The organism is Streptomyces sp. NPDC007971 (assembly GCF_042958635.1).
In the GTDB taxonomy this organism is placed as follows: domain Bacteria; phylum Actinomycetota; class Actinomycetes; order Streptomycetales; family Streptomycetaceae; genus Streptomyces.
Map to the genome: position 1 here is coordinate 246,066 of NZ_JBIBJK010000013.1, position 54,908 is coordinate 300,973.

Sequence of the window (54,908 nt, forward strand, 5' to 3'; positions counted from 1 at the left end):
CAGCACACGGCGCCTGCCGTACCGGTTCAGCGCACAGCGCCCGCCGCACCGGCTCAGTACGCGATGCTTGCCGTACCGGCCCAGCACGCGGCGCCCGTCGTGCCGGCTCAGTACGCCACGCCCACCCCCTGCTTCACCGTCCCCGCGTCGTCGATCATCGACAGCATCGCGTGAGCGACGTCCGCGCGCGCGATGAAGCGGCCCCCGCGCGGAAAGCCGCCGACGACCGTGCGGTAGCGGCCGGTGAGCGGCTTGTCCTGCAGGCGCGGCGGCCGGACGGACGTCCAGTCGGTGCCGCTGCGCGCCAGCTCGGCCTCCATCTCACTCAGGTCGGTGTAGACGTCCTTGAGGATCGCCGACACCAGGCCGCGCATCCCGCGGTCCAGGAGGCCGTCGTTCTCGGGCGCCGGTCCGACCGGGCCGGCGCTCACCACCAGCAGCCGTCGTACGCCCTCCGCCTCCATGGCGCCGATGACCGCGCGCGTGAGCAGGGCGGCCACCCCGGCGTCCTTGCGGCTGCGCGCACCCAGGCCCGAGAGCACCGCGTCCCGGCCGCCGACGGCGGAGCGCAGCTCCTCGGGGCCGGTGAGAGCGGAGCGCACGACCTCCAGCCGGTCGCCGGTGACGGTGAGCCGGGCCGGGTCCCGCACCACGGCCGTGACCTCGTGACCGGAGTCCAGGGCCTGACGGACGATCTCCCGGCCGATTCCGCCGGTGGCCCCGAAAACGGTGAGCTTCATCGTGATTCCCCTGTTCCCCTCTGGTGGGTGAGCGTTTACTCACCCCCGCTGCCTCTAGAGTGGGTAAGCACTCACCCACTCGTCAAGCCCGAAGGGACGCCTCCATGGAGACGAAGCCGGCGCGTGTCCGCATCCTCGACGCCGCCCACGAGCTGATGCTCACCGTCGGACTCGCCCGAGCCACCACCAAGGAGATCGCGAGGGCAGCCGGCTGCTCCGAGGCGGCGCTCTACAAGTACTTCGACAGCAAGGAGGACCTGTTCGTCCGGGTGCTCAAGGAACGCCTGCCCCGGCTCACCCCCCTGCTGACCAGCCTGGAGGCCCGGCCGGGACAGGGCACCCTGGAGGAGAACCTCACCGAGATCGCCCGCCAGGCGGCCCTCTTCTACGAGCAGAGCTTCCCGATCGGCGCGTCCCTGTACGCCGAGACCCAGCTCAAGCAGCGGCACTACGAGGCGCTGCGGAAGATCGGCTCCGGGCCGCACGCACCGATCGAGGGCCTCGACGCCTACCTCCGCGCCGAGCAGGACGCCGGCCGCGTCCGCGCGGACGCCGACACCTTCGCGGCCGCCTCGCTCCTCCTCGGGGCCTGCGCCCAGCGTGCGTTCGCCTACGACGCCACCGAGACCGGCACACCCCCGCCCGTGGACGCGTTCGCCGCCCGGCTCGCCCGGACCCTGCTGGGCGGGATCACCCCGGAAATCTCCGTTGCACAGGGCGAGGACCGGCCGCGACCCTGAAGCCATGAGGCGTCCCGCACGAAGCTGAGGCTGCACGTGTACAGGCCCAGGACAGGGCCCCACGAGCACCCACGCCCGCACGTTCTTCCTGTTCGGCGACCGGGGTGCCTTCGCCGAGACCGCCGCGTGCCTCGCCCGAGCGGCAGGGTGCGGCCCGCACCACAAGCGCGTCGCCCAAGGCCTCCCGGCGCTGATGGCGGCACTTACGGAGCTGGTCCAGCCGCCCGGTGGCGGGCATCCCGTCGAGGTCCTGATCTGCTTCAAGCCCTCCCCGTCGCCCTACGCCCCCGTCAGACCGCCGGGCGCGCCAGCCAGTCGTCGACGCCGGCCAGCAGGCGCGCCCTGACGTCCTCGGGCGCCGCGGAGCCCCGGATCGACTGGCGGGCCAGTTCCGCGAGTTCCGCGTCCGTGAAGCCGTGGTGGTGGCGGGCGATCTCGTACTGGGCGGCCAGCCGGGAACCGAAGAGCAGCGGGTCGTCGGCGCCGAGCGCCATCGGGACGCCCGCCTCGAAGAAGGTGCGCAGCGGGACGTCCTGTGGCTTCTCGTACACGCCGAGGGCCACGTTCGACGCCGGGCACACCTCGCAGGTCACCCCCCGGTCGGCCAGCCGCTTCAGCAGCCGCGGGTCCTCCGCAGCGCGCACGCCGTGGCCGATCCGGGAGGCGTGCAGGTCGTCCAGGCAGTCCCGCACGGACGCCGGCCCGGTCAGCTCGCCGCCGTGCGGGGCGGAGAGGAGACCGCCCTCGCGTGCGATGGCGAAGGCGCGGTCGAAGTCCCGTGCCATGCCCCGCCGTTCGTCGTTCGACAGGCCGAAGCCGACCACGCCCCGGTCGGCGTGGCGCACCGCGAGCCGGGCCAGCGTGCGCGCGTCCAGCGGGTGCTTCATACGGTTCGCGGCGACCAGGACCCCCATCCCGAGCCCGGTCTCGCGCACCGCCGTGTCCACGGCGTCCAGGATGATCTCCAGGGCTGGGATCAGCCCGCCCAGCCGGGGCGCGTACGAGGTCGGGTCGACCTGGATCTCCAGCCAGCCCGAGCCGTCCCTCAGATCCTCCTCGGCGGCCTCCCGGACCAGCCGCTGGATGTCCTCCGGCTGCCTCAGACAGGAGCGCGCCGCGTCGTACAGCCGCTGGAAGCGGAACCAGCCGCGCTCGTCCGTCGCGCGCAGCCTCGGTGGCTCGCCGCTGGTCAGAGCCTCGGTCAGCGTCTCGGGCAGGCGCACGCCGTACTTGTCGGCCAGCTCCAGGACGGTTCCCGGCCGCATCGAGCCGGTGAAGTGCAGGTGCAGATGGGCTTTCGGCAGCTCAGAGAGGTCACGTACACGCTCCATCCCAGGATCCTGCCGCACGTCCCGGCCGCCCCGGTAGCTCTTTCCCCGAACGTGGCCTTGCTCGCACGCGCGAACGGGCCGCCTCCCTGGGGGGAGAACGGCCCGCACGCGCGCGTGAAGAGCGGTGTTTGCAGCGGAAGGGACCTCAGTCCCGCGCCTCCGCCAGCAGCTTCTGCATCCGGCTCACGCCCTCGACGAGATCCTCGTCACCGAGCGCGTACGACAGCCGCAGGTAGCCCGGCGTGCCGAAGGCCTCACCCGGGACGACCGCGACCTCGGCCTCCTCCAGGATCAGCGCGGCCAGCTCCACGGTGTCCTGCGGGCGCCTGCCGCGGATCTCCTTGCCGAGCAGCGCCTTGACCGACGGGTAGGCGTAGAAGGCGCCCTCGGGCTCGGGGCAGAGCACGCCGTCGATCTCGTTGAGCATCCGCACGATCGTCTTGCGGCGGCGGTCGAAGGCCTCACGCATCTTCTCGACGGCCGTCAGGTCGCCGGACACGGCGGCGAGGGCCGCGACCTGGGCGACGTTGGAGACGTTCGAGGTGGCGTGCGACTGCAGGTTGGTCGCGGCCTTGACGACGTCCTTCGGGCCGATGACCCAGCCCACGCGCCAGCCGGTCATGGCGTACGTCTTCGCCACACCGTTGACCACGATGCACTTCTCGCGCAGCTCGGGCAGGAGCGCGGGCAGCGAGGTGAACTGTGCGTCGCCGTAGACGAGGTGCTCGTAGATCTCGTCCGTGAGCACCCACAGGCCGTGCTCGACGGCCCAGCGGCCGATCGCCTCGGCCTCCTCCCGGCCGTAGACCGCCCCGGTCGGGTTGGACGGGGAGACGAAGAGCACGACCTTCGTCCGCTCCGTGCGCGCCGCCTCCAGCTGCTCGACCGAGACGCGGTAGCCGGTCGTCTCGTCGGCGACGACCTCCACCGGGACGCCGCCGGCCAGGCGGATCGACTCCGGGTACGTCGTCCAGTAGGGCGCGGGGACGATGACCTCGTCGCCCGGGTCGAGGATCGCGGCGAACGCCTCGTAGATGGCCTGCTTGCCGCCGTTGGTGACCAGGATCTGGGAGACCTCGGGCTCCCAGCCGGAGTCGCGCAGCGTCTTCGCGGCGATCGCGGCCTTCAGCTCGGGCAGACCGCCGGCCGGGGTGTAGCGGTGGTACTTCGGGTTCTTGCAGGCCTCGATCGCGGCCTCGACGATGTAGTCCGGGGTCGGGAAGTCGGGCTCACCGGCGCCGAAGCCGATCACCGGACGCCCGGCGGCCTTCAGGGCCTTGGCCTTGGCGTCCACGGCGAGGGTGGCGGACTCGGAGATCGCGCCGACTCGGGCGGAGACCCGGCGCTCGGTGGGAGGGGTTGCAGCGCTCATGGGGTCATGGTTTCAGACAGGAAATGTCCCCGGCACGCGGGTTTCACAGACTGAACAGCAAGGGGTCGAGCCGTGAACAGGGGTCCGAATCCGGCCTCCGGCCAGGACGATCTTCGGTGCCCGCACTCCGGACAGGCACTTTCTGTTCGACGCCGGGCCGCGGACCACGTACACTCTCACCTCGTTGGCCTTCAGCAGCCGCAACCCATCCGGTGCACACCCTGCACCCGGTCGGATGCGGTACGTTGGGGAACACACCAAAGGGTCGTAGCTCAATTGGTAGAGCACCGGTCTCCAAAACCGGCGGTTGGGGGTTCAAGTCCCTCCGGCCCTGCTACACACACCGCCAGGATGTGTGCGCATGTACGTACAGCATTGCACCGCCGTGCGGCTCAGGAACCGGGCGCGGCACGGCCATGACCCGGGATCAGGTGAGGACGAATGACGGACGCCGTGGGCTCCATCGACACGCCTGATGCTCAGGACGAGCTGTCCGAGTCCAAGAAGAAGGCCCGCAAGGGCGGCAAGCGCGCCAAGAAGGGCCCGCTGAAGCGCCTCGCCATCTTCTACCGCCAGATCGTCGCGGAACTCCGCAAGGTCGTCTGGCCCTCTCGCAACCAGCTGACGTCGTACACCACTGTGGTGATCTTCTTCGTCGCGATCATGATCGCCCTGGTGACCGTGATTGACTATGGGCTCAACCACGCGGCCAAGTACGTTTTCGGCTGAGCCAAGAGCGAAGGGCGCCGTGGTACCGGCGCCCGTTTTCGCATGTTCCACCCCTATGTATCCAGGAAGAAGCAGCCATCGTGTCTGACCCGAACCTGAACGACGCCATCGAGCCGGACGAGACGGTGGACGACGAGCTCGACATCGTCGAGGGCGCGGACGAGCAGGACGAGTTCGAGGCTGCCGAGGCCGAGTCGGGCGAGCCGGCCGAAGAGGCCGCGCTGCACGTCGAGGACGAGGAGGGCGAGGACGTCTCCGACGCCGAGCCCGTCATCCCGGCCGACGAAGCCGAAGAAGCTGTCGAGGAAGCCGCCGAGGAAGAGCCCGCCGAGCCTGTCGACCCGGTCCAGGCCCTGCGCGAGGAACTGCGTTCCTTGCCCGGTGAGTGGTACGTCATCCACACCTACGCCGGTTACGAGAACCGCGTGAAGACCAACCTGGAGCAGCGCGCCGTCTCGCTGAACGTCGAGGACTACATCTTCCAGGCCGAGGTGCCGCAGGAAGAGGTCGTCCAGATCAAGAACGGCGACCGCAAGACGATCAAGCAGAACAAGCTGCCGGGTTACGTCCTGGTCCGCATGGACCTGACCAACGAGTCCTGGGGCGTCGTCCGCAACACCCCGGGCGTCACCGGCTTCGTCGGCAACGCCTACGACCCCTACCCGCTGACCCTGGACGAGATCGTCAAGATGCTCGCCCCGGAGGCCGAGGAGAAGGCCGCCCGCGAGGCCGCCGAGGCCGAGGGCAAGCCCGCCCCGCAGCGCAAGGTCGAGGTCCAGGTGCTGGACTTCGAGGTCGGCGACTCGGTCACCGTCACCGACGGCCCGTTCGCCACGCTCCAGGCGACCATCAACGAGATCAACGCGGACTCCAAGAAGGTCAAGGGCCTGGTGGAGATCTTCGGCCGCGAGACTCCGGTCGAGCTCTCCTTCGACCAGATCCAGAAGAACTGAGCAAGCACTCCGAGGGCGCCCCGCCGGTGAGGACCGGGCCGGGGCGCCCTCGTCGTGTCCGGCCCGCGGTCCTGGGCACCGTGGCCGCGCTGGTGCTGACGTACGTCGTTCTCCTCCCCGCGGCCTGGCTGCGGACCGAGGTGCGGGGCGGGGAGCCGGCCAGGGCCACGTTCCACGGCGGGGCGTGCGTCCTCGGCGGCTGCGGTGTGACCTTCTCCGTGGCCGGCGAGGAGCTGACGGCCGGTCTTCCCGTCGGTACGCGCGCCGGCGGCCACGCCGAGGGCGACACCGTGGACGTGCTCCACGCGCCCGGCGAGCCGGAGCAGGTCGCGCTCGCCGACGACACCGGTCCGGGCAGCGTCGCCGTGCTGCTGGCCGTGCCGGGCGCCGCGACGGTGCTCGTCCTGGTCGCCGGAGCCGTGCACGTGCTGCGCGGCCGACGCTCCGAAGCGCCCGCGTCGTCCGCCTGACCAGGCCGATTTCTGGTCTGGAGGGGACAGCGGCTATCGTTGTGCGGTATGCCATCTGCGAGATCTTGCCCCGATGGGCGCAGGTCGTAGGCGCGGATGGCAATCAACCTCTCAGTAAGGACCCGGAGAGAGCATGCCTCCCAAGAAGAAGAAGGTCACGGGGCTCATCAAGCTCCAGATCCAGGCCGGCGCAGCCAACCCGGCCCCGCCGGTCGGCCCCGCGCTGGGTCAGCACGGCGTCAACATCATGGAGTTCTGCAAGGCCTACAACGCCGCGACCGAGTCGCAGCGCGGTTGGGTCATCCCGGTGGAGATCACGGTCTACGAGGACCGTTCCTTCACCTTCGTCACCAAGACGCCGCCGGCCGCCAAGATGATCCTCAAGGCCGCGGGCATCGAGAAGGGCTCCGGCGAGCCGCACAAGACCAAGGTCGCCAAGATCACCGAGGCGCAGGTCCGCGAGATCGCCACCACCAAGATGCCCGACCTGAACGCGAACGACCTGGACGCCGCCGCGAAGATCATCGCCGGTACCGCGCGTTCCATGGGCGTCACGGTCGAGGGCTGAACCCCACCCCCAGCAGTCATGCGGCCGTAGCCGGTCGCACGTGGCAGGGCCTGCTCGGCCCGTACCACGACTCCTTTCAGAACACACAGGAGCAGTTGTGAGCAAGCGCAGCAAGGCTCTCCGCGCTGCGGACGCCAAGATCGACCGGGAGAAGCTGTACGCCCCGCTCGAGGCCGTCCGTCTCGCCAAGGAGACCTCCACGACCAAGTTCGACGGCACCGTCGAGGTCGCCTTCCGTCTGGGTGTCGACCCGCGCAAGGCCGACCAGATGGTCCGTGGCACCGTGAACCTGCCGCACGGCACCGGCAAGACCGCCCGGGTCCTGGTCTTCGCGACCGGTGACCGTGCTGCGGCCGCAGAGGCCGCGGGCGCCGACATCGTCGGCTCCGACGAACTGATCGACGAGGTTGCGAAGGGCCGTCTGGACTTCGACGCCGTCGTCGCCACCCCGGACCTCATGGGCAAGGTCGGCCGCCTCGGCCGCGTCCTCGGCCCCCGTGGTCTGATGCCGAACCCGAAGACCGGCACCGTCACCCCCGACGTGGTCAAGGCCGTCACCGAGATCAAGGGCGGCAAGATCGAGTTCCGCGTCGACAAGCACTCGAACCTGCACTTCATCATCGGCAAGGCGTCCTTCGAGGACGACAAGCTGGTGGAGAACTACGGCGCCGCGCTGGAGGAGATCCTCCGTCTGAAGCCGTCCGCCGCCAAGGGTCGCTACATCAAGAAGGCCGCCATCACCACCACGATGGGCCCCGGCATTCCGGTCGACCCGAACCGCACCCGCAACCTCCTCGTCGAGGAGGACCCGGCCGCCGTCTGAGCCCCGCGCTCACCCCGGTAGCCGCGTCAGGCGCGCATCAATAGCGACGGGCCCTGCAACCTTCGAGGTGCAGGGCCCGTCCTATGTGTGTGCGACCTTTCGTACGACTGTCAGTGGCCTGAGTTACCGTCCAGGCACAGGACACGCATAGGGGTGGGACATGAAGAACACGACCGTACGCCGGGTGGCCCTTTCCGCCGTCGTGGTCACGACGCTGACCGGGCTGGCCGCCTGCGGCTCGCAGGACGCCGGCAAGGGGGACAAGGCGGTCGGCAGGAGCGTCACCCATGTCAGCCCCCTCGCCGCCCTGCTGTCCGCGGACAAGTCCACGGACAAGGCCGAGTCGGCCAAGGTGCGCTCCACCACGAGCATCGGCGACGCCATGTCGATGACGGCGAACGGCGCCCTCGCCTGGGGCCAGGGCCTCAGGGGCAACCTCACCATCACGTACACCGGCGGCCAGATGGCCGAGGCGATGCGCAAGGCGGGCAGCTCGTCGATGGAGGCCCGCTATCTGCCGGACGCCTACTACGCCAGGATGAGCGAGAAGTTCGCCCAGCAGTTCGGCAAGCACTGGATCCGGTACGCGTACGACGACCTCGCCAAGCTCGGCGGCAGCTCCGGCGCCTATCTGAAGGACCAGCTCCAGAACACCACGCCGAACCAGTCGGTGAAGCTTCTGCTGGCCTCCGGCGACGTGAAGAAGGTCGGGCAGGAGAAGGTCTCCGGTGCCGAGGCCACGCACTACTCGGGCACGGTCGACGTCGCCCGCCTCGCCGGCAAGAACAGCCACCTCACCGCCGACCAGCTGGCCGGCCTGAAGAAGCAGCTCAGCCAGGCGGGCGTGAGCACGGAGACCATCGACATCTGGGTCGACGGCCAGGACCTGCTCGTCAAGAAGGTCGAGAAGGCGGACATGGCGAACGGCACCATGACCAGCACGGCCTACTACAGCGACTACGGCGTGAAGGTCACCGCCGAGGCGCCCCCGGCCGGCGACACCAAGGACTTCACGGACCTGGCGAAGTCCGGCGGGACCGCATCGAGCGGCAGCCAGACCTCCGTGCCGGGCGGCTCCGGCACCAGCTCCTGACGGCCGCGGCCGCGCGGGAGACCGCCGGGAACCACTGAGAAGCACCCTGACCGGGGCGCCGCAGAGCCCGATTTGCTCTGCGGCGCCCCGGTCACGTACATTCCTTGAGAAGCCAAAGACCGCTGGTCGTTGCCACACGCTTGAACGAGGGTGTGGTGACCGAAGGATCCGCTGTGAAGTGGACGACCCGCGCAGGTGACAGTGGAAGAACTCCCGGAGCACGCGCTCTCCCGCGTGTGTGGCCGGTCGAGTCCGCCCCGTGCGCCTGCGCCGGGGCGTTTCGTTTTCCCAGCCCCTTCTGAGCGGTCCCATCACCCGGAAGGAGGCCGACGCTCTATGGCAAGGCCCGACAAGGCTGCCGCGGTAGCCGAGCTCGCGGAGCAGTTCCGCAGCTCGAATGCCGCCGTGCTGACCGAGTACCGGGGTCTCACCGTGGCGCAGCTCAAGACGCTGCGTCGTTCGCTCGGTGAGAACGCCCAGTACGCCGTGGTGAAGAACACGCTGACCAAGATTGCGGCCAACGAGGCCGGGATCACGACGCTCGACGACCTGTTCAACGGTCCGACGGCGGTCGCCTTCGTCACCGGTGACCCGGTGGAGTCGGCGAAGGGTCTTCGTGACTTCGCCAAGGACAACCCGAACCTCGTCATCAAGGGCGGTGTCCTTGACGGCAAGGCGCTGTCCGCCGACGAGATCAAGAAGCTTGCGGACCTCGAGTCCCGCGAGGTTCTGCTCGCCAAGCTGGCGGGCGCCTTCAAGGGCAAGCAGACCCAGGCTGCTCAGGTCTTCCAGGCGCTCCCGTCGAAGCTCGTCCGCACCGTGGACGCTCTTCGTGCCAAGCAGGCCGAGCAGGGCGGTGCCGAGTAACTCGGCTCGCGAAATGACCGCCGCCGCCTGAGGCGGAGGTCGTAGCGGGCCGTCGTACGCCCGCCATACATGTACATCCGGCACCAGCCGAATTAGTGGAAGGATCGCCCACCATGGCGAAGCTCAGCCAGGAAGACCTGCTCGCGCAGTTCGAGGAGATGACCCTCATCGAGCTCTCCGAGTTCGTGAAGGCCTTCGAGGAGAAGTTCGACGTCACCGCCGCCGCCGCGGTCGCCGTTGCCGGCCCCGCCGGCCCGGGCGCCGTTGCCGAGGTCGAGGAGGAGAAGGACGAGTTCGACGTCATCCTCACCGGTGCGGGCGACAAGAAGATCCAGGTCATCAAGGTCGTGCGTGAGCTGACCTCCCTGGGTCTGAAGGAGGCCAAGGACCTCGTGGACGGCGCCCCGAAGCCCGTCCTGGAGAAGGTTGCCAAGGACGCCGCCGAGAAGGCCGCCGAGTCCCTCAAGGGCGCCGGCGCCTCCGTCGAGGTCAAGTAAGACCTCTCGGAGTCCCCGCGACTCTCCTCGCGCGCTGAGTGCAGCCTCCTAGGGCTGTAACGCGAACGCACCGAAGAGCGATCATCCATCCGGGTGGTCGCTCTTCGGCGTATCCGAAGGTCCGACCTCGGTTGCCTTGCACTCGCGGTGGCGGCGGGTATGGTGATCTTCGTTGCGTCTCCGGACAGCCCCGTTTGGGCTGGGGGGCCTTGACGAACCGCACGCAGCGCGCAATTCTCAGGACGCGTCGTCACAAGGATCCGAATCCGAGGCATGGATCGACGACGGAGAGGGCAGTATCAACGTGCGTTGAGGGCAGGCATGCCGAGGGCGTTGACGAGGGCGTTGAGAACAACGAGGGTCTCGCAAAACCCGCACTGGACATCAGTGTGCCAAGTGGCTACACTGACCCTTTGCGCTGCCTGTTAGCTGTCCCCTGCCCGTCACCAGGGGTCTGCCCTCACTTTCGCATCGATGACTAAACCTCCCTTGACCTGGGGTTTCTGTCTCTGTGCGGTAGGGGGAACGGCACGCGCGTAGTGAGTCCGAGCCCTCGGAAGGACCCCCTCTTGGCCGCCTCGCGCAACGCCTCGACCGCGAATATGAACAACGGCGCCAGCACCGCCCCGCTGCGCATCTCCTTTGCAAAGATCAAGGAGCCTCTCGAGGTTCCGAACCTGCTCGCGCTGCAGACCGAGAGCTTCGACTGGCTGCTCGGCAACACCGCCTGGCAGAGTCGGGTCGAGGAGGCTCTTGAGAACGGTCAGGACGTCCCCACCAAGTCCGGTCTGGAGGAGATCTTCGAGGAGATCTCCCCGATCGAGGACTTCTCCGGGTCGATGTCCCTGACGTTCCGGGACCACCGCTTCGAGCCGCCGAAGAACTCCATCGACGAGTGCAAGGAGCGCGACTTCACGTACGCCGCCCCGCTCTTCGTCACCGCCGAGTTCACCAACAACGAGACCGGTGAGATCAAGTCCCAGACCGTCTTCATGGGCGACTTCCCGCTCATGACGAACAAGGGCACTTTCGTCATCAACGGCACCGAGCGTGTCGTGGTGTCGCAGCTGGTCCGTTCCCCCGGTGTCTACTTCGACTCCTCCATCGACAAGACGTCCGACAAGGACATCTTCTCCGCCAAGATCATCCCGTCCCGGGGTGCCTGGCTGGAGATGGAGATCGACAAGCGCGACATGGTCGGTGTCCGCATCGACCGCAAGCGCAAGCAGTCGGTCACCGTCCTGCTGAAGGCGCTCGGCTGGACGACCGAGCAGATCCTCGAGGAGTTCGGCGACTACGAGTCGATGCGCGCCACCCTGGAGAAGGACCACACCCAGGGCCAGGACGACGCGCTGCTGGACATCTACCGCAAGCTGCGTCCGGGCGAGCCCCCCACGCGTGAGGCCGCGCAGACGCTGCTGGAGAACCTCTACTTCAACCCGAAGCGCTACGACCTGGCGAAGGTCGGCCGCTACAAGGTGAACAAGAAGCTCGGTGCGGACGAGCCGCTGGACGCCGGCGTGCTCACCACCGACGACGTCATCGCCACCATCAAGTACCTGGTGAAGCTGCACGCCGGTGAGACCGAGACGACCGGCGAGTCCGGCCGCTCGATCATGGTCGAGACCGATGACATCGACCACTTCGGCAACCGTCGTATCCGCAGCGTCGGCGAGCTGATCCAGAACCAGGTCCGTACGGGTCTCGCCCGTATGGAGCGCGTCGTGCGCGAGCGCATGACCACCCAGGACGTCGAGGCGATCACGCCGCAGACCCTGATCAACATCCGGCCGGTCGTCGCCTCCATCAAGGAGTTCTTCGGTACCAGCCAGCTGTCCCAGTTCATGGACCAGAACAACCCGCTGTCGGGGCTGACGCACAAGCGTCGTCTGAACGCCCTCGGCCCGGGTGGTCTCTCCCGTGAGCGGGCCGGCTTCGAGGTCCGTGACGTGCACCCCTCGCACTACGGCCGCATGTGCCCGATCGAGACGCCGGAAGGCCCGAACATCGGTCTGATCGGCTCGCTGGCCTCCTACGGCCGGGTCAACGCGTTCGGCTTCATCGAGACGCCGTACCGCAAGGTCGACGAGCACGGTGTGGTCACCGACGAGGTGGACTACCTGACCGCCGACGAGGAGGACCGCTTCGTCATCGCGCAGGCCAACGCGCCGCTGACCGACGAGCTCCGGTTCGCCGAGGCCCGCGTGCTGGTCCGCCGCCGTGGCGGCGAGGTCGACTACGTCGCGCCCGAGGACGTGGACTACATGGACGTCTCGCCGCGCCAGATGGTGTCGGTCGCGACCGCCATGATCCCCTTCCTGGAGCACGACGACGCCAACCGTGCCCTCATGGGCGCGAACATGATGCGGCAGGCCGTTCCGCTGATCAAGTCGGAGGCCCCGCTCGTCGGTACCGGCATGGAGTACCGCTCCGCCGTCGACGCCGGCGACGTCGTCAAGGCCGAGAAGGCCGGTGTGGTCCAGGAGGTCTCCGCGGACTACATCACCACCGCCAACGACGACGGCACGTACATCACGTACCGCCTGCACAAGTTCGCCCGGTCCAACCAGGGCACCTCGGTCAACCAGAAGGTCGTCGTCAACGAGGGCGACCGGATCATCGAGGGCCAGGTCCTCGCCGACGGCCCGGCCACCGAGAACGGTGAGATGGCCCTCGGCAAGAACCTGCTCGTGGCGTTCATGCCGTGGGAGGGTCACAACTACGAGGACGCGATCATCCTGTCGCAGCGCCTCGTGCAGGACGACGTCCTCTCCTCGATCCACATCGAGGAGCACGAGGTCGACGCCCGTGACACCAAGCTCGGCCCCGAGGAGATCACCCGGGACATCCCGAACGTCTCCGAGGAGGTCCTCGCCGACCTCGACGAGCGCGGCATCATCCGCATCGGCGCCGAGGTCATCGCCGGCGACATCCTCGTCGGCAAGGTGACCCCGAAGGGTGAGACGGAGCTGACCCCGGAGGAGCGCCTGCTGCGCGCGATCTTCGGTGAGAAGGCCCGTGAGGTCCGTGACACCTCGCTGAAGGTGCCGCACGGCGAGACCGGCAAGGTCATCGGCGTGCGCGTCTTCGACCGCGAGGAGGGCGACGAGCTGCCGCCGGGCGTGAACCAGCTGGTCCGCGTCTACGTCGCGCAGAAGCGCAAGATCACCGACGGTGACAAGCTCGCCGGCCGTCACGGCAACAAGGGTGTCATCTCCAAGATCCTGCCGATCGAGGACATGCCGTTCCTGGAGGACGGCACCCCGGTCGACATCATCCTCAACCCGCTGGGTGTCCCGTCCCGAATGAACCCGGGACAGGTCCTGGAGATCCACCTCGGCTGGCTCGCCAGCCGCGGCTGGGACGTCTCCGGCCTCGCCGACGAGTGGGCCCAGCGTCTGCAGGCCATCGGTGCCGACCAGGTCGCCGCACGCACCAACGTCGCCACCCCGGTCTTCGACGGTGCCCGTGAGGACGAGCTGGCGGGTCTGCTGCAGCACACCATCCCGAACCGCGACGGCGACCGCCTGGTCCTCCCGTCCGGCAAGGCGCGGCTGTTCGACGGCCGCTCCGGTGAGCCGTTCCCGGACCCGATCTCGGTCGGCTACATGTACATCCTCAAGCTGCACCACCTGGTCGACGACAAGCTGCACGCCCGTTCGACCGGCCCGTACTCGATGATCACCCAGCAGCCGCTGGGTGGTAAGGCGCAGTTCGGTGGCCAGCGCTTCGGTGAGATGGAGGTGTGGGCCCTTGAGGCCTACGGCGCCGCGTACGCCCTCCAGGAGCTGCTGACCATCAAGTCCGACGACGTCACCGGCCGCGTGAAGGTCTACGAGGCCATCGTCAAGGGCGAGAACATCCCCGAGCCCGGCATCCCCGAGTCCTTCAAGGTGCTCATCAAGGAGATGCAGTCGCTCTGCCTGAACGTGGAGGTGCTGTCCAGCGACGGTATGTCCATCGAGATGCGTGACACCGACGAGGACGTCTTCCGCGCTGCGGAGGAGCTCGGTATCGACCTGTCCCGGCGCGAGCCGAGCAGCGTCGAAGAGGTCTGACGGGAGTCCGGCGGGGCCCTCACCCACAGGGCCCCGCCGACCCCCAGGCCCCCGTTTCAGACCAAAGACTTACGACCCTGAGAGGGATTGACGCATAGTGCTCGACGTCAACTTCTTCGACGAGCTCCGGATCGGTCTGGCCACCGCTGACGACATCCGTCAGTGGAGCCACGGCGAGGTCAAGAAGCCCGAGACGATCAACTACCGCACCCTGAAGCCCGAAAAGGACGGACTCTTCTGCGAGAAGATCTTCGGTCCGACCCGGGACTGGGAGTGCTACTGCGGCAAGTACAAGCGTGTCCGCTTCAAGGGCATCATCTGCGAGCGCTGTGGCGTCGAGGTCACGCGCGCCAAGGTGCGCCGTGAGCGGATGGGCCACATTGAGCTGGCCGCGCCCGTCACGCACATCTGGTACTTCAAGGGTGTCCCGAGCCGCCTGGGCTACCTGCTCGACCTGGCTCCCAAGGACCTTGAGAAGGTCATCTACTTCGCCGCGTACATGATCACGTACGTCGACGAGGAGCGCCGTACCCGCGACCTGCCCTCCCTGGAGGCGCACGTCTCGGTCGAGCGCCAGCAGATCGAGAACCGCCGCGACGCCGACCTCGAGGCCCGCGCCAAGAAGCTCGAGACCGACCTGGCCGAGCTGGAGGCCGAGGGCGCCAAGGCCGATGTGCGCCGCAAGGTGCGCGAGGGTGCCGAGCGCGAGATGAAGCAGCTGCGCGACCGTGCGCAGCGCGAGATCGACCGCCTCGACGAGGTGTGGAACCGGTTCAAGAACCTCAAGGTCCAGGACCTGGAGGGCGACGAGCTGCTCTACCGCGAGCTGCGTGACCGCTTCGGCACGTACTTCGACGGCTCGATGGGTGCCGCGGCGCTGCAGAAGCGCCTGGAGTCCTTCGACCTCGACGAGGAGGCCGAGAAGCTCCGCGAGATCATCCGTACCGGCAAGGGCCAGAAGAAGACCCGTGCCCTGAAGCGGCTGAAGGTCGTCTCCGCGTTCCTGCAGACGTCCAACAGCCCCAAGGGCATGGTCCTGGACTGCGTCCCGGTCATCCCGCCGGACCTGCGTCCGATGGTGCAGCTGGATGGTGGCCGCTTCGCGACCTCCGACCTGAACGACCTGTACCGCCGTGTGATCAACCGCAACAACCGTCTCAAGCGCCTGCTCGACCTGGGTGCTCCGGAGATCATCGTCAACAACGAGAAGCGCATGCTTCAGGAGGCTGTTGACGCCCTCTTCGACAACGGTCGTCGCGGTCGCCCGGTCACCGGTCCCGGTAACCGCCCGCTGAAGTCCCTCAGCGACATGCTGAAGGGCAAGCAGGGTCGATTCCGTCAGAACCTGCTCGGCAAGCGAGTCGACTACTCGGCGCGTTCCGTCATCGTCGTCGGCCCGCAGCTCAAGCTGCACCAGTGCGGTCTGCCCAAGGCCATGGCGCTGGAGCTCTTCAAGCCGTTCGTGATGAAGCGCCTGGTCGACCTGAACCACGCGCAGAACATCAAGAGCGCCAAGCGCATGGTGGAGCGCGGCCGCACGGTCGTGTACGACGTCCTCGAAGAGGTCATCGCCGAGCACCCGGTTCTGCTGAACCGTGCTCCCACCCTGCACCGCCTCGGCATCCAGGCCTTCGAGCCGCAGCTGGTCGAGGGCAAGGCCATCCAGATCCACCCGCTCGTCTGCACCGCGTTCAACGCGGACTTCGACGGTGACCAGATGGCCGTGCACCTGCCGCTGTCCGCGGAGGCGCAGGCCGAGGCCCGCATCCTGATGCTGTCCTCGAACAACATCCTCAAGCCGGCCGACGGCCGCCCGGTGACGATGCCGACCCAGGACATGGTCCTCGGTCTGTTCTTCCTCACCACCGACGGCGAGCTGCGTGACACCAAGGGCGAGGGCCGCGCGTTCGGCTCCACGGCCGAGGCGATCATGGCCTTCGACGCCGGTGAGCTCGCGCTGCAGTCGGCGATCGACATCCGCTTCCCGGTGGGCACCATCCCGCCGCGCGGCTGGATGCCGCCGGCCCGCGAGGAGGGCGAGCCCGAGTGGCAGCAGGGGGACTCGTTCCGCCTGCGCACCACCCTGGGCCGCGCGCTCTTCAACGAGCTGCTGCCCGAGGACTACCCGTTCGTCGACTACTCGGTGGGCAAGAAGCAGCTCTCCGAGATCGTCAACGACCTGGCCGAGCGCTACCCCAAGGTCATCGTGGCGGCGACGCTCGACAACCTGAAGGCGTCCGGCTTCTACTGGGCGACCCGTTCCGGTGTCACCGTCGCCATCTCCGACGTCGTCGTTCCCGAGGCGAAGAAGGAGATCGTCCGCGGGTACGAGGCGCAGGACGAGAAGGTCCAGAAGCAGTACGAGCGCGGTCTGATCACCAAGGAAGAGCGCACTCAGGAGCTCATCGCGATCTGGACCAAGGCGACCAACGAGGTCGCCGAGGCGATGAACGAGAACTTCCCCAAGACGAACCCCATCTTCATGATGGTTGACTCGGGTGCCCGAGGAAACATGATGCAGATGCGGCAGATCGCCGGTATGCGTGGTCTGGTGTCGAACGCGAAGAACGAGACCATCCCGCGTCCGATCAAGGCCTCGTTCCGTGAGGGTCTGTCCGTGCTGGAGTACTTCATCTCCACGCACGGTGCCCGTAAGGGTCTGGCGGACACCGCCCTGCGTACCGCCGACTCGGGTTACCTGACCCGTCGTCTGGTGGACGTCTCGCAGGACGTCATCATCCGCGAGGAGGACTGCGGCACCGAGCGCGGTCTGAAGCTGCGGATCGCCTCGCGCGGCGCCGACGGCGTGCTCCGCAAGGCGGACGACGTCGAGACCAGCGTCTACGCCCGCATGCTCGCCGAGGACGTCGTCATCGACGGCAAGGTGATCGCGCCGGCCAACGTGGACCTGGGCGACGTGCTCATCGACCAGCTGGTGCACCACGGCATCGAGGAGGTCAAGACCCGCTCGATCCTGACCTGCGAGTCGCACGTCGGCACCTGCGCGATGTGCTACGGCCGTTCGCTCGCCACCGGCAAGCTGGTCGACATCGGTGAGGCGGTCGGCATCATCGCCGCCCAGTCCATCGGTGAGCCCGGTACCCAGCTGACGATGCGTACCTTCCACACCGGTGGTGTGGCCGGTGACGACATCACCCAGGGTCTGCCCCGTGTCGTCGAGCTCTTCGAGGCCCGTACCCCGAAGGGTGTCGCCCCGATCTCCGAGGCCAACGGCCGCGTGCGGATCGAGGAGACCGAGAAGACCAAGAAGATCGTCGTCACCCCGGACGACGGCAGCGACGAGACGGCGTTCCCGATCTCGAAGCGTGCCAAGGTCCTGGTCCGCGAGGGCGACCACGTCGAGGTGGGCCAGCAGCTCACCGTGGGTGCCACCAACCCGCACGACGTGCTGCGCATCCTGGGTCAGCGTGCCGTCCAGGTCCACCTGGTCGGCGAGGTCCAGAAGGTGTACAACTCGCAGGGTGTGTCGATCCACGACAAGCACATCGAGATCATCATCCGGCAGATGCTCCGCCGCGTGACGATCATCGAGTCCGGCGACGCCGAGCTGCTGCCCGGCGAGCTGGTCGAGCGCTCGAAGTTCGAGACCGAGAACCGTCGTGTGGTCCAGGAGGGCGGTCACCCCGCCTCCGGTCGTCCGCAGCTGATGGGTATCACCAAGGCCTCGCTGGCGACGGAGTCCTGGCTGTCGGCCGCCTCCTTCCAGGAGACGACCCGAGTTCTGACGGACGCGGCGATCAACGCCAAGTCCGACAGCCTCATCGGCCTCAAGGAGAACGTCATCATCGGTAAGCTCATCCCGGCCGGTACGGGTCTGTCCCGCTACCGCAACATCCGGGTCGAGCCGACCGAGGAGGCCAAGGCCGCGATGTACTCGGCCGTCGGCTACGACGACATCGACTACTCGCCGTTCGGCACCGGCTCCGGCCAGGCCGTTCCGCTGGAGGACTACGACTACGGTCCGTACAACCAGTAAGCGAGCAGTATGAAGGGCGGCCACTCCGTTTCGGTGTGGCCGCCCTTCGGCGTGTCCGGGACCGGCCGGGCCGACCGGTGGGACCGACTAGTGGGACTGTTGCGGCTGAAGGTACGGCTGCAGGTGGTGCAGGCGGGTGTGGTAGTCCGGGTGGGAGGAGAGCAGCCTGCTCAGGGCACTCTCCTGGACGGGCACCCCGCCGTTCTGTGCGGTGAGCGCGGCCTGCTCGTACTGCTCCTGCTGGTGCAGCTTGCCGAGGACGGCGGCCAGCATGGGGGCGAAGCCCAGGGCGGCCGCGTGCTCGTCGGCGCGCAGCTCCGCACGGCGGCCGACGGCGGCGAGCGCGTACGGCACGCCCAGGATCAGCAGGGGCAGGCCGTAGAGCGTGCTGACGGTCGCCAGGGCGAAGACGCCGATGAACAGGAGGACGAAGGCGACGCCGAAGCAGCCGAAGGCGCGCGACACCTTGTACGCGATGCCGGAGACGGCCTTCAGGAGGCGCCAGGCGATCCGGCCGGGCAGCGCGTACCAGTAGCCGAGCAGCCCTGACCAGGCGTGACCGCCCACGTGGTGGCCCAGCTCGTGGGCGAGGACGGCGGCCAGTTCGCCGTTGGGCAGCTGGTTCATGGCGAACCGGGTGACGCCGACGATGTGGCCGGCCGCGGCGACCGCGTTCAGGCTGTCGCTGTCCTCGACCCAGAGCTCGTAGGTGCGGCCCTCGATCCCCGCGCGGGCCGTGACTTCACGCCAGACCGGTTCGAGTTTGGCCCGTTCTTGCGGCGTGGGGTAGCGCAGCCGGAGCAGATGGCGCGCGAGGGCGCTTTCCGCGGGCCGGTAGAACGCGAGTGCGCCGCTGGCCAGCCAGGCCAGCACCACCAGGATGCCGAGGCCGCCGAAGAACACGGACACCAGGCCCACGACGAAGAGGCTGCACAGGAAGTTCGGCAGGTACAGGAGCAGGTTGCCGACCGCGGTGGCGTCGGTGCGGCGCTGGTCCCGGCGGATGTGCACCCGGCCGTGGTCGGTGCTTATGTGGTGCGGATGGGCCGTGGGCGCGGCCGCCGCCGGCGGAGCCTGCGCGTACTGCGGAGGGATGTTCGGGGCCTGGGCCGCAGGTGCCGTCGGCGGAATGGCCGGCGCGGCGGCGTGCGGGTGGTGGGGCGCGTGCGCCTGCGGGTACTGCGGCGCCTGGGGCTGCGGGGCCTGGGGGTATTGCGGCGCCTGGGGCTGCGGGTGGTGCGGCGCTCGGGTCTGCGGATACTGCGGTGCCTGGTGGGCGGCGGACGGCGGGGTCTGCGGGTACTGCGGTGCCGCCTGCGGGTACGGCGCAGCGGACGTCGCGTTCGGGTGGGACGGTGCTTGCGTGTACCCGGGAGGCTGGGCCGGCTGCGGGTACTCGGGAGGCTGGTTCATCTGGGTTCCTGGTGGGTCGTTCGGTGGGGACGTCGGTGGTGGGGCCGGTCGGTGTCGGCCGGTCGGCCGGTCAGCCCGTCAGCAGCGAGGCAGGGAGCAGGACCGTGCCGGTGCAGAAGGCGATCAGGCCGGCCCGGATCCACGCGTGCTTGCGGGCGGCGATCCGGCTCGTCTCGGTGAGGGCCGTGATCAGTCCGGCCACGGGGTCGCGCTCGGTGTCGGCGAGCGCGGTCTCCAAGTGGCCCTGGCGGACGGCCTCGTGGATGTCGCCGAAGTACGACAGAGGCTGTCCCGGCACCCAGGTTCCGGAGCGGTAGCGGGGGAGGACGGCGAGCAGCAGGGCGAAGAGGGAGAAGGCCAGGGACACCGTTCCGGACCACCACAGGAGCGTGGCCGGAGCGGAGAGTGCGGACGGGGTCCAGCCCCGTCCGGCCAGCAGACCGCTGAACACGCCGGCCGTCATCCCGAGAGCGGCCACCAGGACGGACGCCTTGCTGTCGGCCCGTGCGATCTCCGTGCGCAGATCGGTGAGGAGACGCTCGCAGAGTTGGGCTCGCTCTGCGGAGCCGGCGCCCGGGGGAGGGGCGGTGGCCGGGTCGGGCGTCGGATCGAGGGTGGTCAATTCCCGCTCTTCTCGGGGAAGTTGCCCTGGTCGTCCGGCATGCCTCCATCACCCTGCGGGGCGTTGCCGTGCGACGGTGCGGGTGCCCCGTGCGACGGTGCGGGCGCCGGAGGCTGTGCGGGCAGGGTCGGTGTGCTGCCGTAGCCGGGCGGCGGCTGCCAGGACGGCGTCTCCGGGGCGGGGGCGGGGGCGGGAGCAGGTGCGGGTGCGGGCGCGCCCGGGGCGCCGGGATACGCCCCGGCGAACGGGGACGGAGGGGAGTAGGCCGTGGGCGGACCCGGTACGGGGGCCGATGGTGCTGGTCCTGCTGCGGGTGCGGGTGCGGGTGCGGGAGCGGGTGCCGGTGGCTGGGCGGACGGGCCGGGTGCAGGTGCTGTCGGTGCCGACGGCTGGATGGACGCGCCGCTGTTCGCCACCGGGCCCTGGCTCATGCCGGCCGGGTTCTGGCTCATGCCGACTGGGCCCTGGCTCATGCCGGCCGGGTTCTGGCTCATGCCGACTGGGCCCTGGCTCATGCCCGCCGGGCCCCGGCTCGCGCTGACCGGGTTCTGGCTCATGCCCGCCGGGCCCTGGCCGGCCCAAGGCTGCCCGCCAGGTACGCCTGGGTTGCCGCCCGGTGCGCCCAGGCCGCCGCCGGGCATGCTGGGACTGCTGCCCGGTGCGCCCGGCGCGGTCTCGTATCCCGCCAGGGGGTCCTCCCCGAGCTGGGGCGGGAGCAGCGGTGCGGCCTGGGGGACCCCTGGAAGCCTCTGGTTGAGGATGTCGCTGACCGTGCGCAGGGCGAGCTGTTTGGGGCCCTCCAGCTCGTAGTTCTCGGCCGTGTCGCCGCTCAGGAGCTGCTTCACGAGGTCCATCTGGGCCTGGATCATGCGGAGCTGGTCGTCCCGCATGCTGCTCATGACGAGGCGGGAGTCCTCCGGGTGCTGGGCGAGGTGCAGCGCCCAGGCCTGGACGCCTCCCTGCTGCAGATGCCACTGGTAGAACTCGATCTTCTTCGCCTCGATGCGCTGGAGTTCCAGCATCTGCTGCCCCTGCAGCAGGGCCAGCTCGTGCTCCCGGCCGCTCGTGAGCATCGCCTGCTCGTGCTGCCGGCTGCTCATGAGCATGGCCTGCTCGTGGTCCCACTGCTGCTGCTGAAGGGCGAGTTGCTGCTGCTGGTGCCCGTAGGTCATGGCCCGTTCGATCTGCAGCGCGTCCTGGTGGCGGTGGCGGCGGTCCACCTCGACGTCGACCTCCATGCCGCGCTCGGCCACGCGGATCTGCTCGGCGGCGGAGTGGTCGATGGCCTGGAGCCGGCGCTGGTGGTCGATGTTCTCCTGGTCGCGCCGCAGCCGGAGCGTCCAGGACACCTGCAGGCCCGCGGGTGCCCCGAGCGGGCCGAGGACGGTGACCGCCTGGAGCAGTTCCCGCTCGGCGGCTGCGCTGTCGGCGATCGCGAAGCGCCGGGTCACCGGCCGGGCCGCCTGCTGGAGTTCGCCCAGCACCAGCGTCGGCACGTCCCGGTGCCCGCTCGCCACGAACCGGGCCGGGTCGAGGACCTGCCAGGAGAGGTCGACCGCCGCCGTGAACTCGAACGCGTCGTTGTCGCTGGGCAGGGCGAGGTCGGCGGAGAACGGGTGCACGCCCATGTCCACCTCGTACACGGCGGTGTACCGCCGCGCCGCGATCTCGCTGCGGGTGGGCCGCCGGGGCGGCAGATACGGGTCGTAGCCGCCCTTGGGAGTGGCGAAGACCAGGGCGTGGTCGATGCGGACGAGCGACTTGAGGCCCAGGTCGAAGCGGCCGAGCTGCCGCACGGTGAGCACCGGGTCGACCAGCTCGGTGTGCCGGTCCGCCTGCTGCTGCCATTCGGGCGGGCGGTGAAAGGTGGGCATGGTGCGTGTCTCCTCGCGGACGTGCCGGCGTACGACGGGACGTGGGGGACGCCTCGGCCCCGCCGGCCGCCTGGATCAGGTGATTCAGGTGGTCCAGGCCGATCGCCTGGATCGGGCGGTTCAGGTCGATCGGGTGGGACGGGTCGGTCGGGTGGTTCAGATCGATCGGGTCGATCGGGTCGATCGGGGTGGTGTCCGTGGCCTCAGCGGGCCGGGAGGACGGCCAGCAGGCGGGCCGCCACGTTCGGCGGGGGATTGCCGTCCTCGCCCGGCATGGTCCGCAGCAGATGGCTGAGCCGCTGGTGCTCGGCGGGGGTGGTGACGAGCCTGGGCAGCAGGGCGGCCAGCGCCCATTCGGTGGCCGGCGCCCGGTCGGCGATCAGCACCCAGGTGCGCAGCACCTCCAGCGCGTGCCGGGTGGCCCGCGGGTCGGCGAGCGCCGCCCGCCACAGGGCGGGGATGCCGTGGGCCGCCGCACCGTCCTCCTGGGCCGCCCGTGCGTACCAGCCGAGGACCAGCGGGTTGCCGTACCGCTCGTCGTTCCCGGTGCGGCGGCAGGCGTTCACGAAGCCGCCGAGGGCCAGGTCGTGCACGGCGCGGTCGTCGTCGAGCGTGCGGCGCAGCTCGGTCAGGACCTGATCGCTCGCGGGGGAGAGCAGCAACAGCTCCACGGCCTCGGCGAGTTCGCGTGCCATCTCGCCGTCGAGGTCGTCGGGTTCGTCCTCGTACAGCCGGCGGACCGCTTTGCGCAGCGCGGCCAGCGCCTGCTCCGGGCGCTCCGGACCGATCAGCCCGTACGCGCGCACCGCCACCCAGCGCAGCCGCGCATCGCGGCCCTCGCACCAGGAGTCCAGGATGCGCGGGACGTTGGGCGTGTCGATGAGGTGCGCCAGGGTGAGCGCGTTCACGGCGACCAGCCGCTGCCGATACCGCTTCGAGGTGCTCCAGGGTTCGATGACCAGCGCCATCGCGGACGGCAGATCGGTGCGCGCGAGGACGGCGACGGTGGCGGCGGCGCGGGTGCGGACCAGCGGGCGCCCGTCCTCGGCGAGGTGGCGCAGCCAGCCGATCAGCGCGGGCCGTGCGGACGGGTGGCCCGTCCACACCTCGCGCATCAGCACCAGGGAGACCCGGTCGTCGAGGAACCTCGCCTTCTGCTGCACCACCGGTCCCCACTCGGTGTGTTCGTCGTCCTCGAACCGCTCCGCGCGGGCGAGCTGGAGACGCTTGCCGATGTGGGTGCCGAAGACGGGGACCTCGGGGACGCGGGCCGGGTTCTCGGTCTCCTGGAGCAGGCGGTAGAGCAGGTCGCTGAGTTCGGCGGTGAGTGCGTACGGACCGCCGTCGAAGGCCGCGAGGGCCACGAGGAACGCCTTGTCCCGCAGGTGGACCGACGCCTCGTCCTCCTCGAACCACTCCTGGACCTGGTTCTCCAGCGACACGAGGGAGAACTGCGCCACGGCGTCCGCGCCGGCCTCGCCGGCCGCGTGCCGGGTGAGCAGCTGTGCGAAGGCCGCGACCTCGCGCAGCTGGTGGCCGCGGCTCAGAAACGTCTCGACGTCGGGCAGTTCCCGCAGCTTGGCGGCCGTGTCGGCGTCGGTCAGGGTGCGCAGATGCGCGTCGAGGACGTCCTCGGCGGCCGGGGGCCGCCAGGCGGCGACGAAGGGGACGTCCTCCAGCACGGCGGTGGGGTCGACCGTGATCACCAGCCAGCCGTGCTCGCCGAGGCGGTCGCGGGCGGCCAGCAGATGCGGCTCGCGCAGCGGACGGTCGCGGCGGGTGGCCAGGTCGCACAGGACGTAGCCGCGCGGCGCCGCCCCTTCGGCCTCGTCGGCGGCGACCTGCTCGGCGAGGGTGCTCGGGTCCGTCTCGCGGTCCAGGGTGTGCACGGAGGAGACGCCGAGGCGGTGCAGGAGCATCAGCGCGGCCGTGCGCCGGCCGCTGAACCGGGCGCCGGACAGGACGAGGACGCGGTCGGTGCGCAGCCGGCCGAGCAGCCCGGCGACGACGTCCTCGTCGGCGACGAACCGTGCGACCAGCCGGTCCAGGGTGGCCCGCGGGACCTCGCCGGACGCGGGCGCCGACATACCCGACCCGGGCCACGAGAACTGGTAGACCTCCGTCTTGGCGCCCATGATCACATCGCCGGTGACCTGGTTGCCGGTGACGTTGTTCTGGCCACCGCCGACCGTGCCGCCGCCGATACGGGCCCGGGCACCGATGCGCATGCTGGGATGGCTGTGGTCGACCAGGTCGCGCCGTGCCGCCCAGGCGGTCTGCGGCTGCTCGTGCTCCCCGGACTCCTCGTCCGGGCCGTTTCTGTCGGTGTCGTCCGCGGGGGCGGGGTCCGCCGGTACCTGCTCGGGCGCGGCCCCCGCGCCCGCGGGGGGCTGTGCCTCGGGGGTGCTCATGCGGTCTCACCCCGCCTGCGGGTGCCGCCCGAGCCGATGTTCACGTCGCCGCTGATCCGGTTGCCGGTGATGTTGTTCTGGTCGCCGCTCACCGTGCCGCCGCCGATGGTGAGGGCACCGCCGAAGACGGTGCCCGGCGCCGGGGCTCCCCGGTCCGACGCCGGGCGGCCCTGCTCGGGGACCCGCGGCGTCGGGCGGTCCCCCGAACCGCCCGACGCCTCCCCCGCCCCCGTGTCACCGTGGTCCTCCGGTCCCCTGTCACCGCGGCTCTCCGCCGCCCCCCTGCCACCGCGGTCCCCGCCCGCCGCGCAGGCCGGCAGCGGGCCGTGCAGCCAGGCACGCAGCGGGCCGTTCTTGCTGTCCACCGTCATGGCGTGGAACTCGGCGGCCGCAACGCCCGGGTGGTCGTGCCGTACGACCCCGCCGTAGAGGGCGTCCGAGACGCACAGCGCGAAGTCGTCGGAGCGTTCCCTCAGGGCGGCGCGCAGCAACTGGGCGTCCAGCAGCCGGCAGGCGTGGTTCAGGTCGGAGCCGACCCAGCCGCCGCGCTCGTCGATCCCGACCCAGCCCGCGGCGACGACCCCGCGCAGCCGGATCTGCGCGGAGCTGGACGCCATCCGGTTGACCGCGCGCAACTGCACCGGCACCTCGGTGAGCAGGGCCCGCAGCAGCTGGGTCACGGGCGCGCCCGCATCGATCAGCTCCATGACCGAGTCCCCGCGGTCGGCCCGCAGCCGCAGCGTCTCGTCGATGCCGGCACTCTCCAGCGCGCGGTCGGTGATGTCGTAGAGCATGCGCCGCAGATACGCCTGTTCGACGTCGTCCCGGTCGCTGAACCTCTCGATGTCCAGCAGCAGGATCGTGCGGCTCACGGGGTGGGTCATGGTCGCCTCTCGCAGGGGTGTGCGGTGCCGGGCAGCAGCGTGGCGCTCGCGTGCGGGAAGCGGTGAGGGCGGATGACGCACTCGGAGTGTGACCGTGTGCACAGAAGGGCTTCTGGGGCAGGAGGGCATGCGGGGCAGCAGGGCCTCTGGGGCAGCAGGGTCTCTGGGGCGGAAGGGCCTGCCGACCGGATGGGGCGGAAGGGCCTGCCGGCCGGACGGAGTGGGGCGGGGCCGGTGAGCGGGGCCTGCACAGGCCCCGCTCAGGCCGCTCAGGCCGTGCTCACGCCTCGCGCGGTCCCGGGGGCGAGGGGATGCCCGGTGCCCGGCCCGACCCGGCGATGCGGCGCAGGATGTCCGGCCGCCGGATCAGCATCGTGCGGCGCCCGGTGGCGACGGCTTCCTTGTCCCGGAGTTCCTTGAGCAGCCGTTGCACCATCTCCCGTGACGCGCCCACCGAGCCCGCCAGCTCCTGCTTGCTCAGCGGCACGGCCAGCTCGATGCCCTCCGAGGTGCGGCGCCCATGGGTGCGGGCCAGATCCAGGAGCAGCACGGCGAACCGCTCCCGCACGTTCATCGACGCGAACTCCAGCCGCCGCCGGTCGGCCGCGCGGGTGCGGTCCGCGGTGAGGCCGAGGAGGGCGAAGGAGACGGCGGGGGAGCGGCTCAGGAAGGCCCGGAACCTCTCGTGCTCCACGGCGACGGCACGCACCGGCTCCAGCGCGGTCACCGTCGCCGACCGCGGGCGCCCGGTGAGCGCCGCCGACTCACCCACGATGTCGCCGGGGCCGCGCAGGGCGAGCAGGGCCTCGTAGCCGTTGGCCGCGGAGGCCGTGACCTTGGTCCAGCCGTGCACCAGGAACAGGACGTGCGAGGAGGGCTCGTGCTGGTGGATGAGCACCATGCGCGGGGAGAAGGCCAGCTCGTGGCCGAACGCCAGCAGCGCCGAGCGGTCCTCCCCCTCCAGCCGCGCCAGGAAGGGCACCCGGTCGTCCAGACCGCCGTCGTCAGGTGAGTGCACCGCCACTCTCGTCATGCTCGTCCCCCCGGTTCGTCCGTCCGTGCCGCCCGACGGACGGATCAACGTACTGAAAGCGCACATCGCACGGCTCCGAAAGAGCACAAATCGGCCATCGACGGGAAATGATCTACGCCAGGTCCGGAAACCCCCGGGAGCAGTGCGGTGACGCCGGGGAGCGGCCTCGGCCGGGCGGGGCGGCGGTCCGGGACGGGCGGGCGACGGCGCAGGTGGCGAGGTGAGAAGTCCGGCGTGTCGGGGCCCGCTCCATTTGTTTTGACCGAAGTCCGTGAGGTAGGTACGCTCAGACCTTGTGCCTGGGGTGTGCCCTGGCTCTGGTGCGTGCCTTCACACCGCATTGCGAGCCGTCACCGGCCACCGTAATCTGCGCCCCTTTTGCCTCGCGGCGAAGGTCCGCCGGATTCGACACACCCGACCGCGTGGGTCGGCGACGTTCCAGGTTAGCTTCACCATTCGGCACACAGAAACCGGAGAAGTAGTGCCTACGATCCAGCAGCTGGTCCGGAAGGGCCGGCAGGACAAGGTCGAGAAGAACAAGACGCCCGCACTCGAGGGTTCCCCTCAGCGTCGTGGCGTCTGCACGCGTGTGTTCACGACCACCCCGAAGAAGCCGAACTCGGCCCTGCGTAAGGTCGCGCGTGTGCGTCTGACCAGCGGGATCGAGGTCACGGCCTACATTCCGGGTGAGGGACACAACCTGCAGGAGCACTCCATCGTGCTCGTGCGTGGTGGCCGTGTGAAGGACCTGCCCGGTGTTCGCTACAAGATCATCCGCGGCTCGCTCGACACCCAGGGTGTCAAGAACCGCAAGCAGGCCCGCAGCCGCTACGGCGCCAAGAAGGAGAAGTAAGAATGCCTCGTAAGGGCCCCGCCCCGAAGCGCCCGGTCATCATCGACCCGGTCTACGGTTCTCCTCTTGTCACGTCGCTGATCAACAAGGTGCTGCTGAACGGCAAGCGCTCCACCGCCGAGCGCATCGTGTACGGCGCCATGGAGGGCCTGCGCGAGAAGACCAGCAACGACCCGGTCATCACGCTGAAGCGCGCGCTGGAGAACATCAAGCCGACCCTCGAGGTCAAGTCCCGCCGTGTCGGTGGTGCGACGTACCAGGTTCCGATCGAGGTCAAGCCCGGTCGCGCCAACACGCTCGCGCTGCGCTGGCTGGTCGGTTACTCCCGCGCCCGTCGCGAGAAGACCATGACCGAGCGTCTGCTCAACGAGCTTCTCGACGCCTCCAACGGCCTTGGTGCCGCTGTGAAGAAGCGCGAGGACACCCACAAGATGGCCGAGTCCAACAAGGCCTTCGCGCACTACCGCTGGTAGTCGCTACCCACATCGAGACCGAGAGAAGACTGAGCCGATATGGCTACCACTTCACTTGACCTGGCCAAGGTCCGCAACATCGGGATCATGGCCCACATCGACGCGGGCAAGACGACCACCACCGAGCGGATCCTGTTCTACACCGGTGTGTCGTACAAGATCGGTGAGGTCCACGACGGCGCTGCCACCATGGACTGGATGGAGCAGGAGCAGGAGCGTGGCATCACGATCACCTCTGCTGCCACCACCTGCCACTGGCCGCTGGAAGACGTCGACCACACCATCAACATCATCGACACGCCGGGCCACGTCGACTTCACCGTCGAGGTGGAGCGTTCGCTGCGCGTGCTCGACGGTGCCGTGACGGTGTTCGACGGCGTCGCCGGCGTTGAGCCCCAGTCCGAGACGGTGTGGCGTCAGGCGGACCGTTACGGCGTTCCGCGTATCTGCTTCGTCAACAAGCTCGACCGGACCGGTGCCGAGTTCCACCGCTGCGTCGACATGATCTCTGACCGCCTGGGCGCTCAGCCGATCGTGATGCAGCTGCCGATCGGTGCCGAGGCCGACTTCAAGGGCGTCGTCGACCTGGTCACGATGAAGGCGTTCGTGTGGTCCGCCGAGGCCACCAAGGGCGAGATGTACGACATCGTCGACATCCCGGCCACGCACGCCGAGGCTGCCGAGGAGTACCGCGGCAAGCTGGTCGAGACCGTCGCCGAGAACGACGAAGAGATCATGGAGCTGTACCTGGAGGGCGAAGAGCCTTCCGTGGAGCAGCTGTACGCCGCGATCCGTCGCATCACCATCGCGTCCGGCAAGTCCAAGGACACCACGGTCACCCCGGTGTTCTGCGGTACCGCGTTCAAGAACAAGGGCGTCCAGCCCCTGCTCGACGCGGTCGTGCGCTACCTCCCCTCCCCCCTGGACGTCGAGGCCATCGAGGGCCACGACGTCAAGGACCCGGAGACGGTCGTCAAGCGCAAGCCGTCCGACGAGGAGCCGCTGTCGGCTCTGGCCTTCAAGATCATGAGCGACCCGCACCTCGGCAAGCTCACCTTCGTCCGGGTCTACTCGGGCCGCCTGGAGTCCGGCACCGCGGTGCTGAACTCCGTCAAGGGCAAGAAGGAGCGCATCGGCAAGATCTACCGCATGCACGCGAACAAGCGTGAGGAGATCGACTCGGTGGGCGCCGGCGACATCATCGCCGTCATGGGTCTGAAGCAGACCACGACCGGTGAGACGCTGTGTGACGACAAGGCCCCGGTGATCCTGGAGTCCATGGACTTCCCGGCCCCGGTCATCCAGGTCGCCATCGAGCCCAAGTCGAAGGGCGACCAGGAGAAGCTCGGCGTCGCGATCCAGCGCCTGGCCGAGGAGGACCCGTCCTTCCAGGTCCACTCGGACGAGGAGACCGGCCAGACCATCATCGGTGGTATGGGCGAGCTGCACCTCGAGGTGCTGGTCGACCGTATGCGCCGTGAGTTCAAGGTCGAGGCCAACGTCGGCAAGCCGCAGGTCGCGTACCGCGAGACGATCCGCAAGGCCGTCGAGCGCGTGGACTACACCCACAAGAAGCAGACCGGTGGTACCGGTCAGTTCGCCAAGGTGCAGATCGCGATCGAGCCCATCGAGGGCGGCGACGCCTCGTACGAGTTCGTGAACAAGGTGACCGGTGGCCGTATCCCGAAGGAGTACATCCCTTCGGTGGACGCCGGTGCTCAGGAGGCCATGCAGTTCGGCATCCTCGCGGGCTACGAGATGACCGGCGTGCGCGTCACGCTGATCGACGGTGGCTACCACGAGGTCGACTCCTCCGAGCTCGCCTTCAAGATCGCCGGTTCGCAGGCCTTCAAGGAGGCCGCGCGCAAGGCTTCGCCCGTGCTCCTCGAGCCGATGATGGCCGTCGAGGTCACCACGCCCGAGGACTACATGGGTGAGGTCATCGGCGACATCAACTCCCGCCGTGGCCAGATCCAGGCCATGGAGGAGCGGGCTGGTGCCCGCGTCGTGAAGGGCCTCGTGCCCCTGTCGGAGATGTTCGGCTACGTCGGCGACCTCCGTAGCAAGACGTCGGGTCGCGCAAGCTACTCGATGCAGTTCGACTCCTACGCCGAGGTTCCGCGGAACGTCGCCGAGGAGATCATCGCGAAGGCCAAGGGCGAGTAACGCACCGCGTTCACACGCCGTAGGCTTGACCTCGGAGCCTCCAGGGGCATTCATCCGCGTTCGCGGGTGTTTGCCCCGGGGCCCGGGACTTAACAGCAAAGATCACCTGGCGCCGATGAAGTAAGGCGTACAGAACCACTCCACAGGAGGACCCCAGTGGCGAAGGCGAAGTTCGAGCGGACTAAGCCGCACGTCAACATCGGCACCATCGGTCACATTGACCACGGTAAGACGACCCTCACGGCCGCCATTACCAAGGTGCTGCACGACGCGTACCCGGACCTGAACGAGGCCACCGCGTTTGACAACATCGACAAGGCGCCCGAGGAGCGCCAGCGCGGTATCACCATCTCCATCGCGCACGTCGAGTACCAGACCGAGGCGCGTCACTACGCCCACGTCGACTGCCCGGGTCACGCGGACTACATCAAGAACATGATCACCGGTGCCGCGCAGATGGACGGCGCCATCCTGGTGGTCGCCGCCACCGACGGCCCGATGCCGCAGACCAAGGAGCACGTGCTCCTGGCCCGCCAGGTCGGCGTTCCGTACATCGTCGTCGCCCTGAACAAGGCCGACATGGTGGACGACGAGGAGATCCTGGAGCTCGTCGAGCTCGAGGTCCGTGAGCTCCTCTCCGAGTACGAGTTCCCGGGCGACGACCTGCCGGTCGTCAAGGTCTCCGCGCTCAAGGCGCTCGAGGGCGACCCCGAGTGGACCAAGACCGTCCTCGAGCTGATGAAGGCCGTCGACGAGAGCATCCCGCAGCCCGAGCGTGACGTCGACAAGCCGTTCCTCATGCCGATCGAGGACGTCTTCACGATCACCGGTCGCGGTACGGTCGTCACCGGCCGTATCGAGCGTGGTGTCCTCAAGGTCAACGAGACCGTCGACATCGTGGGCATCAAGCAGGAGAAGACCACCACCACGGTCACCGGCATCGAGATGTTCCGCAAGCTGCTCGACGAGGGCCAGGCCGGTGAGAACGTCGGTCTGCTGCTCCGTGGCATCAAGCGCGAGGACGTCGAGCGCGGCCAGGTCATCATCAAGCCGGGCTCGGTCACCCCGCACACCGAGTTCGAGGCGCAGGCCTACATCCTCTCCAAGGACGAGGGTGGCCGCCACACGCCGTTCTTCAACAACTACCGTCCGCAGTTCTACTTCCGTACGACGGACGTGACCGGCGTTGTGACCCTCCCCGAGGGCACCGAGATGGTCATGCCGGGTGACAACACCGAGATGAAGGTGGAGCTCATCCAGCCCGTCGCCATGGAAGAGGGCCTGAAGTTCGCCATCCGTGAGGGTGGCCGGACCGTGGGCGCCGGCCAGGTCACCAAGATCAGCAAGTGATCTTGAACTGACCAGGCCCGGGTCTCAGACCTGGTAGCTGTCGGAGAGGCCCGTACGACTTCGGTCGTACGGGCCTCTTCGCGTTTCTGCGGCCCGCTGCCCCGTGACGAAGCGGACCCGCAGGACGACGTCAACGCCGCGCCCCGGAACACACCGTGACGAAGATCGGCACCCGTCGGTTGAAGCTGCGGAGGGCGGATCCGACGACGGTGGCAGGGGCTGTCGTACAGGGCCGCCTGTCGTACAGGGGAGGGGCGGACTGTGGGTGTGTCGGTCGGCGGAGCGGGGGCACGAGAACTTGCCTCGTCACCCGCCCAGAAGCGGGCGGCGGCGAAGGCCGTGGGGGACCACATCGAGTCGGGCACCCGCAGGGCCGGGGCCTGGGCGGACGGTGAGACCGAGGCGGCGGTGAAGGCGCTCGGCGCGCGGGACGGGGACGGCTGGCAGACCTCCGCCGCACTGCGGACGGCCCACGAGACCTGGGGCGACCAGGTCAGGAACCTGATGGACCGGCTGGGCGCGGAAAAGGACTCCCTGAGCAGCGCGAACACCGTGCTGACCGGCACGGACCTGGCCGTCGGCGCACAGCTGCGACAGTTGTCGTCGCTGGACCGGTACTGAGCGGGGAGCGGCCGGGATGCCGACGTACCACGAGATCATCAGCACCGACCTGTCCGCACTGACGACCGCGGCCGAGCGCTGGGAGGGCATGGCGGCCGAGTTCGCCAAGCAGGAGAAGGCCTACCACCGCGATGTGTACGGCATCACCCTGGGGCCCGCCTGGAAAGGCATGAGCAGGGAGGCCGCCCACGGGCGCTTCGACGTCACGCTCAAGGAGTTCCAGTACGCGCAGACCCAGGCGCAGGCGATCGCCTCCCTGCTGCGGGACGCGCACACACAGTTCGTGGAGCTCAAGGGCCGGTTGACGGCGGCGCGCCGGGAGGCGGTGGCGGCCGGCATGCGGGTCTCGGACCGCGGCCTGGTGAGCGAGCACCCCGGGCATGCCGGTGCGCGGCGCGACGAGTCGGCGGTCCGGGCCTGGCAGGACCGGATCGACAGGGCGGTAGGGGACGTCACGGACGCGGACGCCGGCGTCCGCCTCGCCTTGAAGGCAGCGGTCGTCGACTCGGATCAGCTGGTCGGGGGCCGGGGCTTCAACGGCAGGGCGATCGGGGACGTCGAGAAGTACGAGGCGCTGGAGGCCGAGGAGACGCTGGAGAAACTGCGTGGCGGCGGCCGGCTGTCCCGGCGTGAACTGGCCGAACTGGAAAGGCTGTTCCGCGACAACTCCCACGACGGGACCTTCTCCCGCACCCTGCTCGACGACCTGGGCGCGGCCGGCACCATCGGCCTGACGAACCGGCTGAACGATCTGATCCACGCGGGGGGCGGCCCGGCCGCCCCTGCGTACGCGACGATCGAGACGGGCCTGGCGGACACGCTCGCGACGGCGACACGGGACACGGACTCGGCCTGGTACAAGCGGTGGCGCGCCGACATGCGGCACGCGGGCCTCGGCCACCACGCGACGGAAGTGCAGGGTGAGCGCCTGGACAAGGCGGTCGGATACCAGTCGCTGGTGACACTGATGGAACGGGGACACGGGTACGCACCGCGGATGCTTGCCGATCTGACGGACGACATGATCGCCGCGGAAAAACGGGACCCCGGCATCTGGCAGCTCAAGAGCGAGTACGGCGGGAAGCACGGGGGATGGTTCGCCAACGACCCCGTGGACGGCGCGCTGGGCATCATGAGCCGGGACCCGCACACCGCGGCGGACTACCTCGGCTCCGACGCCCGCATGAAGTACCTGATGAAGGAACGGGACTGGAACGTCGTCCTCCACGCACACGAGGGCCCCAAGGCCGGCACCTACACGGCAGGCCTGGACTCGGACGACCGCACAGGCTTCGGCAGAGCCCTGCAGGCGGCGACGACCGGGATCGACCCGTCGGACAAGCACGCGCATTATGTGGCGCACAGCAGGCAGAACGATGAGGTCTTCAGATCCGCGCTGCGCCATCTGGCCGACAGCGGTGACAAGTTCCCGCCGGCCTTGCGACAGCCGATGGCCGACATTCTCGTCAACCACGGCGCCACGGTGCATGCCTCCATGAGCGAGGTCGACATCGCGCACTCGCCCCTGAAACAGGACCAGCTCTTCGAGGTCGTCAAACAGGTGTCGAAGGACAAGGGTGCTTACGGCACGTTGAACGGGGGGTTGAACCAGGCGATGGTCTCCACTATTCATGGCGACCATTCCAAGTCGACCGAATCCTTGCTCCGCGCGGGCCGCACGGTCGGCTTTCTGGAGGAGGCGCGAACTCAGGCGCAGGGCGACCCGAAAACAGCAGAATTCAAAGCGAAACCCGTCTTCGACAAGGCGATCAGTTATATCCCGATCGCGAGTGATGATGTGCAGCAGGGATTCGATTATGTCACTGACAAGTGGTTGGAGGATGAACAGAAGAGACTGGATGAGAAGCAGTCCGAACGTAACACTGAGGCGTACGAAGCAAGGAATGGCCAGCTGATGGCTCTTGCGGACGAATGGCACAAGGCCCATGCGTCGCACGGTCATGCGAGCTTCGGCACCAGGACCATGATTGCCGAAGCTTCCGAGAGCGGCTCCGCACATGCCGTTGGCGTCTCGGGGGAGCAGCCCAAGTGAACATCCACCTAAGGGAGCCGCTGAGCCTTGTAGTTCTGTCGCTGGCGGCTGTCACGGTGTCCTGTGCCGGATCCTCCCACCAAAGCCTGCCCAAGGTTATTTGCGGAACGCCTGCAGACCCCGATCTCACCCGCCGGCTAGTGGCTGCGGGAAGCGGCTTTCATGAATTCAATAGAGTTGACCGTTCCCAAGCTATCTCTGCCCCGTGCATTTTGTGGTCCGGGAAAAGTCCTGTTATTAATCTGCACTTCTGGTGGGCTGATAGCCCGGTGAACCTCAGGTACATGGCGGAGGAGACCGGATCGGTGTCACGCGTGACGGACGCGAGAGAGATTGATTTCAAGTACAAGGCGCTCATCGGCACTGACGGTGCGATCGCGGCGGCCCAGTGCAAGACCAAGAGGGGCGACCATTTCGCGCTTACCCTCCAGCTCCCCCAGGTCAAACCAATGGACCAAGAGCATCGCAAGGACATCGAAAAGTTTATGCGGGTCTATTTTCCGGCCACTGTCAAAACTCTTGGCTGTGCGTGAGTTCTGTCGGGTGAACTGGGCCTGGGGCGAGCGGGTCCGGGCTCTGGTTCCTCGAATGCCGGCGGGGGAGTCGGCGCTGTGCGGGCCCGACGCCCTGTGCACGAAGTCCGGCCTCGCCGGCTGAGGCCGACTGCCGCCGCGCGCCAGGCCGCTGACTCGCGCTCATCTTCCGTCGGCGCCGCGCCGCGAGGCACCCCTCACCCCCGTGGCTCATCCGAGTGGCAGCTCCGTTGCCGATCGTAAAGATTCATTGCGGAGCGTAGCGGCGCCCTCCGAGGAGTCCGCCGCTCTTTGCGTGCGTGTGTACACGCCGCACCACGACGGCTCACCAGAGGAACGACGAAGGGTGTCGACATGACAGATTCAGGCCGCCCCGGGCGGCATCCATCCCGCTTCGGCGTAGTCTCGCTCGCCGCCGCAGCCGCGCTGCTGGCGGCCGGCCTGGCGCAGTCCCTGCCCGCGGCCGCGCTGCCGTCCGCCACTGCCACGGTCGCCCTCTCCACCACGACCGCCGCAGGCGGCGGTGCGCCGACCGGTGTCTCCACGCTCTCCACGGGATGGCAGACGCCCTGGGGCATCACGTTCATGCCGGACGGACGTTCCGCGCTGGTGACCGAGCGGCTCGACTTCCAGGTCTATCGACTCGACCGCAACGGCAAGAAGACGCGGGTCGGCGAGGTGCCGTACACGGTCCCCGAGCCGTACACCGAGGGCGCCGGCGGGCTTCTGGGCGTCGCTCCGTCGCCCACCTGGAACGGCAAGACGGACAAGCGGGTGTTCTTCATGCACACCACGCAGACCGAGACCCGTGTCGTCAGGATGGATTACAACGGCACCTCGCTCACCCACTACACGCCGATCCTGACCGGCATCAGGCGGGGCGGGGACCACAACGGCGGCAAGATCGCCTTCGGTCCGGACGGATACCTCTACGTCGCGACCGGCGACGCCCTGCAGTCGAAGCTCGCGCAGGACAAGAACTCGCTGAACGGAAAGATCCTCCGGATCACCAAGACCGGCGCCGCGGCCCCGGGCAACCCCTTCGGCAGCCACATCTACAGCTACGGCCATCGCAATCCGCAGGGCCTGGTCTGGGACCGCAAGGGCCGGCTGTGGTCGGCGGAGATCGGCGAGCAGACCTGGGACGAGGTCAACCTGATCAAGCCGGGCGCCAACTACGGCTGGCCCAAATGTGAAGGCATCTGCAACGTCAAGGGCATGACCAACCCGAAGGCCACCTTCGCACCGGAGCAGGGCGTGCCCGCCCAGCTCGCCGTCGTGAACAACGTCCTGTACATGTCCGCTCTGCGCGGCCAGCGGCTGTGGCGCCTGCCGATCGACGGGAACAACGAGCGCCTCGGCACGAAGACCGCCTACTACTCCGGCAAGTACGGCCGGCTGCGCGCCGTCGCCCAGGTCCCGGGCACGAACGAGCTGTGGGTCGGCACCAGTGATCTCGGATACGGCAAGGACAAGATCCTCCGCGTGACCGTCAAGTAACCCCCTGCACCCGGCGAGAACGGACCCCACCGGAGAGTTCCACGACCGAGAGTTCCACGCCGGAGAGATCCACCACCGAAGGAAGACCCACCAGAAGGAAAACCCACCGAAGGAAAACCCACCGGAGAAAGGACGTACCCCCATGAGCGAGGCCAAGGAGCAGCTCAAGCCCGTCGAGCAGATCCCCTCGAAGGAGACGGACCACACCGCCTGGCAGACGCCCGGCTACGAGGTCGTCGACACCGCGCTCGAAGTCACCGCCTACTCCCTCAGCTCCCGCTAGCCGCCGCCATGCTGCTGCTGGTACTCGGCACTGCCGCCGGCGGCGGCATCCCCCAGTGGAACTGCGCGTGCTCCGGTTGCTCCGGAGCACGCGCGCACCCGCGCCGGCGCCGCCGCCACGCCTCCCTCGCCGTACGGACCGACGACGGCCGCTGGTACATCGTCAACGCGACCCCCGACATCGGCGACCAGATCGACGGCAGGCCCGAACTCCACCCCGGTCCCGGCCCGCGGCAGACGCCGGTCGCCGGAGTGATCCTCACCGACGCCGAACTCGACCACACCCTGGGTCTCGCGCGGCTGCGTGAGGCCGACACGCTCCAGGTGATCGCGACGGACCCGGTCCGCCGGGCTCTCCTGGACCGCCTGCGTCTCGGCGACGTGCTGGCGCCGTACACCTCCCTGACCTGGCGCGACCTGCCCCGGCGCGGCACCGGGCCGCTCGGCGGCGGCGCGTCCGGTCTGCAGGTCGGCGGCATTCCGGTGTCGGGCAAGCGCCCCCGGTACGCGGCCGAGGCACCCGACGACGACGCCTGGGTCGTCGCGCTGCGCCTGTACGACCCCTCCTCCGGCGCGACCGCCCTTTACGCGCCCGCGCTGGCCGCCTGGCCGGACCACTTCCAGCAGGCGGCCGCCGAGGCCGACTGCGTCCTCGTGGACGGCACCTTCTGGGACGACGAGGAGCCCCGCCGCACCGGTATCTCCACGCGCACGGCCACCGGCATGGGCCACCTGCCCATCGAGGGACCGGACGGCACCGCCGAACGCCTGGCCTCCCTCTCCGCCCGGTGCCTCTACACGCACCTCAACAACACCAACCCCCTCGTGGACCCGGCGGCGTCCGAGCACAAGCGGCTCGCGCGGCTGGGCGTCGAGGTGGCCTACGACGGGATGGTGATCGAGCTGTGACCACTGCACTCGCCCCGCTCGCGGAGCCCTGGAGCCCCGCGGAGTTCGAGACACGGCTGCGGGCGGTCGGGGAGGAGCGATACCACGACCGCCACCCCTTCAACCTGCGCATGCACAGCGGCGATCTCAGCCAGGAGGAGCTGTGCCGCTGGATCGTGAACCGCTTCCACTACCAGCGCCACATCCCCGTCAAGGACGCCTTGATCACCGCGAAGCTGGACACTCCCGCGCTGCGCCGGATGTGGCTGCGCCGCATCCAGGACCACGACGGGCAGCAGCACGGCGAGGGCGGCATCGAACGGTGGCTGCGGCTCGGTGAGGCGGCCGGCCTGAACCGCGAGACACTGCTCGGCGCCGACACCGTGCTGCCGGGCGTCCGGCTGGCGGTCGAGGGGTACGTCAACTTCTGCCGGCTGCGCCCGCCCCTCGAAGCAGTCGCCGCGTCGCTGACCGAACTGTCCGCCCCGGACCTGATGCGCACCCGCATCGACGCCTTCGAACGCCACTACCCGTGGATCGAAGCCGACGGGCTCGCCTATTTCCGGGCCCGGGTCTCGCAGGGACGGCGGGACAGCCGTGAAGCGCTCGATCTGGTGCTGGGCTGGGCACGCACCCGGGGCGACCAGGACCGGGCGGTGGCCGCGCTGCGCTTCAAGTGCGACGTGCTGTGGTCGCTGCTCGACGCCGTGGACCGTGCGGGCCACCGGGAGCGGAGGTGAGCGCCGCGCCCGGAGCGGACTGGCGGCCCGCGCCGGCCCCCGCCATCGTGCGGCGGCACGACTTCGTACGCGGCGCGGACCTGCTGGTCCTGCCGGAACGCGTCGTCGTGCTGACCGGCCGGGCCGAGACCGTCCTCGCCCTGTGCGACGGCACCCGCAGCGTCCGCGGCATCGTCGACGAGCTGGCCGAACGCTTCCCCGGCGCCCCCGTGGCCACCGACGTCCCGCTCTTCCTGGAGCGACTGCGCGAGGAGGGCTGGCTGCGATGACGTCCGCCAACGCGATGCCCTCCACCACCCCGATGCCCCCCGCCGGTCTGATGCCCTCCGCCGCCCCGTTGGCGTCCTCCGGTCCGCTGACCTCGACCGACCCCATGTCCCCCGCCGGTCCCATGTCCCCCGCCGGTCCGACGCCCCCCACCGATCCACTGACCTTCGATCCGCTGACCATGGCCGATCCGGCGCCCCCCGACGCCGCATCCGCCCCCGGTCGCCCCTGGGCGCTGCTGGCCGAGCTCACCCATGCCTGCCCGCTCCACTGCGGCTACTGCTCCAACCCTCTGGAGCTGACCCGGCGCTCGCGCGAGCTGACGACCGGGCAGTGGGCGGACGTGATGCGTCAGGCGGGCGAGTTCGGCGTGGTCCACACCCATCTCTCGGGCGGCGAGCCGCTGCTGCGCCGGGACCTGACGGAGATCGTCGCCGCGGCCGAGGCCGCCGGGATCTACACCCAGCTGGTCACCAGCGGCGTGGGTCTGGACGAGGCCCGGCTGTCCGCGCTCGCCGCCGCCGGGCTGCGCAGCGTCCAGCTGTCCGTCCAGCACGCCGACCCACGCGCCTCCGACCGGATCGCCGGGCGCCGTTCGTTCGCCGACAAGGAACGGGCCGCCGTGCTGGTACGGGAAGCGGGTCTTCCCCTCGGCCTCAACGTCGTCCTGCACCGCGAGAACCTCGACGCCATCGACTCCCTCGTCGAGCTGGGCCTTTCCTGGGGCGTGGACCGCATCGAACTGGCCAACACGCAGTTCTACGGCTGGGGGCTGCTCAACCGCACCGCGCTGCTGCCCACCCACGACCAGCTCGCCCGGGCACGCGACGCGGTCGAGCTCTGGCGCGAGAGGCTCACGCCGGGCGGCCCCGAACTGGTCTGGGTCGTCCCCGACTACTTCGACGGCGTCGCCAAGCCGTGCATGGGCGGCTGGGGGGCGGTCTCGCTCACCGTCACCCCCGACGGCACGGTCCTGCCCTGCCCGGCCGCGGCCTCCCTGCCGGACCTGGACCCGCCGAACATCCGTGACCACCCGCTGGCCTGGATCTGGGACCACTCCCGGGCGTTCACCCGCTACCGCGGCACCGACTGGATGCCCGATCCCTGCCGCAGCTGCTCCCGCCGCGACGAGGACTTCGGCGGCTGCCGCTGCCAGGCGTACGCCCTGACGGGCGACGCCACCCGCACGGACCCGGCATGCCGGCTGTCCCCGGACCACGACCTGATCCGCTCGCTGGCCGACGACACCACGAACGGGCGGGGGGTGATCAGACGACGGGCACCGAGCCGCCCCGAGACCGCCGAGCAGCATCCCTGACCCCGCTCGGCCCACCGGCTCACCAGGACTGCGACGAGACCGTCTCGTCGGCGCGGCAGGTGCACGGCTCCGGCTCCAGCCTCATGGCGGCGCAGGACGACGGAACGACGCGCTGGACGCCGGACAGCACAGCGTCTCGGTGCACGGATCCGGGCGGGCGGTACCGGGCGGGCACGGAAGGCCCGCACCAGCTCCACGTCCGGGCTGCGCCCGGCTGCGGTTTGACCTACGTCACTCCCGGGGTATTCTCTCCGGCTCGATTGGCGGAGCCCCCGCCCCATATGGCAGACTGTCCGAGTTGCTCGGTCGAGTGTTGATGCTGCGCGCCTCCCGCCGGGAGGACCGGAAGCGAGTCCCACAGTACTCGTCGTCCTAACTGCCACCACGGCAGCACTGGGGCGGACGTACGGGAATCTTCCGGGAAGTGTGAGTGCGGCACCGACCAGGCGCCCGGTGGGCCTTCCGCCCCCGGCTTGCGGTTCCGGTAGGGCCGTGTGCAGTCCCGCAGGGATGCTCGAACAAGGGGCATCTGTGTCAGCGGGAGCGCGACACGCCCGACCGCGTGGGTCGGAGAACGAGACTATGGAACGCCGGGTTCCAGAGCGTGAGAAGAGACAGGACTACTGAGTAGCCATGGCGGGACAGAAGATCCGCATCCGGCTCAAGGCCTACGACCACGAGGTCATCGACTCTTCGGCGAAGAAGATCGTCGAGACGGTGACCCGCACTGGTGCGTCGGTCGCGGGCCCGGTGCCGCTGCCCACTGAGAAGAACGTGTACTGCGTCATCAAGTCGCCGCACAAGTACAAGGACTCGCGCGAGCACTTCGAGATGCGCACGCACAAGCGCCTGATCGACATTCTCGACCCCACCCCCAAGACCGTTGACTCTCTGATGCGACTCGACCTCCCGGCCGGTGTCGACATCGAGATCAAGCTCTGAGGGTCGGTGAGCTGAGAATGGCTAAGCAGATCAAGGGCATCCTGGGCGAGAAGCTCGGCATGACGCAGGTGTGGGACGAGAACAACCGCGTTGTTCCGGTCACCGTCGTCAAGGCCGGCCCCAACGTCGTCACCCAGGTCCGTACGAACGATGTCGACGGCTACGAGTCGGTCCAGATCGCCTTCGGCGAGATCGACCCGCGCAAGGTGAACAAGCCCCTCAAGGGCCACTTCGCCAAGGCCGACGTCACTCCCCGCCGCCACCTCGTCGAGATCCGTACCGCTGACGCCAGCGAGTACACCCTCGGCCAGGAGATCACCGCCGAGGTGTTCGAGGCCGGCATCAAGGTCGACGTGACCGGCAAGAGCAAGGGCAAGGGCTTCGCCGGTGTCATGAAGCGTCACAACTTCAAGGGCCTCGGCGCCGGACACGGCACCCAGCGCAAGCACCGCTCGCCCGGTTCCATCGGTGGCTGCGCCACCCCGGGCCGCGTGTTCAAGGGCCTCCGCATGGCGGGTCGCATGGGCAACGAGCGGGTCACCACCCAGAACCTGACCGTCCACGCCGTTGACGCGGAGAAGGGTCTGCTGCTCATCAAGGGCGCGGTTCCCGGTCCGAACGGCGGCCTCGTCCTGGTCCGCACCGCGGCCAAGGGGGCCTGAGGTAACCGATGAGCACTGTTGACATCCTTTCGCCGGCGGGCGACAAGGCCGGTTCCGTCGAGCTCCCTGCGGAGATCTTCGACGTAGAGAAGATCAGCGTTCCGCTGCTTCACCAGGTCGTCGTCGCGCAGCTGGCCGCTGCCCGCCAGGGCACGCACAAGACCAAGACCCGTGGCGAGGTCCGTGGTGGCGGCAAGAAGCCGTACCGCCAGAAGGGCACCGGCCGCGCCCGTCAGGGCTCGACCCGCGCGCCGCAGTTCGCCGGTGGTGGCGTCGTGCACGGTCCCGTGCCGCGTGACTACTCGCAGCGCACCCCGAAGAAGATGAAGGCCGCGGCCCTGCGCCACGCCCTCACCGACCGGGCGCGTCACAACCGCATCCACGTCGTCTCCGGCGTGGTCGAGGGTGCGAACCCGTCCACCAAGGCCGCGAAGAGCCTGTTCGGCAAGATCTCGGAGCGCAAGAACCTGCTCCTGGTCGTCGACCGCGCCGACGAGGCCGCGTGGCTGTCCGCCCGCAACCTGCCCCAGGTCCACATCCTGGAGCCGGGCCAGCTGAACACGTACGACGTTCTCGTCTCGGACGACGTGGTCTTCACCCAGGCCGCTTTCGAGTCCTTCGTGTCTGGCCCCAAGGCCGCTGACACCGAAGGGAGCGAGGCCTGATGGCTACGCGTCACCCGAGCATTGCCTCGAAGGCCGCCAAGGCCGCCAAGGCCGCGCGCGTCGCCAAGGCGAAGCGCCACGCCACCGAGGGCAAGAACACCGTCGAGACTCCGCTGAGCAAGTCGTACACGGACCCCCGTGACGTCCTGCTGAAGCCGGTCGTCTCCGAGAAGAGCTACGCGCTCCTCGACGAGAACAAGTACACGTTCATCGTCGACCCGAACGCCAACAAGACCCAGATCAAGCAGGCCGTCCAGGCGGTCTTCTCGGTCAAGGTCACCGGGGTCAACACGATCAACCGCCAGGGCAAGCGCAAGCGCACGAAGACCGGTTTCGGTCAGCGTGCCGGCAGCAAGCGCGCGATCGTGACCCTCGCTGAGGGCGACCGTATCGACATCTTCGGCGGTCCGGCCGCCTAAGGGCGGTCCGGATCGTCCGATATCGGACGAGGACTGAGAAATGGGAATCCGCAAGTACAAGCCGACTACGCCGGGCCGTCGTGGCGCCAGCGTTGCCGACTTCGTCGAGGTCACGCGGTCCACGCCGGAGAAGTCGCTGGTCCGCCCCCTGCACAGCAAGGGCGGCCGTAACAACGCCGGTCGTGTGACCGTTCGCCACCAGGGTGGCGGACACAAGCGCGCCTACCGTGTGATCGACTTCCGTCGTCACGACAAGGACGGCGTGCCGGCGAAGGTCGCGCACATCGAGTACGACCCCAACCGCACCGCGCGCATCGCGCTGCTGCACTACGCCGACGGCGAGAAGCGCTACATCCTCGCCCCGCGCAACCTGCAGCAGGGTGACCGCGTCGAGAACGGTCCCGGGGCCGACATCAAGCCGGGCAACAACCTGGCCATCCGCAACATCCCGGTCGGTACCACGATCCACGCGATCGAGCTCCGTCCCGGTGGCGGTGCCAAGTTCGCCCGCTCCGCCGGTGCCTCCGTGCAGCTGCTCGCGAAGGAGGGCTCGATGGCCCACCTGCGCATGCCGTCCGGTGAGATCCGCCTGGTCGACGTCCGCTGCCGCGCCACCATCGGTGAGGTCGGCAACGCCGAGCAGAGCAACATCAACTGGGGTAAGGCCGGCCGTAAGCGGTGGCTGGGCGTTCGCCCGACCGTCCGTGGTGTCGTCATGAACCCGGTTGACCACCCGCACGGTGGTGGTGAGGGCCGGACCTCCGGTGGTCGCCACCCTGTGTCCCCGTGGGGCAAGAAGGAAGGCCGTACTCGTTCGCCCAAGAAGGCGTCGAACAAGTACATCGTCCGCCGCCGCAAGACGAACAAGAAGCGCTAAGGACGGGTTGAGATGCCTCGTAGCCTGAAGAAGGGGCCCTTCGTCGACGACCACCTGATCAAGAAGGTGGACGCCCAGAACGAAGCCGGCACCAAGAACGTCATCAAGACCTGGTCCCGTCGCTCCATGATCGTCCCGGCCATGCTGGGCCACACGCTCGCGGTGCACAACGGCAAGACCCACATCCCGGTGTTCGTCACCGAGTCGATGGTCGGCCACAAGCTCGGCGAGTTCTCGCCGACCCGCACCTTCCGGGGCCACGTCAAGGACGACCGGAAGTCGAAGCGCCGCTAGTAGCGGATCGCATTCAGACACGTAAGTAACTGAGAGGGACAACCATGGAAGCCAGGGCCCAGGCGCGGTACATCCGCGTTACGCCCATGAAGGCCCGCCGCGTGGTGGACCTTATCCGTGGCATGGATGCCACGGAGGCTCAGGCTGTTCTGCGATTCGCTCCGCAGGCAGCCTCCGTGCCGGTCGGCAAGGTGCTCGACAGCGCCATCGCCAACGCCGCGCACAACTACGACCACACCGACGCCGACAGCCTCTTCATCTCTGAGGCGTACGTCGACGAGGGCCCGACCCTGAAGCGGTTCCGGCCGCGTGCCCAGGGCCGTGCCTACCGGATCCGCAAGCGGACCAGCCACATCACCGTGGTCGTCAGCAGCAAGGAAGGAACCCGGTAATGGGCCAGAAGGTTAACCCGCATGGGTTCCGGCTCGGTGTCACGACCGACTTCAAGTCGCGTTGGTACGCCGACAAGCTGTACAAGGACTACGTCAAGGAAGACGTCGCCATCCGTCGGATGATGACGTCCGGCATGGAGCGCGCCGGTATCTCGAAGGTTGAGATCGAGCGCACCCGTGACCGCGTGCGGGTGGACATCCACACCGCTCGTCCGGGCATCGTCATCGGCCGCCGTGGCGCCGAGGCCGACCGCATCCGCGGCGACCTCGAGAAGCTCACGGGCAAGCAGGTCCAGCTGAACATCCTCGAGGTCAAGAACCCCGAGACCGACGCTCAGCTGGTGGCCCAGGCCGTTGCCGAGCAGCTCTCCTCCCGCGTCTCCTTCCGCCGCGCCATGCGTAAGAGCATGCAGTCGGCGATGAAGGCCGGCGCCAAGGGCATCAAGATCCAGTGCGGCGGCCGCCTCGGCGGCGCCGAGATGTCCCGCTCGGAGTTCTACCGCGAGGGCCGCGTGCCCCTGCACACGCTCCGCGCGAACGTGGACTACGGCTTCTTCGAGGCCAAGACGACCTTCGGCCGCATCGGTGTGAAGGTCTGGATCTACAAGGGCGACGTCAAGAACATCGCCGAGGTCCGCGCCGAGAACGCTGCGGCCCGTGCGGGTAACCGCCCGGCCCGTGGTGGTGCCGACCGCCCGGCCCGTGGTGGCCGTGGTGGCGAGCGGCGCGGTCGCAAGCCGCAGCAGGCTGCCGGCGCCGAGGCCCCCAAGGCCGAGGCTCCCGCGTCCGCTCCGGCTGAGAGCACCGGAACGGAGGCCTGACCGACATGCTGATCCCCCGTAGGGTCAAGCACCGCAAGCAGCACCACCCGAAGCGCCGCGGTATGGCCAAGGGTGGTACGACGGTTGCGTTCGGCGAGTACGGCATCCAGGCCCTCACGCCGGCGTACGTGACCAACCGCCAGATCGAGGCGGCTCGTATCGCGATGACCCGCCACATCAAGCGTGGCGGCAAGGTCTGGATCAACATCTACCCGGACCGCCCGCTGACGAAGAAGCCTGCCGAGACCCGCATGGGTTCCGGTAAGGGTTCTCCGGAGTGGTGGATCGCGAACGTGCACCCGGGTCGGGTCATGTTCGAGCTGTCCTACCCCAACGAGAAGATCGCCCGTGAGGCCCTGACTCGCGCAGCCCACAAGCTGCCGATGAAGTGCCGGATCGTCAAGCGCGAGGCAGGTGAAGCGTGATGTCGGCCGGTACCAAGGCGTCCGAGCTGCGCGAGCTGGGCAACGAGGAGCTTCTGGGTAAGCTCCGCGAGGCCAAGGAAGAGCTGTTCAACCTCCGCTTCCAGGCGGCGACGGGCCAGCTCGAGAACCATGGCCGTCTGAAGGCGGTCCGCAAGGACATCGCGCGGATCTACACCCTGATGCGCGAGCGTGAGCTGGGCATCGAAACGGTGGAGAACGCCTGATGAGCGAGAAGAACGTGACTGAGAACGCAGAGGCGCGCGGTTTCCGCAAGACCCGTGAGGGTCTCGTCGTCAGCGACAAGATGGACAAGACCGTCGTCGTCGCCGTCGAGGACCGCGTCAAGCACGCGCTGTACGGCAAGGTCATCCGCCGTACGAACAAGCTCAAGGCGCACGACGAGCAGAACGCCGCGGGTGTCGGCGACCGCGTCCTCCTCATGGAGACCCGGCCGCTGTCCGCGACGAAGCGCTGGCGCGTCGTCGAGATCCTCGAGAAGGCCAAGTAAGTAATTCCCGCAAGGGAATTCCTTAAGCAAGGTTCCTGCGGGGCATTCCTCGCAGGACAGTTCCGCCAGGCTCCGGGAGCCGCTCAGCTGAGCGGCTCCCGGGGAACCGGCAGACAAACAGGAGATAGACGTGATCCAGCAGGAGTCGCGACTGCGCGTCGCCGACAACACTGGTGCGAAGGAAATCCTTTGCATCCGTGTGCTCGGTGGCTCCGGTCGCCGCTACGCGGGCATCGGTGACGTCATCGTCGCCACCGTCAAGGACGCGATCCCCGGTGGCAACGTGAAGAAGGGTGACGTCGTCAAGGCGGTCATCGTTCGCACCGTCAAGGAGCGCCGCCGTCCGGACGGCTCGTACATCCGCTTCGACGAGAACGCCGCCGTCATTCTGAAGAACGACGGCGACCCTCGCGGCACCCGTATCTTCGGCCCGGTCGGCCGTGAGCTGCGCGAGAAGAAGTTCATGAAGATCATCTCGCTCGCGCCGGAGGTGCTGTAAGCATGAAGATCAAGAAGGGCGACCTGGTCCAGGTCATCACCGGCAAGGACAAGGGCAAGCAGGGCAAGGTCATTGCCGCTTACCCGCGCGAGGAGCGCGTCCTGGTCGAGGGTGTCAACCGGGTCAAGAAGCACACCAAGGCCGGCCCGACCGCCAGCGGTTCGCAGGCGGGCGGCATCGTCACCACCGAGGCGCCGATCCACGTCTCCAACGTCCAGCTGGTCGTTGAGAAGGACGGCAACAAGGTCGTCACGCGTGTCGGCTACCGCTTCGACGACGAAGGCAACAAGATCCGCGTTGCCAAGCGGACGGGTGAGGACATCTGATGACTACCACCACCACTCCGCGTCTGAAGCAGAAGTACCGCGAGGAGATCGCGGGCAAGCTGCGTGACGAGTTCAAGTACGAGAACGTCATGCAGATCCCCGGCCTCGTCAAGATCGTGGTCAACATGGGTGTGGGCGACGCCGCCCGCGACTCCAAGCTGATCGATGGCGCCATCCGCGACCTCACCACGATCACCGGCCAGAAGCCGCAGGTCACCAAGGCTCGCAAGTCCATCGCGCAGTTCAAGCTGCGTGAGGGCCAGCCGATCGGTGCCCACGTCACGCTTCGTGGCGACCGCATGTGGGAGTTCCTGGACCGCACCCTGTCGCTCGCGCTGCCGCGCATCCGCGACTTCCGCGGCCTGTCCCCCAAGCAGTTCGACGGCCGTGGCAACTACACCTTCGGTCTCACGGAGCAGGTCATGTTCCACGAGATCGACCAGGACAAGATCGACCGTGTCCGGGGTATGGACATCACCGTGGTCACCACGGCGACCAACGACGCTGAGGGCCGCGCGCTCCTTCGTCACCTCGGCTTCCCGTTCAAGGAGGCGTGAGCGAGATGGCGAAGAAGGCTCTGATCGCTAAGGCTGCTCGCAAGCCCAAGTTCGGTGTGCGTGGCTACACCCGCTGCCAGCGCTGCGGCCGCCCGCACTCCGTGTACCGCAAGTTCGGCCTGTGCCGCGTGTGCCTTCGTGAGATGGCTCACCGTGGCGAGCTGCCGGGCGTGACCAAGAGCTCCTGGTAATCCCCGCTTTTTAGGGATTCCTGAAGCTCTCGGTAAGCATCTGGGTCGGCAGGGGCCCTTCTCCACATGCCGTAGGCTTGTGGGGTTGGGCGTCTGCCGCGCCCGTACGACTTACTACGCCGTAGGTCCACCGCATCGCACCCGCCTCGTCTCGGATCGAGGAGAGGGATGGGCACCTGGAAACCCCGGCGAGAGAGGCCGAAGGCCAATTCATGACCATGACTGATCCGATCGCAGACATGCTTACGCGTCTGCGGAACGCGAACTCGGCATACCACGACTCCGTGACGATGCCGGCATCGAAGATCAAGTCTCACATCGCGGAGATCCTCCAGCAGGAGGGCTTCATCACGGGCTGGAAGGTCGAGGACGCCGAGGTCGGCAAGAACCTCGTTCTCGAGCTGAAGTTCGGCCCGAACCGTGAGCGCTCCATCGCGGGCATCAAGCGGATCTCCAAGCCCGGTCTCCGGGTGTACGCGAAGTCCACCAACCTGCCGAAGGTGCTGGGCGGCCTCGGCGTGGCGATCATCTCCACGTCGCACGGTCTCCTCACCGACAAGCAGGCCGGCAAGAAGGGCGTGGGTGGGGAAGTCCTCGCCTACGTCTGGTAGCGGAAGGGAACGGAGGAAACAGCTATGTCGCGTATTGGCAAGCTCCCCATCACGGTTCCCGCCGGCGTGGACGTCACCATCGACGGCCGTACGGTCTCGGTCAAGGGCCCCAAGGGCACGCTGACCCACACCGTCGTCGCGCCGATCGACATCGTCAAGGGTGAGGACGGCGTTCTGAACGTCACCCGTCCGAACGACGAGCGTCAGAACAAGGCCCTGCACGGCCTGTCCCGCACGCTGGTGGCGAACATGATCACCGGCGTGACCCAGGGTTACGTGAAGAAGCTCGAGATCAGCGGTGTCGGTTACCGCGTCACGGCCAAGGGCTCGAACCTCGAGTTCGCGCTCGGCTACAGCCACCCGATCACCGTCGAGGCGCCCGAGGGCATCACCTTCAAGGTGGAGACCCCGACCCGCTTCCAGGTCGAGGGCATCGACAAGCAGAAGGTCGGCGAGGTTGCGGCCAACATCCGCAAGCTGCGCAAGCCTGACCCGTACAAGGCCAAGGGCGTCAAGTACGAGGGCGAAGTCATCCGCCGCAAGGTCGGAAAGGCGGGTAAGTAAGCCATGGCATACGGGCAGAAGATCCTCAAGGGCGACGCCTACAAGCGCGCCGCGATCAAGCGCCGTCACATCCGGATCCGCAAGAACCTTTCCGGTACGGCGGAGCGCCCCCGTCTGGTCGTGACCCGCTCCAACCGCCACATCGTGGCGCAGGTGATCGACGACCTCAAGGGCCACACCCTGGCGTCCGCGTCCACCCTGGACGCGTCCGTCCGCGGTGGCGAGGGCGACAAGTCCTCGCAGGCCAAGCAGGTCGGCGCCCTGGTCGCCGAGCGTGCCAAGGCCGCCGGTGTCGAGGCTGTCGTGTTCGACCGTGGTGGCAACCAGTACGCCGGGCGCATCGCCGCCCTGGCGGACGCCGCCCGCGAAGCCGGGCTCAAGTTCTGAGCCTGCCGTAGCTAGCGGAAACAGAGAGAGGTAATTCCAATGGCTGGACCCCAGCGCCGCGGTGGCGGTGCCGGTGGCGGCGAGCGGCGGGACCGGAAGGGCCGTGACGGCGGCGCTGCTGCCGCCGAGAAGACCGCGTACGTTGAGCGCGTTGTCGCGATCAACCGCGTCGCCAAGGTTGTGAAGGGTGGTCGTCGCTTCAGCTTCACCGCGCTGGTCGTGGTGGGCGACGGTGACGGCACCGTGGGTGTCGGTTACGGCAAGGCCAAGGAGGTGCCGGCCGCCATCGCCAAGGGTGTTGAGGAGGCCAAGAAGCACTTCTTCAAGGTCCCCCGTATCCAGGGCACCATCCCGCACCCGATCCAGGGTGAGAAGGCTGCCGGCGTCGTGCTGCTCAAGCCCGCGTCCCCCGGTACCGGCGTTATCGCCGGTGGCCCGGTGCGTGCCGTGCTCGAGTGCGCCGGTATCCACGACATCCTGTCGAAGTCGCTCGGCTCCGACAACGCGATCAACATCGTGCACGCGACCGTGGAGGCCCTGAAGGGCCTGCAGCGTCCCGAGGAGGTCGCGGCCCGCCGTGGTCTGCCGCTCGAGGACGTCGCTCCCGCGGCTCTGCTGCGTGCGCGTGCCGGGGCGGGTGCGTGATGGCACAGCTCAAGATCACGCAGGTCAAGTCCTACATCGGTAGCAAGCAGAACCACCGCGACACCCTGCGGTCCCTTGGTCTCAAGGGCATCAACACGCAGGTCGTCAAGGAGGACCGCCCCGAGTTCCGCGGCATGGTGCACACCGTCCGCCACCTCGTGACGGTCGAGGAGGTCGACTGATCATGGCGGAGCAGAACCCGCTCAAGATCCACAACCTCCGTCCCGCCCCGGGCGCCAAGACCGCCAAGACCCGTGTCGGTCGTGGTGAGGCGTCGAAGGGTAAGACGGCCGGTCGTGGTACCAAGGGTACGAAGGCTCGTTACCAGGTTCCGGAGCGCTTCGAGGGTGGCCAGATGCCGCTCCACATGCGCCTCCCGAAGCTGAAGGGCTTCAAGAACCCGTTCAAGACCGAGTTCCAGGTCGTGAACCTCGACAAGCTGGCCGCGCTCTACCCCGAGGGTGGCGAGGTCACGGTCGAGGGTCTGGTGGCCAAGGGTGCCGTTCGCAAGAACAGCCTCGTCAAGGTCCTCGGCCAGGGCGAGATCTCCGTGGCGCTGCAGGTGACGGTCGACGCCGTCTCCGGCTCCGCCAAGGAGAAGATCACCGCCGCCGGCGGCACGGTCACCGAGCTGGTCTGAGTACCTCAGGTCTCTCGATGACGTAAACGATCCCGACCGGGGATACCTCACAATGGGGTATCCCCGGTTGGTCGTTCCAAGGGGGGCAGTGTCGCCGGTAAGGTGGGCTGCACTGCTCTTTTTTCCGTATCCGTCGAATCTCACGACCGTCACCCTTGACGCAGTTGCGCGGGGGTCGCAGGAGGCACCGTGCTCACCGCGTTCGCCCGGGCGTTCAGGACGCCCGACCTGCGCAAGAAGCTGCTCTTCACGCTGGCCATCATCGTGGTCTACCGGGTCGGTACCCACGTCCCGATCCCCGGCGTCAACTACAAGGCCGTCCAGACGTGTGTGAGCGAGGCGGGGGCCAATCAGGGCCTGTTCGGTCTCGTGAACATGTTCAGCGGCGGTGCGCTGCTGCAGATCACGATCTTCGCGCTCGGCATCATGCCGTACATCACGGCCAGCATCATCCTTCAGCTGCTCACCGTGGTCATCCCGCGCCTGGAAGCCCTGAAGAAGGAGGGCCAGGCCGGTACGGCGAAGATCACGCAGTACACCCGCTACCTGACGGTGGCGCTCGCCATCCTGCAGGGCACCGGCCTGGTGGCCACCGCCCGCAGCGGCGCTCTCTTCAACGGCTGCTCGGTCGCGTCGAGCATCGTCCCGGACCAGGCGATCTTCACGACGATCACGATGGTCATCTGCATGACCGCCGGTACGGCCGTCGTCATGTGGCTCGGTGAGCTGATCACCGACCGCGGCATCGGCAACGGCATGTCGATCCTGATGTTCATCTCGATCGCCGCGACCTTCCCGTCCGCGCTGTGGGCCATCAAGAAGCAGGGTTCGCTGGCCGGCGGCTGGATCGAGTTCGGCACGGTCATCCTGGTCGGCCTGGTCATGGTCGCGCTCGTCGTCTTCGTCGAGCAGGCCCAGCGCCGCATCCCGGTCCAGTACGCGAAGCGCATGATCGGCCGTCGTTCCTACGGCGGTACGTCCACGTACATCCCGCTCAAGGTGAACCAGGCGGGTGTGATTCCCGTCATCTTCGCCTCGTCGCTGCTCTACATTCCGGCACTCGTGGCGCAGTTCGCGGGGGGCAATTCGAGCTGGACGGTCTGGATCAAGAACAACCTGACCAAGGGCGACCACCCGATTTACATCACTCTGTACTTCTTGCTCATCGTTTTCTTCGCGTTCTTCTACGTGGCTATCTCCTTCAACCCCGAGGAAGTCGCGGACAACATGAAGAAGTATGGTGGCTTCATCCCGGGCATCCGGGCTGGCCGACCGACCGCTGAGTACCTGAGCTACGTGCTCAACCGGATCACCTGGCCGGGTTCGCTGTATCTGGGTCTGATCGCTCTCGTACCGACAATGGCGTTGGTGGGCTTCGGGGCAAGCCAGAACTTCCCGTTCGGCGGGACCAGCATCCTGATCATCGTGGGTGTCGGTCTTGAGACGGTGAAGCAGATCGAGAGCCAGCTCCAGCAGCGCAATTACGAAGGGTTCCTCCGCTGATGCGTATCGTCCTCGTCGGGCCGCCGGGTGCCGGTAAGGGAACGCAAGCCGTCCGCCTCGCAGAAGAGCTGTCGATCCCGCACATCTCCACGGGCGACCTGTTCCGGGCCAACATCAGCCAGCAGACCGAGCTGGGCAAGCTCGCGAAGTCCTACATGGACGCCGGCAACCTCGTCCCGGACGAGGTGACCATCGCGATGGCCAAGGACCGGATGGAGCAGCCGGACGCCGAGGGCGGCTTCCTGCTGGACGGCTTCCCGCGCAACGTCTCGCAGGCCGAGGCGCTGGACGAGCTGCTGGAGACCGAGCGCATCACGCTGGACGCCGTCCTGGACCTGGAGGTCCCGGAGGACGAGGTCGTCAAGCGGATCGCCGGCCGGCGGATCTGCCGCAACGACTCGTCCCACGTCTTCCACGTGACGTACAGCCCGCCGAAGAAGGAGGGCGTCTGCGACGTCTGCGGCGGTGAGCTGTACCAGCGCGACGACGACTCCGAGGACACCGTCCGCACGCGGCTGGAGGTCTACCACACGCAGACCGAGCCGATCATCGACTACTACAAGGCGCAGGGCCTGGTCGTGACGATCTCCGCCCTGGGCCCGGTGGACGAGATCACGCAGCGGGCGCTGGAGGCGCTCAAGCGCGAGAAGGCCGAGAACAAGTAGATCGCGGTCCTATCGGCCGCGGTGCCCTGCCCCGGATTTCGTCCGGCGGACCCCCAGGGCGCCGCGGCCGTAGTGTTGTGTACGTAACCCAGCCGACGTGAGTGACGGAGAGCGCAGGCCCCCATGGTGCAGATCAAGAGCCCCGAGCAGATCGCCAAGATGCGTGCGGCGGGGCTGGTCGTAGCCGCCATCCACGCGGCCACGCGCGAGGCCGCGGTGCCCGGCGCCTCCACCAAGGATCTGGACGAGGTCGCCCGCAAGGTGATCGCGGAGCACGGCGCCAAGTCGAACTTCCTGGGGTACGGCGGTTTCCCCGCGACGATCTGCACGTCGGTCAACGAGGTGGTCGTCCACGGCATCCCCGCGGAGAACGTCGTGCTGAAGGACGGCGACATGATCTCCATCGACGCGGGCGCCATCGTCGACGGCTGGCACGGCGACGCGGCCTTCACGGCGTTCGTGGGTTCCGGTCACGCTCCGGAGCTGATCGAGCTGTCCCGGGTGACCGAGGAATCGATGTGGGCCGGCATCGCGGCCGTGAAGCAGGGCAACCGCCTGGTCGACGTCTCCCGGGCCATCGAGACGTACATCCGCCGCCAGCCCAGGCCGGGCGGCGGCAAGTACGGGATCATCGAGGACTACGGCGGCCACGGCATCGGCACCGAGATGCACATGGACCCGCACCTGCTGAACTACGTGGACCGCCGGCGCGGCAAGGGCCCGAAGCTGGTCCCCGGCTTCTGCCTCGCCATCGAGCCGATGGTCTCCCTCGGCACTCCCCGCACCGAGGTCCTCGAGGACGACTGGACGGTCATCACCACCGACGGCACCTGGTCCTCGCACTGGGAGCACTCGGTCGCGCTCACCGAACAGGGCCCCCTGGTCCTCACGGCTCCCGACGGCGGCAAGGCCAAGCTGGCCGAGTACGGAGTGACCGTCGCTCCCGACCCGCTGGCTTAAGGATCAGGGGCATGGGGCAGAATCCCTCGATTCGTGTTTCCGGGTGCGCTGACGTAGACTGACTCGTCGGCTCTCGTGCACCCGCATGTCTGCATGCGTTCGCGCTCGCCCCACGGGACGGGTCAGAGAGTCGATCAAGGTAGTCGATTCGAAGGGCGAAGCGTGGCCAAGAAGCAAGGTGCCATCGAGATCGAGGGCACTGTCGTCGAGTCTCTTCCGAACGCCATGTTCAAGGTCGAGCTCCAGAACGGCCACCAGGTCCTGGCACACATCAGCGGCAAGATGCGTATGCACTACATCCGCATTCTCCCTGACGACCGGGTCGTGGTGGAGCTGTCTCCGTACGACCTGACGCGTGGCCGGATCGTCTACCGCTACAAGTAGATCTTGCCCGCACCCTGGCTCGCCGGGGTGATGGCACTGACCCGGAGAACCTCACCCATGAAGGTCAAGCCGAGCGTCAAGAAGATCTGCGACAAGTGCAGGGTGATCCGCCGTCACGGTCGGGTCATGGTCATTTGCGAGAACCCGCGCCACAAGCAGCGCCAGGGCTGACGCACGACCGATCCCTCTGCATCCATCGCAGAGATTCGCGCGACGCAAGCTGAATTTGTTCATACGCAGGACCCGAGCGTTCCAGCTCGACACCCCCGGTTCGGAGGCCGGGGACCCGGTTCGTACCTGGTACGGCGGCCGGGAGCCGGTCCTGCGGAAGACCTCCGAAGATTCACCAGGAGCCATTGAATGGCACGCGTTTCCGGTGTTGACATCCCGCGCGACAAGCGCGTGGAGGTCGCCCTCACCTACGTGTTCGGCATCGGCCGCACCCTCTCCCAGCAGACGCTGGCCGAGACCGGTATCGACCCGAACACTCGCGTCCGTGACCTGAGCGAAGAGCAGCTGGTCGCGATCCGCGAGTACGTCGACAACCACATCAAGACCGAGGGTGACCTCCGTCGCGAGATCCAGGCCGACATCCGCCGCAAGGTCGAGATCGGTTGCTACCAGGGTCTCCGTCACCGTCGCGGTCTGCCCGTCCGCGGTCAGCGCACCAGCACCAACGCTCGTACCCGCAAGGGCCCGCGTCGCGCCATCGCCGGCAAGAAGAAGCCGGGCAAGAAGTAGTCCGCAGCGGACACCTGTCCACGGTCTTCGCTGTAGGACCGACCACCTCCCGTAGGAGTTAGTAGATGCCCCCCAAGGGACGTCAGGGCGCTGCCAAGAAGGTGCGCCGCAAGGAAAAGAAGAACGTCGCTCACGGCCACGCGCACATCAAGAGCACGTTCAACAACACGATCGTTTCGATCACGGACCCGTCCGGCAACGTGATCTCCTGGGCCTCCGCCGGCCACGTCGGCTTCAAGGGCTCCCGGAAGTCCACGCCGTTCGCCGCGCAGATGGCCGCCGAGTCGGCTGCCCGCCGCGCCCAGGAGCACGGCATGCGCAAGGTCGACGTGTTCGTCAAGGGCCCGGGTTCCGGTCGTGAGACCGCGATCCGCTCCCTGCAGGCCACGGGCCTCGAGGTCGGCTCCATCCAGGACGTCACCCCGACCCCGCACAACGGCTGCCGCCCGCCGAAGCGCCGCCGCGTCTGACGCACGGCTGCTTCACCGAGCAGTGCAGGGAGTGTGGGGGATTTCCCCCGCATAGAACGTCGGGCGGTACGGCTCCTTCGGGTCGTGCCGCCCGTACCCTTGCAGTAACCGCACCTCTCGCGGGTGCGACTTCCGTCGGGCGTCAAATAGCGGGCGTCCACGAATGAAGGATCTGATCCACACATGCTGATTGCTCAGCGTCCCTCGTTGACCGAAGAGGTCGTCGACGAGTTCCGCTCCC

61 protein-coding genes and 1 tRNA gene are annotated in these 54,908 nt (G+C 68.3%); 53 read left to right on the top strand and 9 right to left on the bottom strand.

Annotated features, from left to right (window positions below; all coding sequences use genetic code 11):
- Nucleotides 1-107: 107 nt before the first annotated feature.
- On the bottom strand, nucleotides 108-740 hold the full coding sequence (locus tag ACFZCP_RS27550) for an NAD(P)H-binding protein (RefSeq protein WP_391431464.1): 633 nt from the start codon (nucleotides 738-740) through the stop codon (nucleotides 108-110).
- A 104-nt stretch (nucleotides 741-844) separates the two neighbouring features.
- Here ACFZCP_RS27550 and ACFZCP_RS27555 point away from each other — a divergent pair, with 104 nt between their 5' ends.
- Nucleotides 845-1,480: a TetR family transcriptional regulator gene (locus tag ACFZCP_RS27555; RefSeq protein ID WP_391431467.1), complete on the top strand. Its 636-nt coding sequence runs from the start codon at nucleotides 845-847 to the stop codon at nucleotides 1,478-1,480.
- 290 nt (nucleotides 1,481-1,770) lie between these two features.
- Here the strand turns inward: ACFZCP_RS27555 and ACFZCP_RS27560 are convergent, their stop codons facing one another.
- Nucleotides 1,771-2,811 carry an adenosine deaminase gene (locus ACFZCP_RS27560; protein WP_391431470.1) on the bottom strand — a complete coding sequence of 347 codons (1,041 nt, stop codon included), beginning with the start codon at nucleotides 2,809-2,811 and terminating at the stop codon, nucleotides 1,771-1,773.
- Nucleotides 2,812-2,956: 145 nt separating this feature from the next.
- Nucleotides 2,957-4,183 carry a pyridoxal phosphate-dependent aminotransferase gene (locus ACFZCP_RS27565; protein WP_362689863.1) on the bottom strand — a complete coding sequence of 409 codons (1,227 nt, stop codon included), beginning with the start codon at nucleotides 4,181-4,183 and terminating at the stop codon, nucleotides 2,957-2,959.
- Between the two features lie 261 nt (nucleotides 4,184-4,444).
- Between ACFZCP_RS27565 and ACFZCP_RS27570 the strand changes: the two genes are divergently transcribed.
- The 11 genes from ACFZCP_RS27570 to ACFZCP_RS27620 all read left to right on the top strand — a co-directional run bounded on the left by ACFZCP_RS27570 (nucleotide 4,445) and on the right by ACFZCP_RS27620 (nucleotide 18,238).
- Nucleotides 4,445-4,517, top strand: a tRNA-Trp gene (locus ACFZCP_RS27570).
- Nucleotides 4,518-4,624: 107 nt separating this feature from the next.
- A complete protein-coding gene (secE, locus tag ACFZCP_RS27575; RefSeq protein ID WP_361115010.1) occupies nucleotides 4,625-4,912 on the top strand; it encodes a preprotein translocase subunit SecE in 288 nt (95 codons plus the stop codon).
- 80 nt (nucleotides 4,913-4,992) lie between these two features.
- The gene (gene nusG / locus ACFZCP_RS27580; protein WP_391431474.1) at nucleotides 4,993-5,865 is read left to right on the top strand and encodes a transcription termination/antitermination protein NusG; all 873 of its coding nucleotides are present in this window, start codon (nucleotides 4,993-4,995) and stop codon (nucleotides 5,863-5,865) included.
- Nucleotides 5,866-5,945: 80 nt separating this feature from the next.
- Entirely contained in the window at nucleotides 5,946-6,335 is a 390-nt protein-coding gene (locus ACFZCP_RS27585) for a hypothetical protein (protein WP_391431477.1), read from the top strand.
- A 133-nt stretch (nucleotides 6,336-6,468) separates the two neighbouring features.
- Nucleotides 6,469-6,903 (top strand): 50S ribosomal protein L11, encoded by a 435-nt coding sequence (gene rplK / locus ACFZCP_RS27590; RefSeq protein ID WP_033528316.1) that lies wholly within the window; start codon nucleotides 6,469-6,471, stop codon nucleotides 6,901-6,903.
- A 97-nt stretch (nucleotides 6,904-7,000) separates the two neighbouring features.
- Complete coding sequence (gene rplA / locus ACFZCP_RS27595; RefSeq protein ID WP_362689873.1) at nucleotides 7,001-7,726, top strand: 50S ribosomal protein L1; 726 nt, start codon at nucleotides 7,001-7,003, stop codon at nucleotides 7,724-7,726.
- Nucleotides 7,727-7,886: 160 nt separating this feature from the next.
- Nucleotides 7,887-8,819 carry a hypothetical protein gene (locus ACFZCP_RS27600; protein WP_391431483.1) on the top strand — a complete coding sequence of 311 codons (933 nt, stop codon included), beginning with the start codon at nucleotides 7,887-7,889 and terminating at the stop codon, nucleotides 8,817-8,819.
- Between the two features lie 336 nt (nucleotides 8,820-9,155).
- Nucleotides 9,156-9,686, top strand: coding sequence for a 50S ribosomal protein L10 (gene rplJ / locus ACFZCP_RS27605; protein WP_059127163.1), 531 nt, complete (start codon nucleotides 9,156-9,158; stop codon nucleotides 9,684-9,686).
- 113 nt (nucleotides 9,687-9,799) lie between these two features.
- A complete protein-coding gene (gene rplL, locus ACFZCP_RS27610; protein WP_391431487.1) occupies nucleotides 9,800-10,183 on the top strand; it encodes a 50S ribosomal protein L7/L12 in 384 nt (127 codons plus the stop codon).
- Between the two features lie 569 nt (nucleotides 10,184-10,752).
- On the top strand, nucleotides 10,753-14,241 hold the full coding sequence (gene rpoB, locus ACFZCP_RS27615; protein ID WP_362689880.1) for a DNA-directed RNA polymerase subunit beta: 3,489 nt from the start codon (nucleotides 10,753-10,755) through the stop codon (nucleotides 14,239-14,241).
- A 97-nt stretch (nucleotides 14,242-14,338) separates the two neighbouring features.
- On the top strand, nucleotides 14,339-18,238 hold the full coding sequence (locus ACFZCP_RS27620) for a DNA-directed RNA polymerase subunit beta' (protein ID WP_362689883.1): 3,900 nt from the start codon (nucleotides 14,339-14,341) through the stop codon (nucleotides 18,236-18,238).
- 87 nt (nucleotides 18,239-18,325) lie between these two features.
- Here the strand turns inward: ACFZCP_RS27620 and ACFZCP_RS27625 are convergent, their stop codons facing one another.
- From ACFZCP_RS27625 to ACFZCP_RS27650, 6 genes are all read right to left on the bottom strand, one after another.
- Entirely contained in the window at nucleotides 18,326-19,651 is a 1,326-nt protein-coding gene (locus ACFZCP_RS27625; protein ID WP_391431492.1) for a M48 family metalloprotease, read from the bottom strand.
- Between the two features lie 70 nt (nucleotides 19,652-19,721).
- Complete coding sequence (locus ACFZCP_RS27630; RefSeq protein ID WP_391431497.1) at nucleotides 19,722-20,273, bottom strand: Pycsar system effector family protein; 552 nt, start codon at nucleotides 20,271-20,273, stop codon at nucleotides 19,722-19,724.
- Nucleotides 20,270-22,147, bottom strand: a complete 1,878-nt coding sequence (locus ACFZCP_RS27635; RefSeq protein ID WP_391431500.1) for a hypothetical protein — start codon at nucleotides 22,145-22,147, stop codon at nucleotides 20,270-20,272. The genes ACFZCP_RS27630 and ACFZCP_RS27635 overlap by 4 nt, the downstream gene beginning before the upstream one ends.
- 203 nt (nucleotides 22,148-22,350) lie before the next feature.
- Nucleotides 22,351-24,558 (bottom strand): hypothetical protein, encoded by a 2,208-nt coding sequence (locus ACFZCP_RS27640; protein WP_391431503.1) that lies wholly within the window; start codon nucleotides 24,556-24,558, stop codon nucleotides 22,351-22,353.
- A complete protein-coding gene (locus tag ACFZCP_RS27645; RefSeq protein ID WP_391431506.1) occupies nucleotides 24,555-25,442 on the bottom strand; it encodes a hypothetical protein in 888 nt (295 codons plus the stop codon). The genes ACFZCP_RS27640 and ACFZCP_RS27645 overlap by 4 nt, the downstream gene beginning before the upstream one ends.
- A gap of 280 nt (nucleotides 25,443-25,722) precedes the next feature.
- Nucleotides 25,723-26,475, bottom strand: a complete 753-nt coding sequence (locus ACFZCP_RS27650; protein ID WP_362689898.1) for a Crp/Fnr family transcriptional regulator — start codon at nucleotides 26,473-26,475, stop codon at nucleotides 25,723-25,725.
- A gap of 481 nt (nucleotides 26,476-26,956) precedes the next feature.
- Between ACFZCP_RS27650 and rpsL the strand changes: the two genes are divergently transcribed.
- The 41 genes from rpsL to rpsK all read left to right on the top strand — a co-directional run bounded on the left by rpsL (nucleotide 26,957) and on the right by rpsK (nucleotide 54,667).
- On the top strand, nucleotides 26,957-27,328 hold the full coding sequence (gene rpsL, locus ACFZCP_RS27655; protein WP_003948652.1) for a 30S ribosomal protein S12: 372 nt from the start codon (nucleotides 26,957-26,959) through the stop codon (nucleotides 27,326-27,328).
- 2 nt (nucleotides 27,329-27,330) lie between these two features.
- Nucleotides 27,331-27,801, top strand: a complete 471-nt coding sequence (gene rpsG / locus ACFZCP_RS27660) for a 30S ribosomal protein S7 (protein WP_005481264.1) — start codon at nucleotides 27,331-27,333, stop codon at nucleotides 27,799-27,801.
- A 39-nt stretch (nucleotides 27,802-27,840) separates the two neighbouring features.
- Nucleotides 27,841-29,967 (top strand): elongation factor G, encoded by a 2,127-nt coding sequence (gene fusA, locus ACFZCP_RS27665; RefSeq protein WP_391431511.1) that lies wholly within the window; start codon nucleotides 27,841-27,843, stop codon nucleotides 29,965-29,967.
- 156 nt (nucleotides 29,968-30,123) lie between these two features.
- Nucleotides 30,124-31,317 (top strand): elongation factor Tu, encoded by a 1,194-nt coding sequence (gene tuf, locus ACFZCP_RS27670; RefSeq protein ID WP_362689904.1) that lies wholly within the window; start codon nucleotides 30,124-30,126, stop codon nucleotides 31,315-31,317.
- 261 nt (nucleotides 31,318-31,578) lie between these two features.
- Nucleotides 31,579-31,938, top strand: coding sequence for a hypothetical protein (locus ACFZCP_RS27675; RefSeq protein WP_391431514.1), 360 nt, complete (start codon nucleotides 31,579-31,581; stop codon nucleotides 31,936-31,938).
- 88 nt (nucleotides 31,939-32,026) lie between these two features.
- Nucleotides 32,027-33,991 carry a hypothetical protein gene (locus ACFZCP_RS27680; RefSeq protein ID WP_391431517.1) on the top strand — a complete coding sequence of 655 codons (1,965 nt, stop codon included), beginning with the start codon at nucleotides 32,027-32,029 and terminating at the stop codon, nucleotides 33,989-33,991.
- A 284-nt stretch (nucleotides 33,992-34,275) separates the two neighbouring features.
- Entirely contained in the window at nucleotides 34,276-34,524 is a 249-nt protein-coding gene (locus ACFZCP_RS27685) for a hypothetical protein (RefSeq protein ID WP_391431520.1), read from the top strand.
- 354 nt (nucleotides 34,525-34,878) lie between these two features.
- Nucleotides 34,879-36,024, top strand: a complete 1,146-nt coding sequence (locus tag ACFZCP_RS27690; RefSeq protein WP_391431524.1) for a PQQ-dependent sugar dehydrogenase — start codon at nucleotides 34,879-34,881, stop codon at nucleotides 36,022-36,024.
- Between the two features lie 142 nt (nucleotides 36,025-36,166).
- Complete coding sequence (gene pqqA / locus ACFZCP_RS27695) at nucleotides 36,167-36,307, top strand: pyrroloquinoline quinone precursor peptide PqqA (RefSeq protein ID WP_391431529.1); 141 nt, start codon at nucleotides 36,167-36,169, stop codon at nucleotides 36,305-36,307.
- Nucleotides 36,308-36,315: 8 nt separating this feature from the next.
- Complete coding sequence (gene pqqB / locus ACFZCP_RS27700; RefSeq protein WP_391431532.1) at nucleotides 36,316-37,215, top strand: pyrroloquinoline quinone biosynthesis protein PqqB; 900 nt, start codon at nucleotides 36,316-36,318, stop codon at nucleotides 37,213-37,215.
- A complete protein-coding gene (gene pqqC, locus ACFZCP_RS27705; protein WP_391431535.1) occupies nucleotides 37,212-37,934 on the top strand; it encodes a pyrroloquinoline-quinone synthase PqqC in 723 nt (240 codons plus the stop codon). The genes pqqB and pqqC overlap by 4 nt, the downstream gene beginning before the upstream one ends.
- A complete protein-coding gene (gene pqqD, locus ACFZCP_RS27710) occupies nucleotides 37,931-38,203 on the top strand; it encodes a pyrroloquinoline quinone biosynthesis peptide chaperone PqqD (RefSeq protein WP_362689927.1) in 273 nt (90 codons plus the stop codon). The genes pqqC and pqqD overlap by 4 nt, the downstream gene beginning before the upstream one ends.
- A gap of 179 nt (nucleotides 38,204-38,382) precedes the next feature.
- Nucleotides 38,383-39,519 (top strand): pyrroloquinoline quinone biosynthesis protein PqqE, encoded by a 1,137-nt coding sequence (pqqE, locus tag ACFZCP_RS27715; RefSeq protein ID WP_391431598.1) that lies wholly within the window; start codon nucleotides 38,383-38,385, stop codon nucleotides 39,517-39,519.
- Nucleotides 39,520-40,152: 633 nt separating this feature from the next.
- Nucleotides 40,153-40,461 carry a 30S ribosomal protein S10 gene (rpsJ, locus tag ACFZCP_RS27720; protein WP_003948644.1) on the top strand — a complete coding sequence of 103 codons (309 nt, stop codon included), beginning with the start codon at nucleotides 40,153-40,155 and terminating at the stop codon, nucleotides 40,459-40,461.
- A gap of 17 nt (nucleotides 40,462-40,478) precedes the next feature.
- Complete coding sequence (gene rplC / locus ACFZCP_RS27725) at nucleotides 40,479-41,123, top strand: 50S ribosomal protein L3 (RefSeq protein ID WP_020135811.1); 645 nt, start codon at nucleotides 40,479-40,481, stop codon at nucleotides 41,121-41,123.
- An 8-nt stretch (nucleotides 41,124-41,131) separates the two neighbouring features.
- Entirely contained in the window at nucleotides 41,132-41,788 is a 657-nt protein-coding gene (rplD, locus tag ACFZCP_RS27730; protein WP_362689930.1) for a 50S ribosomal protein L4, read from the top strand.
- Nucleotides 41,788-42,207 (top strand): 50S ribosomal protein L23, encoded by a 420-nt coding sequence (gene rplW / locus ACFZCP_RS27735; protein WP_362689933.1) that lies wholly within the window; start codon nucleotides 41,788-41,790, stop codon nucleotides 42,205-42,207. Before rplD ends, rplW begins: the two co-directional genes overlap by 1 nt.
- Before the next feature lie 40 nt (nucleotides 42,208-42,247).
- Nucleotides 42,248-43,084 carry a 50S ribosomal protein L2 gene (rplB, locus tag ACFZCP_RS27740; protein ID WP_353600330.1) on the top strand — a complete coding sequence of 279 codons (837 nt, stop codon included), beginning with the start codon at nucleotides 42,248-42,250 and terminating at the stop codon, nucleotides 43,082-43,084.
- 12 nt (nucleotides 43,085-43,096) lie between these two features.
- Nucleotides 43,097-43,378: a 30S ribosomal protein S19 gene (gene rpsS / locus ACFZCP_RS27745; RefSeq protein ID WP_003992359.1), complete on the top strand. Its 282-nt coding sequence runs from the start codon at nucleotides 43,097-43,099 to the stop codon at nucleotides 43,376-43,378.
- A 44-nt stretch (nucleotides 43,379-43,422) separates the two neighbouring features.
- A complete protein-coding gene (gene rplV / locus ACFZCP_RS27750) occupies nucleotides 43,423-43,770 on the top strand; it encodes a 50S ribosomal protein L22 (RefSeq protein WP_003974262.1) in 348 nt (115 codons plus the stop codon).
- A complete protein-coding gene (rpsC, locus tag ACFZCP_RS27755; protein ID WP_003998826.1) occupies nucleotides 43,770-44,591 on the top strand; it encodes a 30S ribosomal protein S3 in 822 nt (273 codons plus the stop codon). The genes rplV and rpsC overlap by 1 nt, the downstream gene beginning before the upstream one ends.
- Nucleotides 44,592-44,596: 5 nt before the next feature.
- Nucleotides 44,597-45,016: a 50S ribosomal protein L16 gene (rplP, locus tag ACFZCP_RS27760; protein ID WP_007443989.1), complete on the top strand. Its 420-nt coding sequence runs from the start codon at nucleotides 44,597-44,599 to the stop codon at nucleotides 45,014-45,016.
- Nucleotides 45,016-45,240 (top strand): 50S ribosomal protein L29, encoded by a 225-nt coding sequence (gene rpmC, locus ACFZCP_RS27765; protein ID WP_018564811.1) that lies wholly within the window; start codon nucleotides 45,016-45,018, stop codon nucleotides 45,238-45,240. The genes rplP and rpmC overlap by 1 nt, the downstream gene beginning before the upstream one ends.
- Entirely contained in the window at nucleotides 45,240-45,524 is a 285-nt protein-coding gene (gene rpsQ, locus ACFZCP_RS27770; protein ID WP_018543912.1) for a 30S ribosomal protein S17, read from the top strand. The genes rpmC and rpsQ overlap by 1 nt, the downstream gene beginning before the upstream one ends.
- Before the next feature lie 130 nt (nucleotides 45,525-45,654).
- Nucleotides 45,655-46,023, top strand: a complete 369-nt coding sequence (gene rplN / locus ACFZCP_RS27775; RefSeq protein WP_003998823.1) for a 50S ribosomal protein L14 — start codon at nucleotides 45,655-45,657, stop codon at nucleotides 46,021-46,023.
- Nucleotides 46,024-46,025: 2 nt separating this feature from the next.
- Nucleotides 46,026-46,349 (top strand): 50S ribosomal protein L24, encoded by a 324-nt coding sequence (gene rplX / locus ACFZCP_RS27780; protein ID WP_030930498.1) that lies wholly within the window; start codon nucleotides 46,026-46,028, stop codon nucleotides 46,347-46,349.
- Nucleotides 46,349-46,906, top strand: coding sequence for a 50S ribosomal protein L5 (gene rplE, locus ACFZCP_RS27785; protein ID WP_362689939.1), 558 nt, complete (start codon nucleotides 46,349-46,351; stop codon nucleotides 46,904-46,906). Before rplX ends, rplE begins: the two co-directional genes overlap by 1 nt.
- Nucleotides 46,907-46,911: 5 nt before the next feature.
- Nucleotides 46,912-47,097 (top strand): type Z 30S ribosomal protein S14, encoded by a 186-nt coding sequence (locus ACFZCP_RS27790; protein ID WP_003948630.1) that lies wholly within the window; start codon nucleotides 46,912-46,914, stop codon nucleotides 47,095-47,097.
- Between the two features lie 212 nt (nucleotides 47,098-47,309).
- Nucleotides 47,310-47,708 carry a 30S ribosomal protein S8 gene (gene rpsH / locus ACFZCP_RS27795; RefSeq protein WP_007384075.1) on the top strand — a complete coding sequence of 133 codons (399 nt, stop codon included), beginning with the start codon at nucleotides 47,310-47,312 and terminating at the stop codon, nucleotides 47,706-47,708.
- 24 nt (nucleotides 47,709-47,732) lie between these two features.
- Nucleotides 47,733-48,272 carry a 50S ribosomal protein L6 gene (gene rplF / locus ACFZCP_RS27800; protein ID WP_020941678.1) on the top strand — a complete coding sequence of 180 codons (540 nt, stop codon included), beginning with the start codon at nucleotides 47,733-47,735 and terminating at the stop codon, nucleotides 48,270-48,272.
- A 3-nt stretch (nucleotides 48,273-48,275) separates the two neighbouring features.
- Nucleotides 48,276-48,659, top strand: a complete 384-nt coding sequence (rplR, locus tag ACFZCP_RS27805; RefSeq protein ID WP_073901437.1) for a 50S ribosomal protein L18 — start codon at nucleotides 48,276-48,278, stop codon at nucleotides 48,657-48,659.
- 39 nt (nucleotides 48,660-48,698) lie between these two features.
- Nucleotides 48,699-49,304, top strand: coding sequence for a 30S ribosomal protein S5 (gene rpsE, locus ACFZCP_RS27810; protein ID WP_015658456.1), 606 nt, complete (start codon nucleotides 48,699-48,701; stop codon nucleotides 49,302-49,304).
- Nucleotides 49,304-49,486, top strand: a complete 183-nt coding sequence (gene rpmD, locus ACFZCP_RS27815; protein WP_003974250.1) for a 50S ribosomal protein L30 — start codon at nucleotides 49,304-49,306, stop codon at nucleotides 49,484-49,486. Before rpsE ends, rpmD begins: the two co-directional genes overlap by 1 nt.
- A 2-nt stretch (nucleotides 49,487-49,488) precedes the next feature.
- The gene (gene rplO, locus ACFZCP_RS27820; RefSeq protein ID WP_023547373.1) at nucleotides 49,489-49,944 is read left to right on the top strand and encodes a 50S ribosomal protein L15; all 456 of its coding nucleotides are present in this window, start codon (nucleotides 49,489-49,491) and stop codon (nucleotides 49,942-49,944) included.
- Between the two features lie 189 nt (nucleotides 49,945-50,133).
- On the top strand, nucleotides 50,134-51,447 hold the full coding sequence (secY, locus tag ACFZCP_RS27825) for a preprotein translocase subunit SecY (RefSeq protein ID WP_391431550.1): 1,314 nt from the start codon (nucleotides 50,134-50,136) through the stop codon (nucleotides 51,445-51,447).
- Nucleotides 51,447-52,112 carry an adenylate kinase gene (locus ACFZCP_RS27830; protein ID WP_391431553.1) on the top strand — a complete coding sequence of 222 codons (666 nt, stop codon included), beginning with the start codon at nucleotides 51,447-51,449 and terminating at the stop codon, nucleotides 52,110-52,112. Before secY ends, ACFZCP_RS27830 begins: the two co-directional genes overlap by 1 nt.
- 123 nt (nucleotides 52,113-52,235) lie before the next feature.
- A complete protein-coding gene (gene map, locus ACFZCP_RS27835; RefSeq protein ID WP_391431557.1) occupies nucleotides 52,236-53,072 on the top strand; it encodes a type I methionyl aminopeptidase in 837 nt (278 codons plus the stop codon).
- A 162-nt stretch (nucleotides 53,073-53,234) separates the two neighbouring features.
- Nucleotides 53,235-53,456 carry a translation initiation factor IF-1 gene (infA, locus tag ACFZCP_RS27840; RefSeq protein WP_003948620.1) on the top strand — a complete coding sequence of 74 codons (222 nt, stop codon included), beginning with the start codon at nucleotides 53,235-53,237 and terminating at the stop codon, nucleotides 53,454-53,456.
- 57 nt (nucleotides 53,457-53,513) lie between these two features.
- Entirely contained in the window at nucleotides 53,514-53,627 is a 114-nt protein-coding gene (rpmJ, locus tag ACFZCP_RS27845) for a 50S ribosomal protein L36 (protein ID WP_003998809.1), read from the top strand.
- 189 nt (nucleotides 53,628-53,816) lie between these two features.
- Nucleotides 53,817-54,197, top strand: a complete 381-nt coding sequence (gene rpsM / locus ACFZCP_RS27850) for a 30S ribosomal protein S13 (protein WP_391431562.1) — start codon at nucleotides 53,817-53,819, stop codon at nucleotides 54,195-54,197.
- A gap of 65 nt (nucleotides 54,198-54,262) precedes the next feature.
- Nucleotides 54,263-54,667, top strand: coding sequence for a 30S ribosomal protein S11 (rpsK, locus tag ACFZCP_RS27855; RefSeq protein WP_003956432.1), 405 nt, complete (start codon nucleotides 54,263-54,265; stop codon nucleotides 54,665-54,667).
- Nucleotides 54,668-54,908 lie beyond the last annotated feature (241 nt).

Excerpts from the sequence above, each read along its gene's own strand:
- rplK (WP_033528316.1), top strand. The coding sequence starts at position 6,469 with ATGCCTCCCAAGAAGAAGAAGGTCACGGGGCTCATCAAGCTCCAGATC.
- ACFZCP_RS27550 (WP_391431464.1), bottom strand. The coding sequence starts at position 740 with ATGAAGCTCACCGTTTTCGGGGCCACCGGCGGAATCGGCCGGGAGATC.
- rpsE (WP_015658456.1), top strand. The coding sequence starts at position 48,699 with ATGGCTGGACCCCAGCGCCGCGGTGGCGGTGCCGGTGGCGGCGAGCGG.
- ACFZCP_RS27685 (WP_391431520.1), top strand. The coding sequence starts at position 34,276 with ATGGCGGAGGAGACCGGATCGGTGTCACGCGTGACGGACGCGAGAGAG.
- pqqE (WP_391431598.1), top strand. The coding sequence starts at position 38,383 with ATGGCCGATCCGGCGCCCCCCGACGCCGCATCCGCCCCCGGTCGCCCC.
- rplW (WP_362689933.1), top strand. The coding sequence starts at position 41,788 with ATGGCTACGCGTCACCCGAGCATTGCCTCGAAGGCCGCCAAGGCCGCC.
- ACFZCP_RS27830 (WP_391431553.1), top strand. The coding sequence starts at position 51,447 with ATGCGTATCGTCCTCGTCGGGCCGCCGGGTGCCGGTAAGGGAACGCAA.
- ACFZCP_RS27690 (WP_391431524.1), top strand. The coding sequence starts at position 34,879 with ATGACAGATTCAGGCCGCCCCGGGCGGCATCCATCCCGCTTCGGCGTA.
- rplF (WP_020941678.1), top strand. The coding sequence starts at position 47,733 with ATGTCGCGTATTGGCAAGCTCCCCATCACGGTTCCCGCCGGCGTGGAC.
- rplP (WP_007443989.1), top strand. The coding sequence starts at position 44,597 with ATGCTGATCCCCCGTAGGGTCAAGCACCGCAAGCAGCACCACCCGAAG.
- rpmC (WP_018564811.1), top strand. The coding sequence starts at position 45,016 with ATGTCGGCCGGTACCAAGGCGTCCGAGCTGCGCGAGCTGGGCAACGAG.
- ACFZCP_RS27640 (WP_391431503.1), bottom strand. The coding sequence starts at position 24,558 with ATGAGCACCCCCGAGGCACAGCCCCCCGCGGGCGCGGGGGCCGCGCCC.
- rplV (WP_003974262.1), top strand. The coding sequence starts at position 43,423 with ATGGAAGCCAGGGCCCAGGCGCGGTACATCCGCGTTACGCCCATGAAG.
- rpsM (WP_391431562.1), top strand. The coding sequence starts at position 53,817 with ATGGCACGCGTTTCCGGTGTTGACATCCCGCGCGACAAGCGCGTGGAG.
- ACFZCP_RS27635 (WP_391431500.1), bottom strand. The coding sequence starts at position 22,147 with ATGCCCACCTTTCACCGCCCGCCCGAATGGCAGCAGCAGGCGGACCGG.
- pqqA (WP_391431529.1), top strand. The coding sequence starts at position 36,167 with ATGAGCGAGGCCAAGGAGCAGCTCAAGCCCGTCGAGCAGATCCCCTCG.
- rpsQ (WP_018543912.1), top strand. The coding sequence starts at position 45,240 with ATGAGCGAGAAGAACGTGACTGAGAACGCAGAGGCGCGCGGTTTCCGC.
- secE (WP_361115010.1), top strand. The coding sequence starts at position 4,625 with ATGACGGACGCCGTGGGCTCCATCGACACGCCTGATGCTCAGGACGAG.
- rplO (WP_023547373.1), top strand. The coding sequence starts at position 49,489 with ATGGCGGAGCAGAACCCGCTCAAGATCCACAACCTCCGTCCCGCCCCG.
- rplL (WP_391431487.1), top strand. The coding sequence starts at position 9,800 with ATGGCGAAGCTCAGCCAGGAAGACCTGCTCGCGCAGTTCGAGGAGATG.
- rplE (WP_362689939.1), top strand. The coding sequence starts at position 46,349 with ATGACTACCACCACCACTCCGCGTCTGAAGCAGAAGTACCGCGAGGAG.
- ACFZCP_RS27560 (WP_391431470.1), bottom strand. The coding sequence starts at position 2,811 with ATGGAGCGTGTACGTGACCTCTCTGAGCTGCCGAAAGCCCATCTGCAC.
- rplC (WP_020135811.1), top strand. The coding sequence starts at position 40,479 with ATGGCTAAGCAGATCAAGGGCATCCTGGGCGAGAAGCTCGGCATGACG.
- rplB (WP_353600330.1), top strand. The coding sequence starts at position 42,248 with ATGGGAATCCGCAAGTACAAGCCGACTACGCCGGGCCGTCGTGGCGCC.
- ACFZCP_RS27680 (WP_391431517.1), top strand. The coding sequence starts at position 32,027 with ATGGCGGCCGAGTTCGCCAAGCAGGAGAAGGCCTACCACCGCGATGTG.
- rpsC (WP_003998826.1), top strand. The coding sequence starts at position 43,770 with ATGGGCCAGAAGGTTAACCCGCATGGGTTCCGGCTCGGTGTCACGACC.
- rpsH (WP_007384075.1), top strand. The coding sequence starts at position 47,310 with ATGACCATGACTGATCCGATCGCAGACATGCTTACGCGTCTGCGGAAC.
- ACFZCP_RS27600 (WP_391431483.1), top strand. The coding sequence starts at position 7,887 with ATGAAGAACACGACCGTACGCCGGGTGGCCCTTTCCGCCGTCGTGGTC.
- rpsJ (WP_003948644.1), top strand. The coding sequence starts at position 40,153 with ATGGCGGGACAGAAGATCCGCATCCGGCTCAAGGCCTACGACCACGAG.
- rplR (WP_073901437.1), top strand. The coding sequence starts at position 48,276 with ATGGCATACGGGCAGAAGATCCTCAAGGGCGACGCCTACAAGCGCGCC.
- ACFZCP_RS27565 (WP_362689863.1), bottom strand. The coding sequence starts at position 4,183 with ATGAGCGCTGCAACCCCTCCCACCGAGCGCCGGGTCTCCGCCCGAGTC.
- pqqB (WP_391431532.1), top strand. The coding sequence starts at position 36,316 with ATGCTGCTGCTGGTACTCGGCACTGCCGCCGGCGGCGGCATCCCCCAG.
- rplX (WP_030930498.1), top strand. The coding sequence starts at position 46,026 with ATGAAGATCAAGAAGGGCGACCTGGTCCAGGTCATCACCGGCAAGGAC.
- rpsK (WP_003956432.1), top strand. The coding sequence starts at position 54,263 with ATGCCCCCCAAGGGACGTCAGGGCGCTGCCAAGAAGGTGCGCCGCAAG.
- ACFZCP_RS27555 (WP_391431467.1), top strand. The coding sequence starts at position 845 with ATGGAGACGAAGCCGGCGCGTGTCCGCATCCTCGACGCCGCCCACGAG.
- rpsG (WP_005481264.1), top strand. The coding sequence starts at position 27,331 with ATGCCTCGTAAGGGCCCCGCCCCGAAGCGCCCGGTCATCATCGACCCG.
- rpmD (WP_003974250.1), top strand. The coding sequence starts at position 49,304 with ATGGCACAGCTCAAGATCACGCAGGTCAAGTCCTACATCGGTAGCAAG.
- map (WP_391431557.1), top strand. The coding sequence starts at position 52,236 with ATGGTGCAGATCAAGAGCCCCGAGCAGATCGCCAAGATGCGTGCGGCG.
- ACFZCP_RS27790 (WP_003948630.1), top strand. The coding sequence starts at position 46,912 with ATGGCGAAGAAGGCTCTGATCGCTAAGGCTGCTCGCAAGCCCAAGTTC.
- ACFZCP_RS27650 (WP_362689898.1), bottom strand. The coding sequence starts at position 26,475 with ATGACGAGAGTGGCGGTGCACTCACCTGACGACGGCGGTCTGGACGAC.
- ACFZCP_RS27645 (WP_391431506.1), bottom strand. The coding sequence starts at position 25,442 with ATGACCCACCCCGTGAGCCGCACGATCCTGCTGCTGGACATCGAGAGG.
- rplJ (WP_059127163.1), top strand. The coding sequence starts at position 9,156 with ATGGCAAGGCCCGACAAGGCTGCCGCGGTAGCCGAGCTCGCGGAGCAG.
- fusA (WP_391431511.1), top strand. The coding sequence starts at position 27,841 with ATGGCTACCACTTCACTTGACCTGGCCAAGGTCCGCAACATCGGGATC.
- rpmJ (WP_003998809.1), top strand. The coding sequence starts at position 53,514 with ATGAAGGTCAAGCCGAGCGTCAAGAAGATCTGCGACAAGTGCAGGGTG.
- rplD (WP_362689930.1), top strand. The coding sequence starts at position 41,132 with ATGAGCACTGTTGACATCCTTTCGCCGGCGGGCGACAAGGCCGGTTCC.
- rpsS (WP_003992359.1), top strand. The coding sequence starts at position 43,097 with ATGCCTCGTAGCCTGAAGAAGGGGCCCTTCGTCGACGACCACCTGATC.
- ACFZCP_RS27625 (WP_391431492.1), bottom strand. The coding sequence starts at position 19,651 with ATGAACCAGCCTCCCGAGTACCCGCAGCCGGCCCAGCCTCCCGGGTAC.